General features: G+C 74.8%; 46 protein-coding genes and 1 pseudogene (1 of these 47 cut by a window edge). 35 read left to right on the forward strand and 12 right to left on the reverse strand.

The features are described 5' to 3' along the window. Positions 1–658 precede the first annotated feature (658 nt). Positions 659–1,591 carry a hypothetical protein gene (locus tag ACH4PY_RS27910; RefSeq protein ID WP_398189107.1) on the forward strand — a complete coding sequence of 311 codons (933 nt, stop codon included), beginning with the start codon at positions 659–661 and terminating at the stop codon, positions 1,589–1,591. 70 nt (positions 1,592–1,661) lie between these two features. Here the strand turns inward: ACH4PY_RS27910 and ACH4PY_RS27915 are convergent, their stop codons facing one another. After that, a complete protein-coding gene (locus ACH4PY_RS27915) occupies positions 1,662–2,963 on the reverse strand; it encodes a DUF1015 domain-containing protein (RefSeq protein ID WP_398188646.1) in 1,302 nt (433 codons plus the stop codon). Between the two features lie 110 nt (positions 2,964–3,073). On the opposite strand from ACH4PY_RS27915, the gene ACH4PY_RS27920 reads away from it, so the two are divergent. Then, on the forward strand, positions 3,074–4,078 hold the full coding sequence (locus tag ACH4PY_RS27920) for an HAD-IIA family hydrolase (RefSeq protein WP_398188649.1): 1,005 nt from the start codon (positions 3,074–3,076) through the stop codon (positions 4,076–4,078). A 553-nt stretch (positions 4,079–4,631) separates the two neighbouring features. Here ACH4PY_RS27920 and ACH4PY_RS27925 read toward each other — a convergent pair. Both ACH4PY_RS27925 and ACH4PY_RS27930 read right to left on the reverse strand, forming a co-directional pair. Then, entirely contained in the window at positions 4,632–5,513 is an 882-nt protein-coding gene (locus ACH4PY_RS27925) for a siderophore-interacting protein (RefSeq protein WP_398188652.1), read from the reverse strand. A gap of 4 nt (positions 5,514–5,517) precedes the next feature. Beyond that, a complete protein-coding gene (locus tag ACH4PY_RS27930; protein WP_398188655.1) occupies positions 5,518–6,579 on the reverse strand; it encodes an ABC transporter substrate-binding protein in 1,062 nt (353 codons plus the stop codon). A gap of 83 nt (positions 6,580–6,662) precedes the next feature. On the opposite strand from ACH4PY_RS27930, the gene ACH4PY_RS27935 reads away from it, so the two are divergent. The 3 genes from ACH4PY_RS27935 (at position 6,663) to ACH4PY_RS27945 (ending at position 9,962) form a co-directional block, all read left to right on the forward strand. Further along, positions 6,663–7,718, forward strand: a complete 1,056-nt coding sequence (locus ACH4PY_RS27935; protein ID WP_398188658.1) for a FecCD family ABC transporter permease — start codon at positions 6,663–6,665, stop codon at positions 7,716–7,718. Then, complete coding sequence (locus tag ACH4PY_RS27940) at positions 7,715–8,800, forward strand: FecCD family ABC transporter permease (protein WP_398188661.1); 1,086 nt, start codon at positions 7,715–7,717, stop codon at positions 8,798–8,800. Before ACH4PY_RS27935 ends, ACH4PY_RS27940 begins: the two co-directional genes overlap by 4 nt. A gap of 256 nt (positions 8,801–9,056) precedes the next feature. Continuing rightward, positions 9,057–9,962: an ABC transporter ATP-binding protein gene (locus ACH4PY_RS27945; protein ID WP_398188664.1), complete on the forward strand. Its 906-nt coding sequence runs from the start codon at positions 9,057–9,059 to the stop codon at positions 9,960–9,962. Here the strand turns inward: ACH4PY_RS27945 and ACH4PY_RS27950 are convergent. Then, positions 9,910–10,257, reverse strand: a complete 348-nt coding sequence (locus tag ACH4PY_RS27950) for a sterol-binding protein (protein ID WP_398188666.1) — start codon at positions 10,255–10,257, stop codon at positions 9,910–9,912. The two genes, ACH4PY_RS27945 and ACH4PY_RS27950, sit on opposite strands and share 53 nt — an antisense overlap. 161 nt (positions 10,258–10,418) lie before the next feature. Between ACH4PY_RS27950 and ACH4PY_RS27955 the strand changes: the two genes are divergently transcribed. The 6 genes from ACH4PY_RS27955 to ACH4PY_RS27980 all read left to right on the forward strand — a co-directional run bounded on the left by ACH4PY_RS27955 (position 10,419) and on the right by ACH4PY_RS27980 (position 16,904). Continuing rightward, positions 10,419–11,513, forward strand: a complete 1,095-nt coding sequence (locus tag ACH4PY_RS27955; RefSeq protein ID WP_398188669.1) for a histone — start codon at positions 10,419–10,421, stop codon at positions 11,511–11,513. Continuing rightward, positions 11,506–11,985: a hypothetical protein gene (locus tag ACH4PY_RS27960; RefSeq protein WP_398188671.1), complete on the forward strand. Its 480-nt coding sequence runs from the start codon at positions 11,506–11,508 to the stop codon at positions 11,983–11,985. The genes ACH4PY_RS27955 and ACH4PY_RS27960 overlap by 8 nt, the downstream gene beginning before the upstream one ends. Before the next feature lie 13 nt (positions 11,986–11,998). Further along, positions 11,999–12,808 carry a TlyA family RNA methyltransferase gene (locus tag ACH4PY_RS27965; protein ID WP_398189109.1) on the forward strand — a complete coding sequence of 270 codons (810 nt, stop codon included), beginning with the start codon at positions 11,999–12,001 and terminating at the stop codon, positions 12,806–12,808. 5 nt (positions 12,809–12,813) lie between these two features. Beyond that, positions 12,814–13,719, forward strand: coding sequence for an NAD kinase (locus tag ACH4PY_RS27970; RefSeq protein ID WP_398188674.1), 906 nt, complete (start codon positions 12,814–12,816; stop codon positions 13,717–13,719). Between the two features lie 54 nt (positions 13,720–13,773). Then, positions 13,774–15,531: a DNA repair protein RecN gene (recN, locus tag ACH4PY_RS27975; RefSeq protein WP_398188677.1), complete on the forward strand. Its 1,758-nt coding sequence runs from the start codon at positions 13,774–13,776 to the stop codon at positions 15,529–15,531. A gap of 230 nt (positions 15,532–15,761) precedes the next feature. Continuing rightward, a complete protein-coding gene (locus ACH4PY_RS27980; protein ID WP_398188679.1) occupies positions 15,762–16,904 on the forward strand; it encodes a glycosyltransferase family 4 protein in 1,143 nt (380 codons plus the stop codon). A 76-nt stretch (positions 16,905–16,980) separates the two neighbouring features. Here the strand turns inward: ACH4PY_RS27980 and ACH4PY_RS27985 are convergent, their stop codons facing one another. Next, on the reverse strand, positions 16,981–18,792 hold the full coding sequence (locus ACH4PY_RS27985; protein WP_398188682.1) for a glycoside hydrolase family 15 protein: 1,812 nt from the start codon (positions 18,790–18,792) through the stop codon (positions 16,981–16,983). 602 nt (positions 18,793–19,394) lie between these two features. Here ACH4PY_RS27985 and ACH4PY_RS27990 point away from each other — a divergent pair. The 9 genes and pseudogenes from ACH4PY_RS27990 to ACH4PY_RS28030 all read left to right on the forward strand — a co-directional run bounded on the left by ACH4PY_RS27990 (position 19,395) and on the right by ACH4PY_RS28030 (position 30,750). Continuing rightward, positions 19,395–21,023: a CTP synthase gene (locus ACH4PY_RS27990; protein WP_398188685.1), complete on the forward strand. Its 1,629-nt coding sequence runs from the start codon at positions 19,395–19,397 to the stop codon at positions 21,021–21,023. A gap of 32 nt (positions 21,024–21,055) precedes the next feature. Next, positions 21,056–21,679, forward strand: coding sequence for an NUDIX domain-containing protein (locus tag ACH4PY_RS27995; protein ID WP_398188687.1), 624 nt, complete (start codon positions 21,056–21,058; stop codon positions 21,677–21,679). 295 nt (positions 21,680–21,974) lie between these two features. Continuing rightward, entirely contained in the window at positions 21,975–24,239 is a 2,265-nt protein-coding gene (locus ACH4PY_RS28000) for a tetratricopeptide repeat protein (protein WP_398188690.1), read from the forward strand. Between the two features lie 248 nt (positions 24,240–24,487). Then, positions 24,488–25,612 carry an alanine dehydrogenase gene (gene ald / locus ACH4PY_RS28005; RefSeq protein WP_398188693.1) on the forward strand — a complete coding sequence of 375 codons (1,125 nt, stop codon included), beginning with the start codon at positions 24,488–24,490 and terminating at the stop codon, positions 25,610–25,612. Between the two features lie 412 nt (positions 25,613–26,024). After that, positions 26,025–26,954: pseudogene (locus ACH4PY_RS28010) on the forward strand (ParA family protein); the annotation flags it as partial. Beyond that, entirely contained in the window at positions 26,939–27,658 is a 720-nt protein-coding gene (locus ACH4PY_RS28015; protein WP_398188696.1) for a hypothetical protein, read from the forward strand. The pseudogene ACH4PY_RS28010 and the gene ACH4PY_RS28015, both read left to right, overlap by 16 nt. A gap of 64 nt (positions 27,659–27,722) precedes the next feature. Then, complete coding sequence (locus tag ACH4PY_RS28020; RefSeq protein ID WP_398188699.1) at positions 27,723–28,865, forward strand: segregation and condensation protein A; 1,143 nt, start codon at positions 27,723–27,725, stop codon at positions 28,863–28,865. Beyond that, positions 28,862–29,554 carry an SMC-Scp complex subunit ScpB gene (scpB, locus tag ACH4PY_RS28025; RefSeq protein WP_398188702.1) on the forward strand — a complete coding sequence of 231 codons (693 nt, stop codon included), beginning with the start codon at positions 28,862–28,864 and terminating at the stop codon, positions 29,552–29,554. Before ACH4PY_RS28020 ends, scpB begins: the two co-directional genes overlap by 4 nt. Then, positions 29,554–30,750, forward strand: a complete 1,197-nt coding sequence (locus ACH4PY_RS28030) for a pseudouridine synthase (protein WP_398188705.1) — start codon at positions 29,554–29,556, stop codon at positions 30,748–30,750. Before scpB ends, ACH4PY_RS28030 begins: the two co-directional genes overlap by 1 nt. Here the strand turns inward: ACH4PY_RS28030 and ACH4PY_RS28035 are convergent. Continuing rightward, entirely contained in the window at positions 30,747–31,463 is a 717-nt protein-coding gene (locus ACH4PY_RS28035) for a DNA polymerase beta superfamily protein (RefSeq protein WP_398188708.1), read from the reverse strand. The genes ACH4PY_RS28030 and ACH4PY_RS28035 overlap by 4 nt on opposite strands. A 209-nt stretch (positions 31,464–31,672) precedes the next feature. Between ACH4PY_RS28035 and ACH4PY_RS28040 the strand changes: the two genes are divergently transcribed. The 4 genes from ACH4PY_RS28040 to der all read left to right on the forward strand — a co-directional run bounded on the left by ACH4PY_RS28040 (position 31,673) and on the right by der (position 35,752). Beyond that, the gene (locus ACH4PY_RS28040; protein WP_398188711.1) at positions 31,673–32,770 is read left to right on the forward strand and encodes a prephenate dehydrogenase; all 1,098 of its coding nucleotides are present in this window, start codon (positions 31,673–31,675) and stop codon (positions 32,768–32,770) included. 116 nt (positions 32,771–32,886) lie between these two features. Beyond that, on the forward strand, positions 32,887–33,567 hold the full coding sequence (gene cmk / locus ACH4PY_RS28045) for a (d)CMP kinase (protein WP_398188714.1): 681 nt from the start codon (positions 32,887–32,889) through the stop codon (positions 33,565–33,567). A 59-nt stretch (positions 33,568–33,626) separates the two neighbouring features. Continuing rightward, positions 33,627–34,214 carry a lysophospholipid acyltransferase family protein gene (locus ACH4PY_RS28050; RefSeq protein WP_398189112.1) on the forward strand — a complete coding sequence of 196 codons (588 nt, stop codon included), beginning with the start codon at positions 33,627–33,629 and terminating at the stop codon, positions 34,212–34,214. Positions 34,215–34,294: 80 nt separating this feature from the next. Next, positions 34,295–35,752 (forward strand): ribosome biogenesis GTPase Der, encoded by a 1,458-nt coding sequence (gene der, locus ACH4PY_RS28055; RefSeq protein ID WP_398188717.1) that lies wholly within the window; start codon positions 34,295–34,297, stop codon positions 35,750–35,752. Positions 35,753–35,791: 39 nt separating this feature from the next. Here the strand turns inward: der and ACH4PY_RS28060 are convergent, their stop codons facing one another. Next, positions 35,792–36,040, reverse strand: coding sequence for a hypothetical protein (locus ACH4PY_RS28060; protein ID WP_398188720.1), 249 nt, complete (start codon positions 36,038–36,040; stop codon positions 35,792–35,794). Positions 36,041–36,573: 533 nt separating this feature from the next. Beyond that, positions 36,574–37,416: a hypothetical protein gene (locus tag ACH4PY_RS28065; protein WP_398188723.1), complete on the reverse strand. Its 843-nt coding sequence runs from the start codon at positions 37,414–37,416 to the stop codon at positions 36,574–36,576. A gap of 193 nt (positions 37,417–37,609) precedes the next feature. Between ACH4PY_RS28065 and ACH4PY_RS28070 the strand changes: the two genes are divergently transcribed. Both ACH4PY_RS28070 and ACH4PY_RS28075 read left to right on the forward strand, forming a co-directional pair. Next, complete coding sequence (locus ACH4PY_RS28070; RefSeq protein WP_398188726.1) at positions 37,610–38,308, forward strand: transglycosylase family protein; 699 nt, start codon at positions 37,610–37,612, stop codon at positions 38,306–38,308. A gap of 481 nt (positions 38,309–38,789) precedes the next feature. Next, positions 38,790–39,116: a hypothetical protein gene (locus ACH4PY_RS28075; protein ID WP_398188729.1), complete on the forward strand. Its 327-nt coding sequence runs from the start codon at positions 38,790–38,792 to the stop codon at positions 39,114–39,116. Positions 39,117–39,251: 135 nt separating this feature from the next. Here the strand turns inward: ACH4PY_RS28075 and ACH4PY_RS28080 are convergent, their stop codons facing one another. Further along, on the reverse strand, positions 39,252–40,280 hold the full coding sequence (locus tag ACH4PY_RS28080; RefSeq protein ID WP_398188732.1) for a phosphatase PAP2 family protein: 1,029 nt from the start codon (positions 40,278–40,280) through the stop codon (positions 39,252–39,254). Positions 40,281–40,643: 363 nt separating this feature from the next. Between ACH4PY_RS28080 and ACH4PY_RS28085 the strand changes: the two genes are divergently transcribed. After that, complete coding sequence (locus tag ACH4PY_RS28085) at positions 40,644–41,837, forward strand: acyl-CoA dehydrogenase family protein (protein ID WP_398188735.1); 1,194 nt, start codon at positions 40,644–40,646, stop codon at positions 41,835–41,837. A gap of 39 nt (positions 41,838–41,876) precedes the next feature. On the opposite strand, the gene ACH4PY_RS28090 is transcribed toward ACH4PY_RS28085, so the two are convergent. Further along, a complete protein-coding gene (locus tag ACH4PY_RS28090; protein ID WP_398188738.1) occupies positions 41,877–44,072 on the reverse strand; it encodes an MMPL family transporter in 2,196 nt (731 codons plus the stop codon). A gap of 181 nt (positions 44,073–44,253) precedes the next feature. Further along, positions 44,254–44,703, reverse strand: a complete 450-nt coding sequence (locus tag ACH4PY_RS28095; RefSeq protein ID WP_398188741.1) for a cell division protein SepF — start codon at positions 44,701–44,703, stop codon at positions 44,254–44,256. A gap of 457 nt (positions 44,704–45,160) precedes the next feature. On the opposite strand from ACH4PY_RS28095, the gene ACH4PY_RS28100 reads away from it, so the two are divergent. The 5 genes from ACH4PY_RS28100 to ACH4PY_RS28120 all read left to right on the forward strand — a co-directional run bounded on the left by ACH4PY_RS28100 (position 45,161) and on the right by ACH4PY_RS28120 (position 51,231). Beyond that, positions 45,161–46,495 (forward strand): DUF5685 family protein, encoded by a 1,335-nt coding sequence (locus ACH4PY_RS28100; protein WP_398188744.1) that lies wholly within the window; start codon positions 45,161–45,163, stop codon positions 46,493–46,495. A 412-nt stretch (positions 46,496–46,907) separates the two neighbouring features. Continuing rightward, on the forward strand, positions 46,908–48,026 hold the full coding sequence (locus ACH4PY_RS28105; RefSeq protein ID WP_398188746.1) for an LLM class flavin-dependent oxidoreductase: 1,119 nt from the start codon (positions 46,908–46,910) through the stop codon (positions 48,024–48,026). Beyond that, positions 48,023–48,742, forward strand: a complete 720-nt coding sequence (locus ACH4PY_RS28110) for an LLM class flavin-dependent oxidoreductase (protein WP_398188749.1) — start codon at positions 48,023–48,025, stop codon at positions 48,740–48,742. Before ACH4PY_RS28105 ends, ACH4PY_RS28110 begins: the two co-directional genes overlap by 4 nt. 393 nt (positions 48,743–49,135) lie before the next feature. Continuing rightward, entirely contained in the window at positions 49,136–50,128 is a 993-nt protein-coding gene (locus ACH4PY_RS28115) for a S1 family peptidase (protein ID WP_398189114.1), read from the forward strand. A gap of 128 nt (positions 50,129–50,256) precedes the next feature. Further along, positions 50,257–51,231 carry a helix-turn-helix transcriptional regulator gene (locus ACH4PY_RS28120; protein WP_398188752.1) on the forward strand — a complete coding sequence of 325 codons (975 nt, stop codon included), beginning with the start codon at positions 50,257–50,259 and terminating at the stop codon, positions 51,229–51,231. 2 nt (positions 51,232–51,233) lie between these two features. Here ACH4PY_RS28120 and ACH4PY_RS28125 read toward each other — a convergent pair whose 3' ends face one another. Next, positions 51,234–51,812, reverse strand: a complete 579-nt coding sequence (locus ACH4PY_RS28125) for a helix-turn-helix domain-containing protein (RefSeq protein ID WP_398188755.1) — start codon at positions 51,810–51,812, stop codon at positions 51,234–51,236. 72 nt (positions 51,813–51,884) lie between these two features. On the opposite strand from ACH4PY_RS28125, the gene ACH4PY_RS28130 reads away from it, so the two are divergent. The 3 genes from ACH4PY_RS28130 to ACH4PY_RS28140 form a co-directional block, all read left to right on the forward strand. Then, entirely contained in the window at positions 51,885–53,150 is a 1,266-nt protein-coding gene (locus tag ACH4PY_RS28130) for an MFS transporter (RefSeq protein WP_398188758.1), read from the forward strand. A 162-nt stretch (positions 53,151–53,312) separates the two neighbouring features. Then, positions 53,313–56,810, forward strand: a complete 3,498-nt coding sequence (locus ACH4PY_RS28135) for a DNA polymerase III subunit alpha (RefSeq protein WP_398188760.1) — start codon at positions 53,313–53,315, stop codon at positions 56,808–56,810. Between the two features lie 317 nt (positions 56,811–57,127). Further along, on the forward strand, positions 57,128–57,384 hold the 5' end (the start) of the coding sequence (locus ACH4PY_RS28140; protein ID WP_398189116.1) for a DNA polymerase thumb domain-containing protein. It continues 748 nt past the right edge of the window; only the first 257 of its 1,005 coding nucleotides appear in the window; the start codon lies at positions 57,128–57,130; its stop codon lies beyond the right edge, outside the window.

Genomic DNA, 57,384 nt, shown 5'->3' on the forward strand with positions numbered 1-57,384 from the left:
CAGGGACGACCGTCCCCGTGACGACCGGCCCCGCTACGACCGCCCTCGTGACGACCGTCCCCGTGACGACCGTCCGCGGTTCGACGACCGGCGTGACGACCGCCCCCGCGGTCCCCGCCGTGACGGTGACCGTCCCGGTGGTGGCGGCGGTGGCTTCCGTAGGGACGACCGTCCCCGCGACGACAGGCCTCGCTACGACCGTCCCCGGGACGACCGTCCCCGTGACGACCGTCCGCGCTACGACGACCGGCGTGACGACCGCCCCCGCCACGACGGCCCGCGTGAGGACCGGCCCCGCTACGACCGTCCTCGTGACGACCGTCCCCGTGGCCCGCGCCGTGAGGACGACCGCGGCGGCTTCCGCCGTGACGACCGGCGTGAGGACCGTCCGCGCTTCGACCGTGACCGTGACCGTGACCGCGGCCGGGACGACCGTCCCCGCTTCGACGACCGGCGTGACGACCGCCCGCGCGGCCCGCGCCGTGACGGCGGCAGCGGCGACCGCGACCGGGGCTTCGGCGCCCGGCGGCCGACCGTCGAGCGGCGCGGCCGGTTCGAGAACCGTGGCGGCGGCCGGGACGACCGGCGCGAGGACCGCGAGCCGGTACGCCGGCTGCCGATCCCGGACGAGGTCACCGGCAACGAGATCGACCCGAGCGTGCGTCAGGAGCTGATGAGCCTGCCGAAGACGCTCGCCGACGACGTCGCCCGCAACCTGGTCATGGTGGCCCAGTTGCTGGACGAGGAGCCCGAGCGGGCCTACGCGTACTCGCGGGTCGCGCTGCGCCTGGCGTCGCGCGTCGCGGCCGTACGGGAGGCGGCAGGCTTCGCGTCGTACGCCAGTGAGCGGTACGCCGAGGCACTCGCCGAGTTCCGTGCCACACGGCGGATGACCGGGACGGTCGACCTGTGGCCGGTCATGGCCGACTGCGAGCGCGGGCTCGGGCGTCCGGAGCGGGCACTGGAGATGGCCGGTGCGCCCGAGGTGCAGAAGCTCGACAAGGCCGGGCAGGTCGAGATGCGGCTGGTCGCCGCCGGTGCCCGGCAGGACATGGGGCAGGCGGAGGCGGCGGTCGTCACGCTCCAGAGCTCGGAGCTGGCGTCGCACGCGGTGCACCCGTGGACGGCGCGGCTGCGCTACGCGTACGCGGACGCGCTGCTTGCCGTCGGCCGGGAGAACGAGGCCCGCGACTGGTTCGCGAAGGCGGCGGAGGCCGACCACAACGGCACCACGGACGCCTCCGACCGGCTCGCGCAGCTCGACGGTGTCGAGTTCGTGGACGCCTTCGACGGCGCGGACGCCGACGAATCGGCCGAGTCGTCCGACACGGCGGAGGACGGTTTCGCGGACGCCGACGAGGCCGACGACACCGGCACGGCCGATGACGCGGTCAGCGACGAGGACGACGAGGACGACGAGGACGACGAGGACGAGGAGGACGAGGACGAGGACGACGAGGCGCCCGCCGAGTCCCCCGCCCCCGCACCCGAGCCCGTCACGGACGCCACCGACGCCACCGACGAGGACGAGCCGTCGTCCTTCCTGGACTCGCCCTTCCGCGCCCCGGCGCCGGGCAGCGACCGGGACTGACCGGCAGCGACAGCACCTCCGGAGGGAGGGGCGGCGGGCCACGGCCTGCCGCCCCTCCCTCCTTCGCTGCTCACCCCAGGTCCAGGCTCCGCATGACGAGCCCGCTCGCGGGTTTCGGGCCGAAGGACGTGGACTTGCGCGGCATCATCACGCCCTGCCGGGCCAGGTCCAGGACGACGCTCTCCCGTACCGGGTGCATCAGCACGGCGGTGCCCGCGTGGCGGAGGGCCTGCTGCACGGCGGCCTCCGCGGTGTGGAGGTAGCCGATGCGCTCGGGGGAGTCGGGGATCCGCCAGACGTGGTCGAGCAGCGCGGAGTGCAGCACGGTGGCGTCCAGCCGGCGCCAGGCCTCGGGCCGGTCGGCGGGCACCCAGCGGTCCAGCCGCGCGAGGTCCGGCCGGTCGAGCAGGTGGAAGCCCGCCTCGCCCGCCAGCAGGAAGGCGGTGCCGTCCGCCGCGGCCTGCGCGAGGACGCCGAGCGCCGCGTCCAGGTCGTGCCCCGGCAGCGGGCGTACCCGGAAGTAGGGCCGGGCGGCGTCCAGGGCCTGCGCCAACGGCAGTTGGTGCAGGACGCGGTGGATGGCGCGGACCCGCAGCGGATGGCGGGCGGTGTCGACGAGCAGCACGAGGCCGTAGTCCCACGCGGTGCCCGGCGGGTGGTCCGCCTGGAGCCTGCGGTACGTGGCCCAGCGGTGGTGGCCGTCGGCGATGAGGGCCTGGCGCAGGCCGAGGTCGGCACGGATCACCGCGTGCTCGGCCGGATCGGTGAGCGCCCACAGGCGGTGCCGGACGCCGTCCTCGGTCGTCGTGGCGAGCAGCGGCTCACGCGCGCCCGCGGTCGCGTCGACGACGGAGGCGGTCGCGTCGCCGTCGCGGTAGGCGAGCAGCAGGGGTTCCAGATTGGCGCCGGTGGCCCGCATGAGCGCGGCGCGGTCGGCGACCGGGCCCGGCATCACGTCCTCGTGCGGCAGGACCACGCCCGCCTCCGGCGGGGTCAGCCGCAGCGCGCCGATGACACCGCGTTGCATGTGGTCGCCGTCGTGCTGCTCGTAGACGTACAGCGCGGGCAGCGGGTCCGCGGTGAGCACACCCGCCGCCCGCCAGGCGGCCAGCGTCCGGGCGGCCCGGCGGTGCTGCTCCGCGGGCGTCTCCGCGTCCGGCAGGATGAGGCGGACGACGTTGTACGGGTCGGCCGTCTCCAGATGCCGCTGCCCGTCCGGGCGGACGACCACGTCGTACGGCGGCGAAGTGACCGCGGCGAGGCTGCCGACACGTGCGGCGGCGTACCGCAGACCGCGGAAGGGGGCCAGGTCGAGGCCCCGCGCAGGAGGGGGACCGGGGTGGGGTCCGTCGTCGGGTCCGGGGTGGGTCATCAGCGCATGCTACGTCCGCCGCCGGCATGGGGGATGATCGTCGAGGTACACGACACGACACGACGGACGCGCGGCCGCGCACGGCCGGACGACGAGGAGCGAGCCCAGCCATGACTGACCGGACCAGTCCGAGCGGCAGCACCCAGCCGCTCGACACCGCGTACGACACGGCGCTGCTCGACCTCGACGGGGTCGTCTACAAGGGCGGCGACGCCATCGCGCACGCCGTCGAATCCCTCACCGCCGCCCGCAAGGACGGGATGCGGCTCGCCTACGTCACCAACAACGCCGCCCGTACACCCGCGACCGTCGCCGACCACCTCACGGACCTCGGCGTGCCCGCCGCCGCCGAGGACGTCATCACCTCCGCCCAGGCCGTCGCCCGGCTCATCGCCGACGAGGTGCCCGCCGGCTCCAAGGTCCTCGCCGTCGGCGGCGAAGGGCTCTTCGCCGCCCTGCGCGAACGCGGGCTGGAACCCGTCGAGTCCGCCGCGGACGACCCGGTCGCCGCCGTCCAGGGATACGGGCCCGAGCTGCGCTGGTCGCAGCTCGCGGAGATGGCGTACGCGGTCAACGCCGGAGTGCCGTGGTTCGCCTCCAACACCGACCTCACCATCCCCAGCGCCCGCGGGATCGCCCCCGGCAACGGCGCGGCCGTCGAAGTCGTCCGCATCGCCACCGGCGGCACCCCCCGCGTCGCCGGCAAACCACTGCCGCCCATGCACCGGGAGACGGTGATCAGGACGGGGGCGCGGCGGCCGCTCGTGGTCGGCGACCGGCTCGACACGGACATCGAGGGGGCGTACGCGGGGGGTGTCGACTCCCTGCTCGTCCTCACGGGCGTCACCACGGCTTCCGCTCTGCTCGCCGCGGAGCCGAGGCATCGTCCGACGTATGTCGCCCGTGACCTGCGGGGGCTGCTCGTGCCGCACCCCGAGGTCACGTGGTCCTCGGACCAGGCCCACTGCGGCGGCTGGACCGCCGCGGCCTCCTCGTCCGCCCTCTCCCTCACGGGCGAGGGCGACCCCCTCGACGGCCTCCGCGCGCTGTGCGCCGCCGCCTGGACCCACCCCGACCTCGACGCTTCCGCTGCGCTGGGCACGCTTCCCCTCTGAGAGCCCGCTCGCGCCCTGCGGTGCGCCCTCTTCGCCCCGGGGTGCCTGTTGCGGTAGGCGTCGCGATCTTCCCTACGTGGGGGGCTTGTCGCTCCGTTCTCCCCCGGGGCTTCGCCTGGGGGTACCCCCACGCAGCCCCTAAAAACGGGTGCTCTCCCACGCAGCTGTGCCCCGGGCCCGGGAAAACGGGTGTTTTCCCACCCGCCCCTGCCCCGGGCCCCGGGAAAGCGGGTGCTCTCCCACGCGCCCTTGCCCCGGGCCCCGGAAAAACGGGTGCTGGCGCGCGCAGCCGTGCCCAAAAACGAGAACCCACCACCGGCGGGCAGCCGCCAGACCGGCGTGGAGGGGGACGGTGCGGGGTGCCCCCGCAGGAATGCGCTGTCGGTGGCTTACCGACCAGGTAGGAGGGTGAAGGCGCATTCCGAGGAGGTGCCCCGTGGCGGCCCCCGACCCAGCCACGGCGGCGCCGCGACAGGGGCGCGGGGAACTGCGCGAGCAACCCACCACCGGCAGAAGGTCGCGCGGCGAACCGCAACGACCACTCCCGCCGCGCCTACGCCGACTCCTCCAGCAGCGCGTCCTCCGTCGTGCCCGCACGCCAGTAACCCGTGAACGTCACGTCCGCGCGCGGGAAGGCGCGCGGGCCCACGAGGTGGCGGCGGAGTTCGCGGACGAGGGAGGACTCGCCGGCGAGCCAGGCGTACGGGCGTCCGGCGGGGAGCGCCGAGGCCGCGACGGCCTCGGCCACCGACGCGGGCCGGGTCAGCCAGCTGATCTCGGCCTCACACTTCGTCGGCAGCTCGACACGATCAGCAGGATCGCCCACCGAGATCCACGCCTTGACCGGCGTCCCCGCCGGAAGCCACTCCAGGATCCCGGCGACAGCCGGCACCGCGGTCTCGTCCGCGCACAGCAGGATCCAGTCCGTCCCCTCCGGCGGCCGGAAGTCGACCCCGCCGTTGTCGGTGACGACGGGCGCGAGGAGCGTGAGCCGGTCGCCGGGTGCCGCGGCGGCGGCCCACCGGGAGGCGGGTCCGAGGTCTCCGTGGAGGGCGAAGTCGATGTCCAGCTCGTCGGGTTCGCGCCGCACGTCGCGGACGGTGTACGTGCGCATGATGCCGCGTACGCCGGGGTCGAGGGCGCGCCACCGCGCGTACCAGCCGGTGTCGAGGACGTCGGGGAGGACGGGCGCGTCCTGCCCGGCCTGCGGCAGGAAGAGCTTGAGCCGCTGGTCGCGCCCGCCGCTGACGATGTCGCCGAGCCCGGCGTTCGCACCGAGCCCGGCGTTCGCACCGAGCCCGGCGTTCGCGCCGAGTCGGGCGTCCGGGCCCCGCCCGGTCGTGCCGAGCACGATCCGCCGCAGCGACCGCGAGAGCGGATACGTGCGCAGCACCTGCGTGTCGAAGAAGCGGTACGTGGGCTGGGGTTCGGCCATGGCGTCAGCTCACCTTCTTCGAGCCGGTGACCGCCTTGGTCAGGGCTTCCAGCTGGTCGGCGCATTTCGCGTAGGAGAAGATCGGCTCGCTGGGCCAGGGGAAGATCTGCCCGGCCTTGACGGCGGGCATCTGCTGCCAGGTGGGGCGGCCGGTGAGGTCCTTGGGCTGGAGGGTCGCGGAGCGGCTGTCGAGCATGAGGATGTCGGCCTTGTACTTGTCGGCGTTCTCCCAGCTGAGCGTCTCGAAGAAGCCGCCCTCGACCTTGTTCGGGACGATGAAGTTCACCCCGAGGCTCTTGTAGTACGTCAGGTCGGCCGCCGAGGAGGGCGTGGAGACGTAGAAGGAGTCGGCGCTCGCCGAGCACGCCATGACGGTGATGCCACCGGCGGCCTTCGTGGCGGCGCGCAGGTTCGCCGAGGCGGTCTCGAAGCGGGTCTTGGCGGCGGCGTTGGCGGCGGAGCCGAGGTCCGCGCCGAGGGCGGCGGCGAGTTCGGCGTAGCGCTGGAGCGGGGTGGTGAGGGGGACCCCGGTGACGTTGATCCCGACGCTGGGCGCGAGGGCGAGGATCTTGGCGCTGCTCTGCTCGGGCACGTACCAGAGGGTCTTGCCGTCGTAGGTGTGGCTGACGAGCAGGCCGGGGCTGAGGGCGGCGTACTTCTCGATGTTGAACTCGCCCCAGACGTTGCCGATGACGGTGACCTTCGTGACGTCGAGGTCGCCGGCCTGCGGGTCGGGGGAGCCGTCCTTGAGGGTGGTGGGGCCGAAGACGCCGGTGCACTCGACGCCGTAGTCGTGCAGGGCGGCGGCGGAACCGACGTACGCCACCAGGTTCGCCGGGACCTTGCCGAGGGAGACGGCCTTCTTGCGGTCGTCGGTGAAGCGGAAGGGTCCAGACGCCTTGGCGTCATCGCCCGCGCCCGCCGACGACGTACCGGAACCGGAACCGGAGCCCGAGCCGGAATCGGCGCCGGAGTCGGAGTCGGATCCGCCGCAGGCGGCCAGCAGCGCACCGGCGCCCAGCGCGCCACCGGCGGCGAGCACACCCCGGCGGGACATTCCGGACATGCGGGAGGGAGTACGGGACGAGGTCATGGGAAGGTGCCGCTCTGCTCGGGATACGTTAGCGAGGTTAGGCTAACCTAAGCCGCGTGTTGGTTGACCAGGACTCCCCGCCACGCGCCCCCGCCGCCCCCGGCGCCGGCGCCACCGCCCGATCCGGGGCCGCCCGCGGCGCCGGGCTGCTCGCGGCCCTCGTGCTGCTGCTCGCCGTGACGGCGGCGAGCATCGCGATCGGTGCCAAGGACATCCCGCTCGACCAGGTCTGGCACGGGCTCTTCCACTACGCCGGCACCGACGACGACGTGGTCGTCCGCAAACTCCGGCTGCCGCGTACGGTGCTGGGCCTGATGGTCGGTGCGGCCCTCGGCCTGGCCGGGGCCGCGATGCAGGCCCTCACCCGCAACCCGCTCGCCGACCCCGGTCTGCTCGGCGTCAACGCGGGCGCGGCCGCAGCGGTCGTCACCGGCATCAGCTTCTTCGGCATCACCTCGCCGAGCGCGTACGTGTGGTGCGCGCTCGGCGGCGCCGCCGCCGTGTCCGTGCTGGTCTACGCGATCGGCGGCAGCCGCTCCGCGACCCCGGTACGGCTCGCGCTCGCCGGAACGGCGGTGACCGCGTTGCTCCAGGGCTGGAGCAACGCGGTGCAGCTCACCGACAGTGTCGCCCTGGACCGCATGCGCTTCTGGCAGGTCGGCTCGCTGGCCTCCGCCGACATGGCGACCGTCCGGCGCATCGCGCCCTTCCTCGTCGTCGGCGCGGTGCTGGCCTTCGCCTCCGCCCGCCCGCTCAACGCCATCGCGCTCGGCGACGACACCGCGCGGGCCCTCGGCGCCCGGCTCACCGGCACCCGGATCGCCGTGATGGCGGCGATCACCCTGCTGTGCGGGGCGGCCACCGCGGCCTGCGGGCCCATCGTCTTCATCGGCCTGACGGTCCCGCACATGGTGCGCGGCATCACCGGCCCCGACATGCGCTGGACCCTGCCCTACGCGGCCGTCCTGTCGCCAGTGCTGCTGCTGGGCTCCGACGTGCTGGGACGACTGCTCGTCCGCCCCGCCGAGCTCCAGGTGGGCATCGTCACCGCGGTCGTCGGCGGACCCGTCTTCATCGCCCTGGTCCGGCGCCACCGGACGGCGGAGCTGTGAGCCGCGCGCGGACCGGGGGCCGTACCCCCGGCGACGCCCGCGCCTGGCGCGGCAGCGTGCTGCGCACCCCGCGCGGCGGACTGTCGCTGCGCCTCGACCGGCGTGCCGCCCTGGCCGGTACGGGCCTGCTGGGCGTCGCGCTCGCCGCCGCCGTCGTGCTGGTCGGCACCGGCGACTTCGCCATCGCGCCCGCCGACGTCCTGCGCACCCTGGCCGGACACGGCACCGCGGGACAGGACTTCATCGTCCGTCAGCTGCGGCTGCCACGCGTCCTGGTGGCGCTGCTGGTGGGCGCCGCACTCGGGATGGCGGGCGCCGCCTTCCAGAGCGTGTCGCGCAACCCGCTGGGCAGCCCCGACGTCATCGGCTTCGGCCAGGGCTCGGCGGCCGGTGCGCTGCTGGTCATCGTGGTCGCGCACGGCTCCTCGCTGGAGGTCTCCGCGGGCGCGATCGCCGGCGGCCTGCTCACCGGCCTCGCCGTCTACGCGCTCGCCTGGCAGCGCGGGGTGCACGGCTACCGGCTGGTCCTCGTCGGCATCGGCGGCTCCGCGATCCTCGCCGCCGTCAACAGCTACCTGCTGGTCAAGGCCAACTTCGTGGACGTCGCCCGCGCCGTCATCTGGATCAGCGGCTCGCTGGACGGGCGCGACTGGGAGCAGGTGTGGCCGCTGCTGGGCTGCTGCGCCGTCCTGATGCCGCTGCTGCTCGCGCAAGGACCGGCGCTGCGGATCACCGAGATGGGCGACGACGCGGCCCGCGCGCTGGGCGTGCGGGTCGAGCGGGTGCGGCTGACCGCCGTGCTCAGCGCGGTGCTGCTGACCGCCGCCGCGACCGCCGCCGCCGGACCCATCGCCTTCGTCGCGCTCACCGCGCCCCAGCTCGCCCGGCGGCTCACCCGCACCCCCGGCGTCAGCCTGCTGCCGTCCGCGCTCATGGGCGCCACGCTGCTGGTGCTCGCCGACCTCGCGGCGCAGCGCGCGTTCGGCTCCGGGCAGGTGCCGGTCGGCGTCGCCACCGGGGTGCTCGGCGGCGGGTACCTGCTGTGGCTGCTCGTCGAGGAGCGCCGGGCGGGCCGGATATGACCCGCCCCGACCACCACCGGCCGCATCACGCGGCGCAGGCACGGACCGCCGCCGAACACCGGCCGCATCGCGCGGCGCACGCACGGACCGCCGCCGAACACCGGCCGCATCGCGCGGCGCAGGCACGGACCGCCGCCGAACACCGGCCGCATCGCGCGGCGCACGCACGGACCGCCGACCACCACCGGCCGCATCGCGCGGCGGGCACACCGACCGCCGCCGAACACCGCCGTACCACCGCCACGGGAGCAGCAGTATGACCAGTCGCCATGCCGACACATCGACGGACGGCGGCGTGACGCCGCGGCTGCGGGCCGACGCCGTGACGCTCCGGTACGACCGGCGGGTCATCACCGAGGGGCTCAGTGTCGACATACCCGACCACTCGTTCACCGTGGTGGTCGGTCCCAACGCGTGCGGCAAGTCGACATTGCTGCGCGCGCTGGCCCGGTTGCTCAAGCCCGCCGAGGGCAGGGTGCTGCTGGACGGCCGGGCGATCGGCGGCCTGCCCGCCAAGTCCGTGGCGCGCACCCTCGGGTTGCTGCCGCAGACCTCGGTGGCGCCCGACGGCATCACCGTCGCCTCGCTCGTGGCCCGCGGCCGCTACCCGCACCAGGGCCTGCTGCGGCAGTGGTCGGCCGAGGACGAGCGGATCGTCGTGGAGTCCATGGCCGCCACCGGCGTCGGCGCGCTCGCCGAACGCCGGGTGGACGAGCTGTCCGGCGGCCAGCGGCAGCGGGTGTGGATCGCGATGGCCCTGGCGCAGGAGACACCGCTGCTGCTGCTCGACGAGCCCACCACGTACCTCGACATCCAGCACCAGATCGACGTCCTCGACCTGTGTGCGCGGCTGCACGAGGAGGGCGGGCGCACCCTCGTCGCCGTGCTGCACGACCTCAACCAGGCCGCCCGCTACGCCACCCACCTGATCGCGATGCGCGACGGGCGGATCGAGGCGCAGGGGCCGCCCGCCGAGATCATCACCGCCGAGCTGGTCGAGCGCGTCTTCGGGGTGCCCTGTCGGATCATCGAGGACCCGGAGAGCGGCACCCCGCTGGTGATCCCCGCGGCCCGCCGCCGTACGGGCACGGCCGCGGCCTCCGCCGCCGTCACAGCAGGGAGCGCAGCCGCAGCACGTCCCGCAGCGAAGCCTGCACCCTGATCCGGCCGCTGCCCCACGCCTTGGCGAAGCTCAGCTCGCCGCCGACCATCGCGACCAGGTCGTCCCCGGTCGTCGTCAGCCGGATCTGCGCCTTGTCCGCCGGGACGCCCGGCACGGCGGTCACACCGGTGATCGTGCCGCCCGCGAGCCGTCCGGTGAAGGTCGTGTCCAGGTCGGTGATCCGGCAGCTCAGCGAGCGGTCCAGGGCGGCGGCCGAGCGGACGTCGCCCTCGGCCCGCGCCATGTTCCGCGCCAGCTGGTCGAGTGCGGCCCGGCACTCCTCGAGGGTGGCCATCGGCGCGGTGTCTCCCGGTCGGGGTTACGTCGCCACGACCGTACCGCAGGGCACCGTCGGCGGGCCGACGCGGCCCGAGGCGGTAGCGTCTTGACCACGGGTGCCCGCACGAGGGCCCCGGCCGGACGATGTGTCAACGGGCGAGGCGAGGAGTGAGAGCGATGCGGGACGCGCTGCGTACCTGTCTGCAGATCGCGGGCGGCCTGACCGAGGCCACCCGCCGCCGTGCGGTCGACGCGGCCAGGGACATGCTGGACCAGACCGGCATCGACGTGGACGCCGTGCAGCGGCGGATCAACTCCGCCATCCCGGCGGAGGTACAGACCCTCGCCGACGAGCTGATGGCCGCCGGGCGCGCCAACCGCGACCTGCTGCTCGCCATCGTCCGAGAGGAGGTCGACAAGACGATGAGCCGGGTCGGCCGGCTCGCCGACGAGGTCACGAAGGTCGGCGTCGTGCTGGAGACGCTGGAGCGCCGGATCCGCAACCTGGAGTCGGACACCGCGCAGGAGGAGCCCGGCCGCGCGCCCGCCGCCCGGCCCGAGCCCGCCCCCGCGCCCACGGTGGAGCACGTGCCTGTTGCGACCGAGCCGCCCGCGCCGGGCAGGAAGACGGAACCGGCGGCGAAGAAGGCCGCCGCCCCCGCGAAGAAGGCCGCGCCCGCGGCCCGCAAGACCGCCGCCGCCAAGCGGGCCACCACGGCCAAGTCGGCCGCCGCCCACCAGACGACGGCCGCCACGAAGACCGCGGCGAAGAAGACCGCGGCGCGGGCCTCCGCCGCTGCGGGCCACAAGGTCGCCGCCACCCCGAAGACGACGGCGAACCCGCGCCGTACGACCGCGGCCGGCGCGCAGGAGACCGCCGCCCCGGCCTCCGGTGGCGCCGCGCCCGCGAAGAAGGCCCCGGCGAAGAAGCAGACCGCGAAGAAGTCCGCCGCCCCGGCCTCCGGCGGCCCGGCGCCCGCGAAGAAGGCCGCGGCCAAGAAGACGGCGGCGACCAAGAAGACCGCGGCGAAGAAGGCTCCCCCGGCGAAGAAGACGGCGACCCCGGCCTCCGCGAAGACGCCTCCCGCCGCGGACTTCACCGGCGCCACGCCCGCCAACCAGCCCGCGGCCGACCGGCCCGCGGCCAAGAAGACGGCGGCGAAGAAGACGGCGGCGAAGAAGGCGGCGGCCGGGAAGCCCGCCGCCGACACGCCCGCCCCCGCGGCGAAGAAGACCGCCCCCGCGCCCTCCGCCGGATCCGGTGATGAGTGAGCCCGCCGCCGAGCCGGGCCCGTCCGCGGGGCGGCCCGGTCACGGCGAGCCGGTCGCGGATCTGCCGGTCGGTGTGCCGGGGCAGGGCGTCGAGCCGGGCGCGTACGCCGGGCGCGCCGGTTACGGCGAGCCGGTCGCGGATCTGCCGGTCGGTGTGCCGGGGCAGGGCGTCGAGCCGGGCGCGTACGCCGGGCGGGGCGGTCACGGCGAGCCGCCCGCCGACCTGCCCGGGGCCGTACCCGGGCAGCGGGCCGCCGACGAGGACGGGGCGGCGGCCCACGAGGACGCCCCCGCGCGGCCCGAGCCGCTGGGCGTGGCCGTCCCGCCGACCGGCAACGCCGACGTGGACGCGGCCCTCGCGCGGCTCGCCGACGCCGACGAACTCCCCACGCACTCCCACATCGAGGTGTACGAGGATGTGCACCACGGGCTGCGCGACGCGCTCGCAGCGCTGGACGAGAACAGGAGCTGAACCGTACGTGGCAGTGGCACGACGCCGCCTGGACGCCGAGCTGGTGCGGCGCAAACTCGCGCGCTCGCGTGAGCACGCCAGCCAGCTGATCGCCGCGGGCCGGGTGACGGTGGGCGGCGCCACCGCGACCAAGCCCGCCACGCAGGTGGAGACCTCGGCCGCGCTGGTGGTCGCCGAGAACGCGGACGACCCGGAGTACGTCTCGCGCGGCGGCCACAAGCTGGCCGGGGCGCTCACCGCCTTCCAGCCTCGCGGGCTGGCCGTCACGGGCCGCCGGGCGCTGGACGCGGGCGCGTCCACCGGCGGCTTCACCGACGTCCTGCTGCGGGCCGGTGCCCGGCAGGTCGTCGCCGTCGACGTCGGCTACGGGCAGCTCGCGTGGTCGTTGCAGAGCGATCCGCGGGTGGTTGTGAAGGATCGCACGAACGTGCGGGAGCTGACGCTCGACCACATCGACGGCGAAGGCGTCGACCTGGTCGTCGGCGACCTGTCGTTCATCCCGCTCGGCCTGGTGCTGCCCGCCCTGGTGCGCTGCGCCGCGCCCGGCGCCGACCTGGTGCTGATGGTCAAGCCGCAGTTCGAGGTGGGCCGCGAGCGGCTGGGCAGCGGGGGAGTGGTGCGCAGCCCGCACCTTCGGGCCGAGACGGTGCGTACGGTCGCCGGGCAGGCGGCCGGACTCGGGCTGGGGGTGCTCGGCGTCACAGCAAGTCCTTTGCCAGGGCCCTCGGGCAACGTGGAGTATTTCCTGTGGCTGCGCGCCGGTGCGCCCGCGCTGGACCCGGCCGATGTCGACCGTGCCGTGGCGGAGGGGCCGAACCCGTGACCATCATGAGCGAGACACAGAACCGAACCGTCTTCCTGCTGACCCACACCGGCAGAGCGGCCGCGATCCGCAGCGCCGAACGGGTCGTGCAGGCCCTGCTGCGCTGCGGCATCGGCGTGCGGCTGCTCGCCGACGAGGCCGTGGACCTGCCGCTGCCCGAGGCGGTGGAGCTGGTCGCGGAGGCGGGGCCGGAGGCCGTCGAGGGCTGCGAGCTGATCGTCGTCCTGGGCGGCGACGGGACGCTGCTGCGCGGCGCCGAGTTCTCCCGCGCCTCGGGGGTGCCGCTGCTCGGCGTCAACCTCGGACGGGTGGGCTTCCTCGCCGAGGCCGAGCGGGACGACCTGGACAAGGTCGTGGACCGCGTCGTCACCCGCGACTACGAGGTCGAGGAGCGTATGACCCTCGACGTGCTCGTGCGCAACGACGGATCGGTCGTCCACACCGACTGGGCGCTCAACGAGGCGTCGGTGGAGAAGGCCTCCCGTGAGCGGCTGCTGGAGGTCGTCACCGAGGTCGACGGCCGCCCCGTCTCCCGCTTCGGCGGCGACGGCGTGGTCTGCGCGACCCCGACCGGCTCCACCGCCTACGCCTTCTCTGCCGGCGGCCCCGTGGTGTGGCCCGAGGTCGAGGCGCTGCTCATGGTGCCGATCAGCGCGCACGCGCTCTTCGCCAAGCCGCTCGTCACCTCCCCGCGGTCGGTGCTGGCCGTCGAGGTGCAGCCGGAGACGCCCAACGGCGTGCTGTGGTGCGACGGGCGGCGCACCGTCGAACTGCCCGCCGGGGCCCGCGTCGAGGTCCGCCGCGGCGCCGTGCCGGTGCGGCTCGCGCGGCTGCACCACGCGTCGTTCACCGACCGGCTGGTGGCCAAGTTCGCGCTGCCCGTCGCGGGCTGGCGCGGCGCCCCGTCGTAACCGGCAGGGAGCCCACTGCCCGGCGGGCGTCGCGCCGGGCACGGAAAACCTCGTATGGTCGTATCCGTGTTGGAGGAAATGCGGATCCGGTCGCTGGGTGTCATCGAGGACGCCGTGGTGGAACTCTCACCCGGCTTCACCGCGGTGACCGGCGAGACCGGTGCGGGCAAGACCATGGTCGTCACGAGCCTCGGCCTGCTGCTCGGCGGGCGCGCCGACCCCGCCCTCGTGCGGATCGGCGCGGGCTCGGCGGTCGTCGAGGGCCGTGTGACGATGGCGCCGGGCGACCGCGCCGCCGTACGCGCCGCCGAGGCCGGTGCGGAACTCGACGACGGCGCGCTGCTCATCAGCCGGACGGTGTCCGCGGAAGGGCGCTCGCGCGCCCACCTCGGCGGGCGCAGCGTCCCCGTGGGGCTGCTCGGCGACCTCGCCGACGACCTCGTGGCCGTCCACGGCCAGACCGACCAGCAGGGCCTGCTGCGGCCCGCGCGGCAGCGCGAGGCCCTCGACCGCTACGCCGGGGCCGCGCTCGGCGCGGCCCTGGAGAAGTACGGGGCCGCCTACCGGCGGCTGCGGGAGGTCGCCGCGGAGCTGACCGAACTCACCACCCGGGCCAGGGAACGCGCCCAGGAGGCCGACCTGCTGCGGTTCGGCGTCGAGGAGATCTCCGCCGCCGAACCCCAGCCCGGCGAGGACGCCGAACTCGCCGCCGAGGCCGAGCGGCTCGGGCACGCCGAGGCGCTCGCCTCCGCCGCGACGCTCGCGCACGCCGCGCTCGCCGGCAACCCCGAGGACCCCGAGAGCGTCGAGGCCGGCAGCCTCGTCGCGGGCGCCCAGCGCGCGCTCGACGCCGTCGCCGCGCACGACCCGGCCCTCGCCGGGCTCGCCGGACGGCTCGGCGAACTGGGCATCCTGCTCGCCGACGTCGCCGGTGAACTGGCCGGATACGCCGACAACCTGGACGCCGACCCGCTGCGGCTCGCCGCCGTCGAGGAGCGCCGGGCCGTCCTCGCCCACCTCGTCCGCAAGTACGGCACCGACATCGACGACGTCCTCGCGTGGGCCGGGCAGAGCGCCGCCCGGCTCGCCGAACTCGACGGCGACGACGACCGCATCGCCGAGCTGACCGCCGAGCGCGACGCCCTGCGGGCCGAACTCGGCGGACTCGGCCAGCACCTCACCGACCTGCGCACCGAGGCCGCCGAGCGGTTCGCCACCGACGTCACCGCCGAACTGGCCTCGCTGGCCATGCCGCACGCCCGCGTCAGCTTCGCCATCCGGCAGAACGACATGCCCGCCGGTGAGGAGGAGTCCGGCATCGAGATCGACGGCCGCTCCGTCGGCTACGGGCCCAGCGGCGCGGACGAGGTCGAGCTGCTGCTCGCCCCGCACCCCGGCAGCCCCGCGCGGCCCATCGCCAAGGGCGCGTCCGGCGGTGAGCTGTCCCGCGTCATGCTTGCCGTCGAGGTCGTCTTCGCCGGGTCCGACCCCGTCCCGACGTACCTCTTCGACGAGGTCGACGCGGGGGTCGGCGGGGCCGCCGCGGTCGAGGTCGGCCGCCGCCTCGCGCGCCTCGCGCGGACGGCCCAGGTCGTGGTCGTCACCCACCTTCCGCAGGTGGCCGCGTTCGCCGACCGCCAACTGCTGGTCGAGAAGACGAACGACGGCTCCGTCACACGGTCGGGCGTCACCGCGCTCGACGGCGAGGCCCGCGTCCGTGAGCTGTCCCGCATGCTCGCGGGCCAGTCCGATTCCGAACTGGCCCGAGCCCACGCCGAAGAACTCCTGGCCGCCGCCCGCGCCTCCCTCTGACCTTCCCCGGCGGGGGCTGTTGCCCTGCCGGGCGGGCGCTTGCCGCTGCCTCGCGGGGCAACCCCAGGGGCGCGTGCCAGGCGCAGCCCCCGCGGGGGCAACCGGCGTCACCCGTACGGGTGGTTCGGGGGGTGGGGGTCCGTGGGGAAAGGGCCCCGCGCAAGGGCCCGCTCTTGCGGGGGCTGGCATGCTGGAGGGCGTCGTCCTCATCTCAAGGAGCGGTAGGCCGCGTGACTCGCACCTCGGAGCCCTTCGCCGGGCAGCTGCACGCCGTGCACGTGCTGGGCACGGCGGCGGGGGCAGGCGCCGGCGCGCATGTCAGCTCGCTCGTGGGCGGGCTGGTCGCGCGCGGGGTGGAGGTCACGGTGTGCGGGCCGGCGGGCGCGGAGGCGGACTACGGGTTCGGCGCGACCGGCGCCCGTTTTGTGCCCGTCGACATGGGCGTGCGCCGGGCGCGCGCCGACGCGCCCGTGGTCGGGGCACTGCGCGCCGCCTTCCACGGCGCGGGCGTGGTGCACGCGCACGGCCTGTGGGCGGGCTTCCTCGCCGCGCTCGCGCTCGGCGGGCGGCGCGTCCCGCTGGTGGTGACGTGGCACGGCGGCGCCCCCGCGAAGGGCGGTCGCGGGGTGGTGCTGCGCTGGCTGGAGCGCCGGGCGCTGCGGACGGCGACAGTCGTGCTCGGCGTGTCCTCGGAGCTGGTGGACCGCGCCCGCGCGCTCGGCGCGAAGGACGCGCGCTTCGCGCCCGCCGCGGTGCCGCGTCCGCCGGGCAGGCCGCCGCGGCCCCCGGAGGAGGGGGAGCGGCTGCGGCAGAAGACCCGCGCCGACCACGGCGCCGTGGACCGCCCGCTGCTGCTCTCCGTCGGCATGCTGGAGCCGCAGCAGGGTCACGACCTGCTGCTGGACGCGGCCGGGCTGTGGGCGGGGCAGGATCCGGCGCCGCTCGTGGCGATCGCCGGTGAGGGTGGCCGGCGCACGGAGCTGGAGCGGCGGATCGAGGCCGAGCGGCTGCCGGTCGTGCTGCTCGGTGCCCGCGACGACGTCCCCGACCTGCTGGCCGCCGCCGATCTCGTGGTGCTGCCCAGCCGCTGGGAGGCCCGCCCGCTGATGGCGCAGGAGGCGCTGCACGCCGGGGTGCCGCTGGTGGCCACGGACGTCGGCGGGGTGCGCGAGCTGGTCGGCGACGCGGCCGTCCTGGTGCCGTACGGGGATCCGCTGGGCCTGGCCCGCGCGGTCGCCGACCTGATGGCGGACCCGGCGCGCCGTACCGCCCTGTCGGTGGCGGGCCGCGCCCAGGCGGCGACCTGGCCCTCCGAGGACGACACGGTGGCCCAGGTGCTCAGCGTCTACGACGAGCTGACCCAGCGGGTGTGAACCCGCCGGGCCCTCCGACGGTGCCCGGCCCCTCCCGTAACCGGTTCCGCACCGCGCGTAGAGGCGGTGCGGGCGTTCAGGCGCGGAAGGCGCCGACCGCGGTGAGCCGCAGCGCGGTGTCGATGAGCGGCACGTGGCTGAAGGCCTGCGGGAAGTTGCCGACCTGGCGCTGGCGGCGCGGGTCCCACTCCTCGGCGAGCAGCCCGAGGTCGTTGCGCAGCGAGAGCAGCTTCTCGAACAGCCGCCGCGCCTCCTCGACCCGGCCGATCATCGCGAGGTCGTCCGCGAGCCAGAAGGAGCACGCGAGGAAGGCGCCCTCGTCGCCGGGCAGGCCGTCGAGGTTGTCGTCGCCGCTGGTGTCGGTGCTGGAGGTGGGGTAGCGCAGCACGAAGCCGTCCTCGGTGGACAGCTCGCGCTGGATCGCCTCGATCGTGCCGATGACCCGCTTGTCGTCCGGCGGCAGGAAGCCCATCTGCGGGATGAGCAGCAGCGACGCGTCCAGCTCCTTGGAGCCGTAGGACTGCGTGAAGGTGTTGCGCTCCTTGTCGTACCCCTTCTCGCACACGTCGTAGTGGATCTCGTCGCGCAGGTCCTTGAGCCGCTCCAGCGGCCCGTCGACCTCGCCGGACTCGATGAGCTTGACCGTGCGGTCGACGGCGACCCACGCCATGACCTTGGAGTGCACGAAGTGCCGGCGCGGGCCGCGCACCTCCCAGATGCCCTCGTCGGGCTCGTTCCAGTGCTTCTCCAGGTAGCGGATGAGCTTGAGCTGGAGCACGCTGGCGTAGTCGTTGCGGGCCAGGCCCGTCATGTGGCCCAGGTGCAGCGCCTCGGTGACCTCGCCGTAGACGTCCAGCTGGAGCTGGTGGGCGGCGCCGTTGCCGATCCGGACGGGGGTGGAGCCCTCGTAGCCGGGCAGCCAGTGCAGCTCGTTCTCGCCCAGCTCGCGCTCGCCCGCGATGCCGTACATGATCTGCAGGTTCTCCGGGTCGCCGGCGACCGCCCGCAGCAGCCACTCGCGCCAGGCCTGCGCCTCCTCGCGGTAGCCGGTGCGCAGCAGCGAGGACAGGGTGATCGCGGCGTCCCGCAGCCAGGTGAAGCGGTAGTCCCAGTTGCGGACCCCGCCGATGTCCTCCGGCAACGATGTCGTCGGGGCGGCCACGATCCCGCCGGTGGGGCCGTAGGTGAGCGCCTTGAGCGTGATGAGCGACCGGACCACCGCCTCGCGGTAGGGCCCGGTGTACGTACACTGCGCGACCCACTCGCGCCAGAAGTCCTCGGTCGCGGTGAGCGAGCCCTCCGGGTCCGGCAGCGCCGGCTGCGGCTTGTGGGAGGGCTCCCAGCTCACGGCGAAGGCGATGCGGTCGCCGGGCCCGACGGAGAACTCCGAGTACGTCGTCAGGTCCTTGCCGTACGTGTCGACCTCGGCGTCGTACCAGACGGAGTCGGGCCCGGCCACCGCCACCGTGCGGTCGCCGACCTTGTGCACCCACGGCACCACCTGGCCGTAGGCGAAGCGCATGCGCAGCGCCGAGGACATCGGGACGCGGCCGCTGACGCCCTCCACGATCCGGATCACCTGCGGCGCGCCGTCCCGCGGCGGCATGAAGTCGATCACCCGGACCGTGCCGCGCGGGGTGTCCCACTCGGACTCCAGTACGAGCGAGTCGCCGCGGTAGCGGCGGCGTGTCGCGGCCGGTGGCGGGCCGCCGTGGTGGGCGGGGCCGAGCCGCCAGAAGCCGTGCTCGTCGGTGCCCAGCAACCCGGCGAAGACGGCCGGTGAGTCGAAGCGCGGCAGGCACAGCCAGTCGACCGTGCCGTCATGGCAGACCAGTGCGGCGGTCTGCATGTCTCCGATGAGTGCGTAATCCTCGATACGCCCGGCCACGTGCTTCTCCAGTCGAAACGACACCGCCGCCCCACGGACTGGGGGCGGTCTTGCGGTCTGGGGATATTCGACGAGCTCGTGATCCGGGAGCGGGCGGGGATGATGCCGTGTGCCGGCCGGCTCGCACAGGTGCGTCCGTGCAGAATACGTCGTCGCGGGGTGCCGGTGTGCGTCTCCTGCGATCTTCGCTGGGCCGCACGGGTGCACTGCGGGGCGCACTCCGGCATATGCGCAGGCGAACGGCCACATGGCCGGGGTGTGGCGGTTGTGTGGCCGAGGTGTGCCGGTGGTCCGGCCGGACCCCGGTGGTGGTCTGGCCGGGGGGCAACGGTGGTCCGGTGCCGTCGTATACGGTTCGGGCGCCCTTCCGGCGGGGCAAGGGTGGCCCGTACGGGGGCCGGGGCGATGCCGTGTTCGAGGGGCAACGGTGACCCGACGGGGTGCCGCGCACCGTCGCTGCCCTGCACCGCTGATACCCTGGTAGCCCGTGGGCCGGTGGGCTGAACCACTGAACCGCCCGACGGCGCTCCGCGAGCGAGCACCGTCCCGACCTCACCTCGCGACCACGGGAGCCCCCTTTGGCTATTGCGCCGAAATCCACGATGACCAAGCACATCTTCGTCACCGGCGGTGTGGCCTCCTCGCTCGGCAAGGGGCTCACGGCGTCGAGTCTCGGCGCACTGCTGAAGGCGCGGGGCCTGCGGGTCACGATGCAGAAGCTCGACCCTTACCTGAACGTCGACCCCGGCACCATGAACCCGTTCCAGCACGGTGAGGTCTTCGTCACCGACGACGGCGCCGAGACCGACCTCGACATCGGCCACTACGAGCGCTTCCTCGACGTCAACCTCGCCGGCTCGGCCAACGTCACGACCGGCCAGGTCTACTCCACGGTGATCGCCAAGGAGCGGCGCGGCGAGTACCTCGGCGACACCGTCCAGGTCATCCCGCACATCACCAACGAGATCAAGTCCCGCATCCGGCGGATGGCCACCGACGACGTCGACGTGGTCATCACCGAGGTCGGCGGCACCGTCGGCGACATCGAGTCGCTGCCCTTCCTGGAGTCCGTGCGCCAGGTCCGGCACGAGGTCGGCCGCGACAACGTCTTCGTCGTGCACATCTCGCTGCTGCCCTACATCGGCCCGTCCGGCGAGCTGAAGACCAAGCCCACCCAGCACTCGGTGGCCGCGCTGCGCAACATCGGCATCCAGCCCGACGCGATCGTGCTGCGCGCCGACCGCGAGGTGCCGACCGCGATCAAGCGCAAGGTCTCGCTGATGTGCGACGTCGACGAGGACGCGGTGGTGGCCGCGATCGACGCGCCCTCCATCTACGACATCCCCAAGGTCCTGCACACCGAGGGCCTGGACGCGTACGTCGTGCGCCGCCTCGACCTGCCCTTCCGCGACGTCGACTGGACGCAGTGGGACGACCTGCTGCGCCGCGTCCACGAGCCCGCGCACGAGGTCACCGTCGCGCTCGTCGGCAAGTACATCGACCTGCCCGACGCCTACCTGTCGGTGACCGAGGCGCTGCGGGCCGGCGGCTTCGCCAACAACGCCAAGGTCCACATCAAGTGGGTGCTGTCCGACACCTGCAAGAGCCCGGCGGGCGCCGCCGAGCAGCTCCGCGACGTCGACGCCATCTGCGTACCCGGCGGCTTCGGCGAGCGCGGCATCGAGGGCAAGGTCGCCGCGATCACCTACGCCCGGGAGAACCGCATCCCGCTGCTCGGCCTGTGCCTGGGCCTGCAGTGCGTCGTCATCGAGGCGGCCCGCAACCTCGTCGGCATCGCCGAGGCCAACTCCACCGAGTTCGACCCCGCCACCGCCCACCCGGTGATCTCCACCATGGCCGAGCAGCTCGACATCGTCGGCGGCAAGGGCGACCTCGGCGGCACCATGCGCCTGGGCACCTACCCCGCCAAGCTCGCCGAGGGCTCCATCGTCCGCGAGGTCTACGGCGACCAGCCGTACGTCGAGGAACGCCACCGGCACCGCTACGAGGTCAACAACGCCTACCGCGCCGACCTGGAGAAGACCGCCGGTATCGTCTTCTCCGGCACCTCCCCGGACAACAAGCTCGTCGAGTACGTCGAGTACCCGCGCGACGTCCACCCCTACCTCGTGGCGACGCAGGCGCACCCCGAGCTGAAGTCCCGTCCGACCCGGCCGCACCCGCTCTTCGCGGGCCTGGTCAAGGCGGCCGTCGCCCGCAAGTCCGGCTGACCGAGCACATTTCCCTTCCCGGAAGGCGCAGCATGCTCAAGGACACCCCGGAGGAATGGCGGGTCACGGCCACCGCCACGCCCTTCACCGGCAAGAAGACCAGCGTCCGCAGCGACCAGGTCGTCATGCCGGACGGCAGCACGGCGACCCGCGACTACCAGGTCCACCCCGGCTCGGTGGCCGTCCTCGCCCTCGACGACGACGACCGGGTGCTGGTGCTGCGCCAGTACCGGCACCCGGTGCGCCACCGCCTCTGGGAGATCCCGGCCGGCCTGCTCGACGTCCCCGGCGAGAACCCGCTCCACGCGGCGCAGCGCGAGCTGTACGAGGAGGCGCACGTCAAGGCGGAGGAGTGGCACGTGCTCGCCGACGTCTACACGACGCCGGGCGGCTGCGACGAGGCCGTGCGCATCTTCCTCGCGCGAGGCGTCTCCGAGGCGGAGGGGGAGCGCTTCGCGGTCTCGGAGGAGGAGGCCGACATGGAGCTCGCCCGCGTCCCGCTGGCGGAACTCCTCACCGGCGTGCTCGCGGGGGACCTCCACAACAACTGCCTCGTGGTGGGTGTCCTCGCCGCGCAGGCCGCGCTCGCCTCCGGCGGTTCCGCCGCACTCCGCCCCGCCGACTCCCCCTGGCCGGCCCGCCCCTTCGATTCCTGAGCCCCCGCCTGCACCGCCGGGCACCCGTTTTTGGGACGCGGCTGCGCCGCCGGGCAACCATCAGGGGCGCGGGGAACTGCGCGAGCAACCACCCACCGGCCGGTGGTCCGGATCGGACCGAAGAGACCCTCCGGGTCGGTGTCCGACCCGCGCCCCGGTGGGGGCGGGCGGCGCAGTTCCGCGCGCCCCCAAAACGGGGTGCCCCGCGCAGCGGTAAGGCGCTCGCCCTGCGCGGCAGGGAAGACGTCAACTACGCTCACGCCAAAGCTCACCCGCAGGGTAAGGAGTGGCCAGCGTGGACGACGGCACCCTCCCGCAGGGGCGCGGGGACGCGCAGGTCACCCCCCTCCCACCGCCTCCGGCGGGGTTCTGCGGGCGCACCCGCGAACTCGCCGAACTCGCGGGGGAGATCGACCGCCCCGGCCTGGGCGGCGGGCGCCCGGACACCGCCCGCGTCCTGCTCGTCGCGGGCCGCCCCGGCACGGGCCGTACCGCGCTCGCGCTGTCCCTCGCCGCACGGGTCGCCGACCGCTACCCCGACGGGCAGTGGCACGTACGGCTCACGGGCCCCGCGGGCGTCCCCGTGCCCGCCGGGCAGGCGGTCCGCGGGCTGCTGCGGGCGCTGGACGCGGGCGAGGACGCGGATCTGCGGGAGGTCACCGCGGGGCGGCGGCTGCTGCTCGTGCTGGACGACGTCGCGTCCCCCGACCAGCTCGCCGCGCTGCTGCCGGCGAGCGCGGGGAGCCTGGTCGTGGCCACGTCGGGCGGCCCGCTGCCCGGAGTGCGCGACGTGCGCCCGTGCACGCTGGGCGGGCTGGACACGCCCGCCGCGGTCGAGCTGCTGGCGCGGGCGGTCGGCGAGACCCGGGTGACGTGCGACCCGCGTGGCGCCGAGTCGCTCGTGCACGTGCTCGCCGGGCATCCCACCGCGCTGCGGCTGACGGCGGCGTGGCTGGCCGCCCGCCCCGGTGTGTCGGTCGCCGACGCGGCCCTGAGGCTGCGCGACATCCCGCCGACCCCGCCGTCCCCGCCGTCCGCGCCGTCCCCTCCCGCCGACCCGGCGGCCCGGAAGGACGCCCCCGCCCCGCCCCGTCCGTCCGCGCCTCCGGCGGTCCCGGCGGGGAGCGGGCCCGTGCCCGTGCCCGGGGAGCTCGTGCGGGCCTTCCGGATGGTGTACGAGGGGCTGCCGGCCGTCGCGGCGCGGATGCTGCGGCTGCTGGTGCTGGCACCGGCGGGGGTGGTGGACGCGCAGGGGGCGTCCGCGCTCGCCGGGTGCCCGGTGGAGGTCGCGGAAGGGACGCTGGAGGACTTCGTGCGCGGCGGTCTGCTCGCGGGCGGGCCGCAGCGGTACGTGGTGCCGGGGTGTCTGGAGGCGCTGCTCGGCGCGCTGCTGGCGGCGCGCGAGACGCCCGCCGACGTGACCCTGGCGCGGGCGCGGATGCTGGAGCGGACCGTGCGGCTGCTGCTGTCGTGCCGGGCGGCGCTGGCGGGGGAGCCGCTGGACGAGGCGGTGCCCCGCGCGCAGCGCTTCGACTCGGCCCGTACGGCCGCCGGGTGGCTGGACTCGCGGCTGCCGGCGCTGCTCGCGGCGGCGCGCTCGGCGGTGGCGGACGGCGAGCTGGACACGCTGGCGCGCCGCCTGGTCGCCGCGCTGGTGCGGGCGCTCGCCGCCTTCCCCGGCGGTGACGCGATGGCCGCCGAGCGCTACGAACTGCACTTCCTGGTGCTGGGGGTGGCCGAGCGGCGCGGGCTGCGCCGGGAGCAGGCGGCCGCGCTCATCAACCTCGGCGACCTGGACGCTCGCGCGGGCCGTACCGACCGTGCGCTGGACCGCTACCGGATCGCCCTGGACGCCGCCCGCGGCGCCGACGACCGGCAGGCCGAGGGCCGGGCCCTGGAGGCGCTGGGCGGCACGTACCTGGAGCGGCGCGACCCGGGCCGGGCCCTGGACTGGTACGGCCGCGCCCTCTCGCTGCGCCAGGGCACCGGCGAGCAGGCCGACCAGGCGCGGCTGCGCGGCCGGATCGCCGCCCTGCTGGCGCACGGCGGGCGTTTCGGGCCCGCGCTGCGCGAGTGGCGCAAGGTGGCGGGGCTGTACAAGCGGCTCGGCGATCTGAGCGGCCAGGCCCGCGCGCTCGCGGAGGCCGCGCGGGTGCAGGAGACGGCGGGCCGCCCGGAGGACGCGATGCGCAGCTGCCGGGACGCCCTGTACTGGGCCCGGCAGGCGGGCGACCGGCGGCTGGAGGCCGCGCTGCTGCTGCGGCTGGCGGACCTGCTGGACCGGCTGGGCGACCCGGAGGGCGCCCGGTTGCAGCGGGAGAGCGTGCAGCGGATGTCCGAGCGGGCCGCGGCCGCCCGGCCCGGCTCCGCCGCCGGACCCGCACCCGAACCGGGACCCGCCCCCGTACCCGGCCCGCAGGCCGCACCCGCTGTGGGCAGCGCACCTGCTCCCGACAGCGCACCGGCTCCGGACAGCCCACCGGCTCCGCGCACCGCGCCCGACCCGGAGGCCGCGCCCGCCCCGGACGCCTCCGGCGCCCCGGATGTCGCGCGGCCGTGATCGGGGAGCAACGCCTCGGTGACGGGGTCATGATGCGATTCCGATCAGGCGTGTCCCGTCGTCGGCCTACGAAAATGCCAATACTGCTCAGAAAATCAACCACTTTGTAAGGCTGGACAGCAGCTCCTCCTTCACTAGACTGGGCCATGCCGCGCACAACGCGGTCAGGTCCGACGTGTCGTGCCAACCTGCACCATGTCAGGACAATCTCACCCAACCACCCCTGGGCAACCCTGAGCGCAAGGACCGTGATCGACGTGAAGGTGGGCATCCCCCGCGAGGTCAAGAACAACGAGTTCCGCGTGGCCATCACCCCGGCCGGCGTGCACGAGCTGGTGCGAGGCGGGCACCGGGTCGTCGTCGAGGAGGGTGCGGGCGCGGGCTCGTCCATCCCGGACGAGGAGTTCACGGCGGCCGGTGCCGCCGTCCTCGGCACCGCCGACGAGGTGTGGGCCGAGGCCGATCTGCTGCTCAAGGTCAAGGAGCCGGTCGCCGAGGAGTACCACCGGCTGCGCAAGGACCAGACGCTCTTCACCTACCTGCACCTCGCGGCCTCCCGGGCGTGCACGGACGCGCTGCTGGAGTCCGGCACCACCGCCATCGCCTACGAGACGGTCGAGACGCCCGACCGCCGGCTGCCGCTGCTCGCCCCCATGTCCGAGGTGGCGGGCCGGCTCGCCCCGCAGGTCGGCGCCTACCACCTGATGCGCTCGGCGGGCGGCCGCGGGGTGCTGCCCGGCGGGGTGCCCGGTGTGCAGTCCGGCCGCGCGGTCGTCATCGGCGCGGGCGTGTCCGGCTGGCACGCCACCACGATCGCGCTGGGCCTCGGCTTCCACGTCACGCTGCTGGACAAGGACGTGAACAAGCTGCGGGAGGCCGACAAGGTGTTCGGCAACCGCGTGCAGACCGTCGCGTCCAACGCGCTCGCGCTCGAACAGGCCGTACTGGAGGCCGACCTGGTGGTCGGCGCGGTCCTGATCCCGGGCGCCAAGGCGCCCAAGCTCGTCACCAACGAGCTGGTCTCGCGCATGAAGCAGGGATCCGTCCTTGTCGACATCGCGATCGACCAGGGCGGCTGTTTCGAGGACTCGCGCCCCACCACGCACGCCGAGCCGACCTTCACCGTCCACGACTCGGTCTTCTACTGCGTCGCCAACATGCCCGGCGCGGTGCCGAACACCTCGACGTACGCGCTGACCAACGCCACGCTGCCGTACGTCCTGGAGATCGCCGGCCGCGGCTGGCAGGAGGCGCTGCGCCGCGACCCGGCGCTGGCGCTGGGGCTCAACACCCATGAGGGGCAGGTCGTTTACGGTCCGGTGGCCGAAGCACACGGACTCGATTCGGTCGAACTGCGCACCCTGCTGGGCTGACCGGGACATCCGCCGGGGCGGTGGACGCCCCGAAGTGCCAACTGTGCACCTACGGCCGGGTCTTGCGCACGCAGGACCCGGCCGTTCATGTCGTTACGCCCTTGACAGAGGGGTGTTCGGTTGCCGACACATCGTGCCGTGTCCGGCGGATTGTGTTGCTGTGAACCACCGACACGCCATAGAGTCGCGAAACGTCGGCTGTAGTCACGCTGACCTGTTGAGAAGTTTCCTGGTCCCCAAGGAGGTAAGACGACTTGTGAATGAGTCGACATTTGCTCCCGGGAGTGGCCAACCAGCAATGACCGTCGGCTCCGTCGCGGTGCACACCTTCGAGTCACGCAGAGCCGAACCCGCCGACCCACAAAGCGCATACGCCATGGGCCCTTACGACGACAACGACGACCTGCAAGACGGTCAGTTCTACGACCCCGACGCCGAATACGAGCCCGACCCCGAGTACGCGGCGACGCTCGCGCCGGACGCCGCCCGCCAGCGCCGTGAGCGCGTCGGGCCGACCGGCCGTCCGCTGCCGTACTTCCCGATCCCCAACCCGCTCACCGACCACGGTCCGGCGAAGATCGTCGCGATGTGCAACCAGAAGGGCGGGGTCGGCAAGACCACCTCGACCATCAACCTGGGTGCCGCGCTCGCCGAGTACGGCCGCCGGGTGCTGCTGGTCGACTTCGACCCGCAGGGCGCGCTGTCCGTCGGGCTCGGGGTCAACCCGATGGAACTTGACATCACGGTCTACAACCTGCTGATGGAACGCGGGCTCGCGGCCGACGAGGTGCTGCTGAAGACCGCCGTGCCCGGCATGGACCTGCTGCCGAGCAACATCGACCTGTCCGCCGCCGAGGTGCAGCTCGTCAGCGAGGTCGCCCGCGAGTCGGCGCTGGCGCGCGCCCTCAAGCCGCTGCTGCCCGACTACGACTACATCGTGATCGACTGCCAGCCCTCACTCGGCCTGCTCACGGTCAACGCGCTCACCGCCGCGCACTCCGTGATCGTGCCGCTGGAGTGCGAGTTCTTCGCGCTGCGCGGTGTCGCGCTGCTCACCGAGACGATCGAGAAGGTCCGCGAGCGGCTCAACCCCGAGCTGGAGCTCGACGGCATCCTCGCCACCATGTACGACTCGCGGACCGTGCACAGCCGGGAGGTGCTGGCGCGGGTCGTCGAGGCCTTCGACGACCACGTCTTCCACACCGTCATCGGCCGCACCGTGCGTTTCCCCGAGACCACCGTCGCGGGCGAGCCCATCACCACCTACGCCTCCAACTCCGTCGGCGCCGCCGCCTATCGCCAACTCGCCAGGGAGGTGCTCGCCCGGTGCCACGCCGAGTGACCCTGCCGGGCGCCGACGAGCTGTTCCGGACCACCGGGGGTGCGGCGCTCCAGGCCCCGCAGCCCCGGCAGCAGCCGCAGCAGCAGCACTCCGGGGGCGATTCGCAGGGCGACACCCGGCCGCGTCCGGCCCAGGAACAGACGGGCGGGACGGCCGGCGGCGAGCAGGACGGCGAGAGCCGGGGCGGCACCGAGACCCGCGACCCCGGCCACGGGCAGGGCCGCGACCGCGGCGAGCGCGACCGGCAGGACCGCAACGGCTCCGGCGGCACCGAGCACGGCGGCCGGGACGTCCCGGCGGGCCGCCGCACGCAGGGCACCCCGATCGGGCCCGTCAACGGCACCGCGCCCGCGGCCCCGCCGCAGCCGCAGGTGCCCGTCCAGCAGCCCGGCGGCCCCGCGGCGGCCCAGCACCCGGCGCCGCCCGCCGCGCCGCAGGGGCCCGCGGCACCCGCCGCCCGCCGCAAGGCACCGCGGCAGAACCGCCGCCCCAGTGGGCGCGAGCGGCACGACGAGAAGATCACCGTCTACGTTTCCGCCGAGGAACTGATGGACCTGGAGCACGCCCGGCTGGTGCTCCGCGGCGAGCACGGCCTGGCCATCGACCGCGGCCGGATCGTCCGCGAGGCCGTCGCCGTGGTGCTCGCGGACCTGGAGTCGCGCGGCGACGCCAGCATCCTCGTACGGCGGCTGCGCGGGCGCTGAGCCGCGCCGCGGCCGCTCCGGGGGAGGTAACCTGCCGATTCCCGCCCCCGCACACTGGACCTCGATGCCGACCACCACGACCGACCCCGCCGACCGCCCTCGCCGCCGCCTCGGCCGCGGCGTCCCGACGCACGCGGAGGAGCCGGTCCCGGCGGAGCTGTCAGCCGGGGAAGCGGTCCCGGAAGCGGTGGTACCGGAGGCGGTGGTCCTGGAGGCGGCCGAGGACGTACCCGGACCCGGTGGCGTACCGCGGGACGAACCGGAGCCCGTGACCGCAGAAGAGGCCGCAGAAGAGGCCGGAGAAGAGCCCGGGGACGAGGCCGACGACGGGCGCTTCACCGTACGGCTGCACAATTTCGAGGGACCCTTCGACCTGCTGCTCCAGCTGATCGCCAAGCACAAGCTGGACGTCACCGAGGTCGCGCTGTCGAAGGTCACCAACGAGTTCATGGCGCATCTGCACGCCATGGGCCCGGACTGGGACCTCGACCAGACCACCGAGTTCCTGGTCGTCGCCGCCACCCTGCTGGACCTCAAGGCCGCGCGGCTGCTGCCCGCCGCGGAGGTCGAGGACGAGGCCGACCTCGCGCTGCTGGAGGCCCGCGACCTGCTCTTCGCCCGGCTGCTGCAGTACCGGGCCTACAAGCAGATCGCCGCGATCTTCGCCGAGCGGCTGGAGCACGAGGCGCTGCGCCGCCCGCGCACGGTCGGCCTGGAGCCGCAGCACGCCGAGCTGCTGCCCGAGGTCGTGCTGAGCATCGGCCCCGAGCGCTTCGCGCAGCTCGCCGTCAAGGCCATGCAGCCCAAACCGCGGCCGCAGGTCTACGTCGACCACATCCACGCCCCGCTGGTCAGCGTGCGCGAGCAGGCCGAGCACGTGATCGCGCTGCTGCGCGAGCGCGGCAGCGCCAGCTTCGGCGAGCTGACCGCGGACGCGCCCGACACGCTCACGGTCGTGGCCCGCTTCCTCGCGCTGCTGGAGCTCTACCGGGAGAAGGCGGTCGGGCTCGACCAGGAGGAGGCGCTGGGCGCCCTCCAGGTCCGCTGGACGGGCGGCGAGCAGGCACCGGACGCCCCGCTGGTGACCGACGAGTTCGACCAGGAGGCGGCGCCGCGCAGGCCGGGGAAGCAGAGCAGGCAGGGCAGGGAGCAGGCCGAGGGGGCCGCCGCCGCACCGGCGGCGGCCGGGAACGGAGCACAGGGATGACCGAGGTGACGGATCTCACCGCGGGGCTGGAGGTGCCCGAGGAGCAGCCCGCACCCGCCGGGCTGCTCTCCGCGGCCACCGCCGGGCTGGAGCTGAAGCCCGCGCTGGAAGCCGTCCTCATGGTCGTGGACGAGCCCGCGACCGAGGAGCAGCTCGCGAAGGTCCTGGAGCGGCCGCGGCGCGCGATCGGCGCGGCGCTGCGCGAGCTGTCCGACGACTACACGCGCGAGGGCAGGGGCTTCGACCTGCGGCTGGTCGCCGGCGGCTGGCGTTTCTACACCCGGCCGGACTTCGCGCCCGCGGTGGAGAAGTTCGTCCTGGACGGCCAGCACGCCCGGCTCACGCAGGCCGCGCTGGAGACGCTCGCGGTCGTCGCCTACCGCCAGCCGGTCAGCCGCTCACGGGTCTCGGCGGTGCGCGGGGTCAACTGCGACGGGGTCATGCGCACCCTGCTCCAGCGCGGGCTGATCGTCGAAGGTGGGACGGAACCCGAGACAGGTGCGATCCTGTACAGGACGACGAACTACTTCCTGGAACGCATGGGCCTGCGCAGCCTCGACGAGCTGCCCGAGCTCGCCCCGTTCCTGCCGGAGGCGGACGCGGTCGAGGCGGAGTCCCAGGAGGGGCTGCCGTCGTTCGATCCGGATGCGCCGGACGAACCCCCGACACTTGCGAAGACGGACGACTGATGCGAAGCAGCGACAGGAACAGCGGCTCCGACCGGACCCCCCGAAGCGGCGGGGGCGCCCCCCGGCGGGGCACCGGCACGGGCGGCCGGGGCGGCAGCGGAGGCTCCGACCGCCGCGGTGACGCCCCGCGCCGCGGCGACGCGCCCCGCCGTGGTGACGCCCCGCGCCGTGGTGAGGGCGGTGGCCGTGCCGACGCCCCGCGTCGCAACGACGGCGCCCCGCAGCGCCCCCGCAAGCCGCGTCCCGAGGAGCGCCGCTACGACGTCGGCGACACCGGCCAGTCCGGCGCGAACAAGCCCGGCGGCATGCCCCGCACCAAGCCCGGCGGCCCCGGCCCGGCCGGCAACCGCGGCCGGGCGCGCGGCAGCGTCCCGGCCCGCCCCCGCGAGCTGGACGCCCAGATCGAGGAGCGCAACCGGGAGCGGCACAGCAAGCCCAAGCTCAACCTGCCCAAGACCTTCCCCGGCGCCGAGCAGGAGGGCGAGCGGTTGCAGAAGGTGCTGGCCAGGGCGGGCATGGGCTCGCGGCGGGCGTGCGAGGAGCTGATCGAGCAGCACCGGGTCGAGGTCAACGGCCGGATCGTCACCGAGCAGGGCCTGCGCGTCGACCCCGAGCACGACGAGGTCAAGGTGGACGGCCTGACCGTCGCGACCCAGTCGTACCTGTTCTTCGCGCTGAACAAGCCCGCGGGCGTCGTCTCCACCATGGAGGACCCGGACGGACGGCAGTGCCTCGGCGACTACGTCACCAACCGGGAGACCCGGCTCTTCCACGTCGGCCGGCTCGACACCGACACCGAGGGCCTGATCCTGCTCACCAACCACGGCGAGCTGGCCCACCGGCTGACCCACCCCCGGTACGGCGTGCAGAAGACCTACCTCGCCGCGATCCAGGGCCCGCTGCCGCGCGACCTGGGCAAGCAGCTCAAGAGCGGTATCGAGCTGGAGGACGGCTGGGCGCGCGCCGACCACTTCCGCATCGTGCAGAACACCGGCAAGAACTACCTGGTCGAGGTCACGCTGCACGAGGGCCGCAAGCACATCGTGCGGCGCATGCTCGCCGAGGCCGGCTTCCCCGTCGACAAGCTCGTGCGCACCAGCTTCGGCCCGATCCCGCTGGGCGACCAGAAGTCCGGCTGGCTGCGCCGGCTGACCAACACCGAGGTCGGCATGCTCATGCGCGAGGTGGACCTCTAGAGCACGGGTGCCGGGTCCGGCGCGCTCTCCGCGGAGGCGCGCCGGACCCGTACCAGGAAGTCCTCCACCCGCGCCCGGTCCGGTTCGGCGGGCAGCGGGGTACGAGCCGCGGCGGCGTCCACCTCCTCGTGCAGCGTCCGCATCCGGCCGCGCACCTCCTCCCAGCCGACCTCGCCGCGGCGCACCGCCAGCAGGTCCTCCCGGCGGTCGCCGACATCGACGGTGAGCGTGCCCGTACGCAGCAGGTCGCGGCAGCTGGTCAGCAGCCGCAGCAGGTGCATCGCGTGCTTCCAGCGCGGAGTGCCGTCCCGCCGGATGTCCGCCTCCAGCTTGCCGAGCTGCTGCTCGGCGTAGCCGCGGAAGGACGCCTCGACCCGGCGGGACAAGAACGCGTCGCGCAGCTCCCGCAGCTCCCGGCCGGTCGCGTCGGCGTGCTCCACGAGCGGCGAGTGCAGGCACTCCAGCAGATTGGGGTTGGCGCGCAGGGCGAGCGAGCAGAAGCGCTCGATCTCCCAGGAGAACTCCTCCTCGCGCGGCCCGGTGACATGCGTCGGCGGCTTGTCCAGCCGCCAGAAGAGTGGGGTGGGCGCCACGAACACCCCGCGCCGGTCGGTGTCGCTGCCGTCCGTCGCCAGGCCGAACGCCCGCGAGCCCATGACACACGCGTAGACCGTGTGCTCCCGGACCAGATCGTGCCCCAGCGATTCGCGCATGACGGCGATTATCGCCACCGCTTCCCCGATCCGCCGGGGAATTCCTGCTTCGGACGGTGAGCGGGTGGTCGACGGGGAGTACGGGACCGCTGGGGCCGACGCCCGCGGGCGGCACGTCTCGCAGTACGGTCCCCGGTCTCGCGAGGGGCCGCCGCTGGCTACGCTGGACGCCCAGGCACCCCCGCTCCCGTACCCCAGGACACCCCCACGTGAGAACCGCACTGGTCATCGGCGCAGGCCTCATCGGCACGTCCGCCGCGCTCGCCCTCAGCGCGCGCGATGTCGACGTCCGGCTCAGCGACCACGACGAATCCAGCGCCCGCACCGCGGCGGCCCTCGGCGCGGGAAGCCTGTACGACCCGGCGGCCACGGCCTCCGGGCCCGTCGACCTGGTGATCGTCGCCGTGCCGCCCGCGCACGTACCGGCCGCCCTCGCCGACGCCATGGCCCGCGGTCTCGGCCGCGGCTACCTCGACGTCGCCAGCGTCAAGGGCGGCCCGCGCCGCGACCTGGAATCCCTCGGCGGCGACCTCACCCGCTACATCGGCACCCACCCGATGGCCGGCCGGGAACGCTCCGGCCCCCTCGCCGCCAGCGCCGACCTCTTCGACGGCCGCCCCTGGATCCTCACCCCGACCCCCGGCACCGACACCGAGGTGCTCAACCTCGCGCTGGAGCTGGTCGCGCTGTGCGGGGCCGTCCCCGTCGTGATGGACGCCGACGCGCACGACCGGGCCGTCGCGCTCGTCTCGCACACCCCGCAGCTCGTCTCCAGCATGGTCGCCGCCCGGCTCCAGCACGCCGAGGACAGCACGGTGCGGCTGTGCGGGCAGGGCATCCTCGACGTCACCCGCATCGCCGGTTCCGAACCCGCGATGTGGATGGACATCCTCGCCGCCAACCCCGGCCCCGTTGCCGACGTCCTCGCCGGCATCTCCGCGGACCTCGACGCGACCGTCGAGTCGCTGCGGGCGCTGCAGAGCGCGGACGAGGAGAAGCGGCGCGGGGGCGCCGACGGCATCGCGGACATACTGCGGCGCGGCAACGCGGGCCGCGCCCGGGTCCCCGGCAAGCACGGGACGGCGCCCAAGGCGTACGAGGTCGTGGCCGTCCTCATCGGGGACCAGCCCGGCGAGCTGGCCCGCCTGTTCGCCGACGCGGGCGCGGCCGGGGTCAACATCGAGGACGTGCGCATCGAGCACAGCGCCGGCCAGCAGGCGGGCCTCGCCCAGCTCTTCGTCGAGCCCCGCTCGGCCCCGGTCCTCTCCGCGGCCCTCCGCGACCGCGCGTGGTCCCTGCGGCCCTGAACCCGGGGGGCGCGGGGAACAGCCCGGGGCGGCGGAGGGGGCGCCGGGAGGCCGGTAACCTTGGGGGAACGGCCCGGCGGCGAGCCGGTTGGCACGACAAAGGAAAGGCCCCCACCGTGGAGAACCCGGTGATCGTCGCGATCGACGGCCCCTCCGGCACAGGCAAGTCCAGCACGTCCAAGGCGGTCGCCGTCAAGCTGGGGCTCAGCTACCTCGACACCGGCGCGCAGTACCGGGCCATCACCTGGTGGATGCTGACGAACGGGGTGGACGTCGCCGACCCCGCCGCCATCGCGGACGCGAGCGGCAAGCCCGTCATCGTGTCCGGCACGGACCCGCTCGACCCGCGGATCACCGTGGACGGTGTGGACGCCTCCGGCCCGATCCGTTCGCAGGAGGTCACCGCCGCGGTGAGCGCGGTCAGCGCGGTGCCCGAGGTGCGCGCCCGGATGGTCGACTACCAGCGGGCCGCCGCCACGGCTGCCCCGGCCGGCATCGTGGTGGAGGGCCGGGACATCGGCACCACCGTGCTGCCCGACGCGACGGCGAAGATCTACCTGACCGCTTCCGCGGAGGTCCGCGCCGCCCGCCGCAGCGGTGAGCTGAGGGGCGCGGTGAGCGTCGCCGCGACGCAGGAGGCCCTGGTCAAGCGGGACGCCGCCGACTCCGGCCGGAAGACCTCGCCGCTGGCGAAGGCCGCGGACGCGATAGAGGTCGACACCTCGGACCTGACCCTGGACGAGGTCGTCGACCGCGTCGTCGCCCTGGTCGGGGAGAAGAAGGCGACCGCGAGGTGACCACCGCCCTGCCCAGCCCGCGCGGCGCCGCCGTCGCCCGCGGCATCGGCATCGGCCTGATGAACGGCCTGTGGCGCCCCCGGGTGCTCGGCACCTGGCGCGTCCCCGCGCAGGGCCCGCTGATCCTCGCCGGGAACCACGCGCACAACGTCGACGGCCCCATGCTGATCGGCACGAGCCCGCGCCCGCTGCACTTCCTGGTCAAGAAAGAGGCCTTCATCGGGCCGCTGGACCCGTTCCTGCGGGCCATCGGCCAGATCGAGGTCGACCGTACGAGTGCCGACCGCACCGCGATCACCACCGCCCTGAAGGTGCTGGAGAACGGCGGTGTGCTGGGCATCTTCCCCGAGGGCACGCGCGGCGCGGGCGGCGACTTCGCCCAGCTGCGCGCCGGGCTGGCGTATTTCGCCGTACGCTCGGGTGCGCCGGTCGTCCCGGTCGCGGTGCTCGGCAGCGCCCGCAAGGGCCGGCTGGTGCCGCAGCTCCCGCCGCTGCGCAGCCGTATCGACGTCGTGTACGGGGAGCCGTTCACGGCCGTCACGGAGGGCGGGCGGCGCACGCGGGCCGCGATGGACGCCGCGACCTCGTACATCCAGGAGCGGCTGACCGCGCACATGACCGAGGCCCGGCGGGCCACCGGCCGCTGAACCACCGCCGCGCACCGCGGCCGGCCCCCCCGGGGCCGGACGGTGCCGCGCGCACCACTTGTTGACCGACGGAGAGACCGATGGACCAGCACGACCAGCACGGCGACACCGGCGCGCTCGGCGACGCCGAGTACGCCGAGTTCATGGAACTCGCCGCCGAGGAGGGCTTCGACCTGGAGGACGTCGCCGACGACGTCGCCGCGGCGGGTCACGGCCCGCTGCCGGTGCTCGCCGTCGTCGGCCGGCCGAACGTCGGCAAGTCGACCCTGGTCAACCGGATCATCGGCCGCCGCGAAGCGGTCGTCGAGGACCGGCCGGGTGTCACCCGCGACCGCGTGACGTACGAGGCGAACTGGAACGGCCGCCGCTTCAAGATCGTCGACACCGGCGGCTGGGAGCAGGACGTACTCGGCATCGACGCCTCGGTGGCCGCGCAGGCCGAGTTCGCGATCGAGGCGTCCGACGCGGTCGTCTTCGTCGTGGACGCCACGGTCGGCGCCACCGACACCGACGAGGCCGTCGTCAAGCTGCTGCGCCGCGCGGGCAAGCCCGTCGTGCTCGCCGCCAACAAGGTCGACGGCCCCTCCGGCGAGGCCGACGCGGCCGCGCTGTGGAACCTCGGCCTCGGCGAGCCCTTCCCGGTCTCCTCGCTGCACGGCCGCGGCACCGGCGACCTGCTGGACGCCATCCTGGAGGCGCTCCCCGAGGCGCCCGAGATGACCTTCGGCGACACGGTCGGCGGCCCGCGGCGCATCGCGCTCATCGGCCGCCCGAATGTCGGCAAGTCGTCGATGCTCAACAAGATCGCCGGGGAGGAGCGGGTCGTCGTCAACGAGCTGGCCGGCACCACCCGCGACCCGGTCGACGAGCTGATCGAGCTCGGCGGCAAGACATGGAAATTCATCGACACGGCCGGCATCCGGCGCCGCGTCCACCTCACCGAGGGCGCCGACTACTACGCGAGCCTGCGCACCGCGGCCGCGCTGGAGAAGGCCGAGGTGGCCGTCATCCTCGTCGACGTCGCCGAGACGCTCGCCGAGCAGGACATGCGCATCATCTCGATGGCCGTCGAGGCGGGCCGCGCGGTCGTCATCGCCTACAACAAGTGGGACCTGCTGGACGAGGAACGCCGCTTCTACCTGGAGCGGGAGATCGAGCGCGACCTCGTGCAGGTGCAGTGGGCGCCGCGCGTCAACGTCTCCGCCCGCACCGGGCGGCACGTCGAGAAGCTCGTCCCGGCGATCGAGACCGCGCTCGCCGGCTGGGAGACCCGGGTGCCCACCGGCAGGCTCAACGCCTTCCTCGGCGAGCTGGTCGCCGCCCACCCGCACCCGATCCGCGGCGGCAAGCAGCCCCGTATCCTCTTCGGCACCCAGGCCGGCACCAGGCCGCCGCGCTTCGTGCTCTTCGCCTCCGGCTTCCTGGAGGCCGGCTACCGGCGCTTCATCGAACGCCGGCTGCGCGAGGAGTTCGGCTTCGAGGGCACGCCCATCCAGGTCTCCGTGCGGGTCCGCGAGAAGCGCGGCCGCAAGAAGTGAGCCGGCCGCCCGGGGGTTCCGCCCCCGGGCGCTCCGCTCTCACAGGTCGTGCAGCCGGTTGTCGCCCTGCCCCGGCGGCAGCGCGGCCGGCCCGTTCCCCCGATGCCGCCCCGGCGCGGCTGGCGGCACCTCCGGGTGCCACATCCCGAAGCCGTTGAACTGCAACGACTCCTCACCCGTCCGGTCCCCGGGCAGCGTACGGAAGAGCCGCCGGTACTCGCGGTAGAGCGCGTCGTAGATGGGCGTGGCAGAGCCACCGCTTCCGTCGGTGTCCTGCGCGCTGCGCATGGGCGGGATGTAGCGCTGGAACGGGGACCGGGAGGAAGCGTCAAAGATCTGCACGTACCGCCCAACGACCCGCATTCCCCGCGGGATGCGGTCCGCCCGGCTGAACTTTCCGCCGGGCGGTGAGCCTCTCCGCCGCGTCCGGCGGGCTGACCTGCCCCTTACGCCGGGGGCGCGCGCCTTGCGCTGCCGCGCCGTGAGCTCGCACTTGCCCTGCGGGGCACCCGTTCTGAGGCTGCGGCTGCCCTGCGGGGCGCCCGTTTTCGGGGCTGCGGCTGCGCTGCGGGGCACTCGTTTTTAGGGGCGCGGGGAACTGCGCGGGCAACCCACCACCGGCCGGTGGTCCGGAGCGGACCGAAGTGACCCTTTGGGTCGGTGACGACCCGCACCCCGGTGGGGGCTGGGGGCACCTCCCAGGCGAAGCTCTGGGGGAGCGCAGTTCCCCGCGCCCCTGAAAAACGGGCGCCCGGCGCGGTCTGGAAAACGAGGGCCCGGCGCGGCCGGAAAAGCGGGTGCCCCGCGGGGCATGCGCGGGGTCAGGTTCCGGACAAGGGCATGGTCGCAGCGACGAGCTGCCCCCTCGCGCAGGCGCGCTCGAGCGCTTCGCGCAGGAGGTCCTCCCGGGGCTGCCGCCCGATCGCCCCGGCGGGCCCCGCGTAGACGTACACCGCGTTCGTGCGCTGCACGGCGGCCCGCCAGCCGTCGCTCACCTGGAGCGGCTGGTGCGCCTGCCACCACGCGGCGGCGGGCGCGCCGCCCACCGGGGGCTGGAGCACCGCGTGCAGCTTGCCCATGGCCAGCAGCACCGACCAGCCCGTGAGCGGCGACGGCGGCGCCGAGAGGTCGAGCTGCGGCATGAAGCCCTGCTCGATGAGCAGCGGCAGGAAGTCGTCGCCGCCGCCGGTCGCGCCGGCCCGGGCGACGGGTCCGGTCGGTTCGATCACCAGCGCGGGGTGCAGCGCGTCCTCGACGATGATCAGCCCGCAGGTGATGCCGAGCACGGCCTGCCGCGGCGCGGCATCGGGAGCGGGCGCCGGGGCGGGTACGGGGGCGGGCCGTAGCGGCGAGCGAAACGGTACGGCAGGTGCGGGCGGCGCGGCGTCGTCGCCGGCGATGCTGCGTACCGCACCCTGGAGCTGCTCCTCCGCGACGGGCACGACCTGCGACGGGATGCAGGCGGCGTGCGCGAAGGCGAGCACCGCGGTCTCGTCGCCGACGAAGAGCACCGTGCTGGTCCGCTCCTGCGTGCTGTCCCCGGGGGTGCGGCAGGACGTGCAGTCGTACGTGCCCGGGGCGTTCTCGCCGGCGAGGAGACGCCTGGTCTCCTCCTCGCCGATCTCGGCTCGTACCTCGTCGCTCACGTCGAGCAGGGGCGCCACGGGAGTCTCCTTGGTCCGTTTGGCCGGGCCTGCCCCGGCGCACTGTGACAACGGACGGTCTGTGCCGGGAGTCACGGTTTGCGCTCCCGTCGCTTGCGACGCGCACGCCGGGCTGGGCCGAACGGGTGCGCCGGGGTGCGGGCCGGGGCGCGGCTCCCGCGGAGGCGGGGGAACGCGTGCTTAGCGTGGGGCGATGAGCGAGAAATCGTCTTATCGTCATGTGTCGAGGTGTCAACGCGCCGCCGCCGTCGCCGGGTTCGGCGCGGTGGCCGTCCTGCCGCTGGCCGCGCAGCCCGCGGCGGCCGCGCAGGTGCCCGCCCCCGCGCGCCCGCCGGCCGCGCTCGGCGGTGTCCCGGCCACCGGACTTACGGCGATCGGCCTTCCGGCCGTTGCCCCGCTGGCGGCCGCGACCGCGGGCGTCACCTCCGTCGCGGCGGCCGTCGGGGGCGTGCCCGGCACCCCCGGAGCGGTGCCGCGCGCCCGCTCCGTCTGGGACGACCTGGCCCTGTGCGAGAGCAGCGGCGACTGGCACATCAACAGCGGCAACGGCTTCTACGGCGGTCTCCAGTTCTGGCAGCCCACCTGGGAGGCGTTCGGCGGCCTGGCGTACGCCCGGCGGGCCGACCTCGCCACCCCCGCGCAGCAGATCGCGATCGCCGAGGCCGTGCTGCGGGTCCAGGGTTGGGGCGCCTGGCCGGTGTGCTCCAAGCGGCTCGGGCTCAGCGGCGGGGCGACCTCGGTGCACACCGTCGAGGCCGGGGAGACGCTCGCGGGTATCGCGAGCGCCGAGGGTGTCACGGGCGGCTGGCAGAAGCTCTGGACGCTGAACAAGAAGGCGATCGGCGCCGACCCCGACAAGCTGATGCCCGGGACTCTTCTCAGCCTGCGCTGAATTCCGCGGCGCGTCTCCGGACGGGCGCGGAATGCCGGGCGCTCCGCCCGCTCCGCGCCCGCCTCCGGTCCGCGCCCTGAACCCCGGCTGAACGCCCGGTGCGGCCGGGTTCCGGGGCCCGGCCGCCCGCCCGGACGGGCCCCGGCGGCCCCGGCGCAGCGCGGAATTCGCCCCCTCCGATACCCCGCGCGGGACCCCGTCCGGCCGGGCTGAACGGCCCGGAAGCCTCCGGCCGCGGGGGAGCGGGCGGGGTGCCGGAATGGTAATCCGTCCCCTATAGCTGCCGTCCGCGGACGGCGGGCAATGCCGCGAGTTGTGTGTAAATCGTGTGCACCGGAATTTCCGGCCCATCGTTATTCACCCTGGCGCAATGTCCCCGATGCACTATCCGTGACGCGGACACGGCGGAATCCCGTGGGCCGGACGGGCGCCGCGCGGCACGGGTCGGCATATGGCCCGGTGACGGCCTACGGTGGCAGGCATGGCCCCCGCATCGCACCCCGAAGACCCCCGCCCCGAAGACCCCCGTTCAGAAGACCCCCGCCCCGAGGACGGCCGTCCGGGTGAGTCCTCCGGGCCGTCCCGGCCGGGCACCCCCGCGCAGCCCTTCCCGGGCGGCATCCCTGACGACGACCTGGACGCCTACGTCGGCCTGCCGCAGCAGGAGGCCGAGCAGCGGGCGTACGCGCGCGGCTGGCGGCCGGTCCGCAGCCTGCCGCGGGACGCGGTCGTGACGATGGAGTACGTCGCCGGGCGGCTCAACTTCACGCTCGACGGCGGCCGCGTCCTGCGCTGCTGGACCGGCTGACCCGGCTGACCCGGCTGCGTCCGGGAGAGGACCCCGTACACGGCTCCGGGCCGGGTGCCGCGCCGCACGGTGGCGGGGCACCCGGCCCGGAGTCGGTGGAAGCGGGCGGAAACAGCGGGAAGCGGGCGGAAGCGGTCAGCCGGCGACGCCGCGGCCGCGGGCCTGCTGGTGGACCAGCGGGCTCGCCGGGCGCGGGTGCTCGCTCTGCGGGCGGCGGCTGCCCGCGGGTGTCGTCGTGGTGCGCTCGTGCCGTCCGGCGGTCTGCCGGCCCGCGGCGGGACGGGTCGCGGTGTGCGGTCCGCCGCCCGCCTGGCTCTTGGCCGCGGTGACCGGCAGGCGGCTCGCCGAGGTGCCGTCCGGGGCGGCGTCGTTGCCGTCCGCGCGGGCGAGGGCGCCCGCCGGGATCGCGGTGAGCGACCGGGCCGTACGGCCGCCGCGGCGGTGGAACAGTCGGGCCCAGCCGGCGGTCAGGTAGACCTCGGCCGAGGCCATCGCCGGTTCGAACCAGGGCAGTGCCAGCAGGATGAGGAGGCCGGCCGCCCAGCCGAGCAGGACGTCGCTCACCCAGTGCGTGCCGAGGTAGACCGTCGTCGCGCCCACGCCGAGCGCCAGCAGGGCGCTTCCGATCGAGCCCCAGCGCCGCGCGCGCGGCGTGGTGCCCAGATAGGCCAGGACGCCCCAGGTCACCACCGCGTTGGCGGTGTGACCCGAGGGGAATATGTCGCCGCCGGCGAACATCTCGGCCGATCCGACGGTCGTCGCGTAATGCGGGCCGAGCCGTCCGAGGCCGTACTTCACGGCCCCCACGGTGATGTTCAGCAGCAGCAGGGAGGTGCCCAGCACCAGCAGCGGGTACAGCGTCCGGCGGCGCCAGGCCCGCCAGCTCAGCCACGCGAGCACCATCACGGCCGTCGGTCCGCGCTGGCCGAGGACCACGAAGTAGTCCAGGAAGGCGTGGATCTGCGGCCACTGCTTGTACGGACGCCAGAGCATGACCTGCCAGTCGAGCGTCACCAGCTTGGAGGTGGTGAGGACGCCCACGACGATGGCCACGTACACAGCCAGCGTCGCACCGAACAGCCATACGCGTGTTCGACTCATCCGGCCCAGGACGCGGCGGGTCGGGCGCTCCGCGGCGCGGTGGAGCCTGTCATCGGTACGCACCCAATTGACGTTACAGCGTGTGATGGCACAGGTCGGCCGATGGGGCTGCTTTGTAATGCCGATGTGATGTGGACTGCGTCTCACCACCCCTTTGGCGCACCGGGTTTCGGGGGAATGCGGTCCGCGGCGGTGAGTTAACCCATGGGTGGCGATACTCACATGAGCGTCTTCTTATTTATTGCTTATTTCCCTCACCTTTCTCCCGGGTTTCCCGTCCGCTGAGCGGACACCGGTGACCGGGAGTGCCCGCGGCCAGGCCCGCCGCGCCGCCGTGCCGGGGGCTCTGGACGCGCGCGGTACCGGTCCGTAACGTCGGCCCCGCCCTCATTACCGCTGCTAGTTTTCCGGCCGGAGGTCCCTGCCATGCCGCCCGCTCCCGCCCTGCCGCCCTTCGACCCGTACGACCCGCTGGGTCTGGACGACCTGCTGAGCGACGAGGACCGCGCGATCCGCGACACCGTACGGGCCTGGGCCGCCGACCGCGTGCTGCCGCACGTCGCCGACTGGTACGAGCGCGGCGAGCTGCCGGGCGTCCGCGACCTCGCGCGCGAGCTGGGCGCGCTCGGGGCGCTCGGTATGCAGCTCACCGGATACGGCTGCGCGGGCGCCGGCGCCGTGCAGTACGGGCTGACGTGCCTGGAACTGGAGGCGGCCGACTCCGGCATCCGCTCGCTGGTCTCGGTGCAGGGCTCGCTCGCCATGTACGCGATCCACCGCTTCGGCTCCGAGGAGCACAAGCAGGAGTGGCTGCCGCGGATGGCCGCGGGCGAGGTCATCGGCTGCTTCGGCCTCACCGAGCCCGACCACGGCTCGGACCCCGCCGGGATGCGCACCCGGGCCCGCCGGGACGGCACCGACTGGGTGCTCGACGGCCGCAAGATGTGGATCACCAACGGGTCGGTCGCCGGTGTCGCCGTGGTGTGGGCGCAGACCGAGGACGGCGTCCGCGGCTTCCTCGTCCCGGCCGGCACCCCCGGCTTCAGCGCCCCGGAGATCCACCACAAGTGGAGCCTGCGCGCGTCCGTCACCAGCGAGCTGGTCCTGGACGGCGTCCGGCTGCCCGGCTCCGCGGTGCTCCCGGAGGTCACCGGGCTGCGCGGCCCGCTCAGCTGCCTCAGCCACGCCCGCTACGGCATCGTCTGGGGAGCGATGGGCGCCGCCCGCGCGAGCTTCGAGGCGGCGCTGGCCTACGCCCGCGAGCGCGAGCAGTTCGGCCGCCCGATCGCCGGCTTCCAGCTCACCCAGGCCAAGCTCGCCGACATGGCCGTCGAACTCCACAAGGGCATCCTGCTGGCCCACCACCTGGGCCGCCGGATGGACGCGGGGCGGCTGCGACCCGAGCAGATCAGCTTCGGCAAGCTGACCAACGTCCGCGAGGCGATCGAGATCTGCCGCACGGCCCGCACGGTTCTCGGAGCCAACGGCATCTCGCTGGAGTACCCGGTCATGCGGCACGCCACCAACCTGGAGTCGGTGCTCACCTACGAGGGCACCGTCGAGATGCACCAGCTCGTGCTGGGCAAGGCCCTCACCGGACTCGACGCCTTCCGCGGCTGACGCCCGCCCGCACCGCCGTACCGCCCTACCGCCTTAGGTCTACATGTGGACATGCGGCAGTACGCGGTCCAGCCGCCGCGGGAACCACCAGTTGGCCCGGCCCATGAGGAACATCGTGGACGGCACCAGCAGCAGCCGGACCACGGTGGCGTCCAGCACCACGCTCACCGCGAGGCCCAGCGCGAGCATCTTGACCACGACGGTCGGCGAGACGGTGAAGGACAGGAAGACCGCGGTCATGATGAAGGCGGCGCTGGAGATCACCCGGCCGGTCGCGGACAGCCCCGCGCCGACCGACCGGGTGTTGTCCGCCGTGCGGTGCCAGGCGCCGGAGATCCGCGACAGCAGGAAGATCTCGTAGTCCATCGACAGCCCGAAGACGATCGCGAACATCATCATCGGCACGTACGACTCGATCGGCACGGCCTCCGGCAGCCCCAGCGCCCCCGTCGCCCAGCCCCACTGGAAGGCGGCGGTCAGCACGCCGTACGAGGCGCCGGTCGTCAGCAGATTGAGGACCACCGCCTTGACCGGGACGACCAGGCTGCGGAAAACGGTCATGAGCAGTACGAAGGCGGCGATCAGCACGATGCCGATGATGACGGGCAGCCGGTCCCTGACCGTGTCGCGGAAGTCGAACTGGCTGGGCGCGGTGCCGGTCAGACAGCCCCGGGCGCCCGTGCCGTGCAGCGCGTCGGGCAGGACGTGCCCGGTCAGCGCGTTGAACAGGCCGCCGGTCGCGGCCGACTGCGGGTCGCCGTCCGGGGTGAGCGAGCCGACCAGCAGCCTGCCGTCCGAGGTCTGCCGGAGCGGTGTCGTGGCGGCCACGTCCGGGGTGCCGGAGAGCGCCTTGTCCACGTCGTCGGCCACCTGGCTCGCCGGTACCGTGGCGTGGCTGACGTCCACCACGACGGTGAAGGGCGCGTTGGCACCGGGGCCGAAGCCGGGGCCCCGCGCGTCGGAGATCCAGTCGAAGGCCGTCCTGCTGGTCGTGCCGGACTTCGCGGCGCCGTCGTCGACATGCCCCAGCCGCATCGAGAACAGCGGCACCGCCAGCACCGCGAGCAGCGCCACCCCGCAGCACAGGAAGACCGCGGCGTGCCGGGAGATCAGCGCCGCCCAGCGGTGCCAGGCGTCGCTGTCGCCCGCAGTCTCGGCCACCGGGCGGCGGCGCAGCGTCCAGCGGTCGATGTGCCGCCCGGCGAGCGCGAGCGCCGCGGGCACCAGCGTCAGCGACGCGCTCGCCGTCACCACCACGGCGATCGTCGCCGCCAGGCCCAGCTTGCCGATGAAGGTCAGCCCGCACGCGTACAGGCTCAGCAACGCCACCGCCACCGTCGTCGCGGCCACCAGGACGGCGTGGCCGCTGGTCGCGCAGGTGCGGATGACACCGTCGGCGGGGGAGCGGCCGTCGATGAGGTCCTGCCGGAAGCGGGTGGTCAGGAAGAGCGCGTAGTCGATGCCGACACCGAGGCCGATCATCGTGGCGAGCGTCGGGGCGGCGGTGGCGAAGGTGACCGCACCCGCCACGATGCCGACCACGCCGATGCCCGCGAGCACGCTCACCAGCGCGCACGCCAGCGGCAGCACGGCGGCCAGCACGCTGCCGAAGACCAGCAGCAGGATGACCAGGGCCACGGCGATGCCGACGACCTCGCTCCCCAGGTCGTTCGCGGGCGCGGTGGTCACCTGGTCCAGACCGCCGCCGTACGCCACCTGGACACCGTCGGAACGCGCGGGCGCGGTCGCCGTGTCGAGCCGGTCGACGTAGCCGTGGCCCAGTTCCTTGAGCGGCTCGTCGAAGGAGACCGTGCTGTACGCGGTCGCGCCGTCGGAGCTGGTGACCAGTGCGGAGGCGGCGGTCGCGTGCGGCATCGCCGCGAGGTTGCCGACGGCCTGCTGCACGGCCTGCTGGTGGCCGGAGACGGTCCCGGACGGGGTGTGGAAGACGACCAGGCCGTTCGGGGCGGCGGCCGCCGGGTCGGAGGCCGTGAGCAGATCGGCGCCGGTGTCGGACTGTGTGCCCGGCAGGGTGATCTGGTCGCTGAACGTCGGGGCCACCACGTGCCGTCCGGCGAGCGCGGCGGCCATGACCGCCAGCCACACCAGGACGACCCAGCCGGCGTGCCGGGCGCAGAAGCCGCCCAGCCGGGCCAGTCGGCCGGCGGGCGGGTGCGGGCCGGGGACGGGGGCGGGAGAGGCACCGGCCGGGGCCGGGGGAGGAGCGGTCGGCACGACGCCTCCGTCACGAGGGCGGGAATTGTGCCGATTCTCACCGAGGCGGCCGCGGTCTCCCGGGCGACAGGCCGCAGCACCGGGGAGCGGGCGCACCCGGTCGGGCGCACGGGCCCGGGCGCGCGGGCGCACGGCAGGACTCCCACCGGACGCGCGCCGCGCGGTCCGGTGAGAGCCCTGCTCAGCTCTGGTTGAAGAAGCCGTCGCCGCCGCGGCGGTCGTCGGCGTCGAGCACCGAGTAGTCGGCGGGGGTCAGCAGGAAGACCCGGTTGGCGACGCGCTCGATGGAGCCGCGCAGACCGAAGGTGAGGCCCGCGGCGAAGTCGACGACGCGCTTGGCGTCGGCGGACTCCATGGCGGTGAGGTTGACGATCACCGGGACGCCCTCCCGGAACAGCTCGCCGATGCCGCGAGCGTCCCGGAAGCCGTCGGGGGTGACGGTGGCGATCCGCCGGCCCTGCTCCTGCGCGGCCTCACCGGCGATCCGCACCCGCGGATCGGTCACCCAGGTGTCGACACGCTGGGACTGGGAGCCCTCGCCGTAGTCGGCGTACTCCTCGTCGTAGTAACCCTCGCCGCCGTTGTCGTCGACGAGGCCCAGCCAGGCACTCGCCCGTCGAACCGATCCCATGGACGCCTCCTCTCTCGCACGCGGTCAGTACCGTCCGTCCGCAGGTCCTATCGTCGTCCATGATGTGGATAGTCCGCCAAGCGGATAGCCGCCACTCGGGCGAGTTGTGACGGTACTGGCACACACGATAGTGGCGTACCGTCAGGCTGCCGAAGGTGTAGGGAAGGTGACGATCCGATGGGAACGCATTTCACGTCCGGGTGACGCGTGCGGCCGTACGGCCCCGCGCGGCGCTGACCGGCCGGGATGCCGATGTCCCTGCTGACGGGACGTCGGCGACGGCGCGGCCCGCGTTCCGGGCGGACCACCATGATGCATTCCCGGCCGATGATCCGACAGGCGTTAACATGACCAGCGCTCACTTCGGTTGCCCCTGAACGGGCGTCAACGAGCATGAACCGAGTTTCGATGTGTCACGCGGGAAATGCGGGGCACACGGGGTCAGCGGGGGGAATGCATGTTCGGCATCATCAGGCCGTGCCGCCACCGAATGTCCGAGGGAATGGCCGCCTCGTGGGTCGCCCACCTGTGCGGGCTGTGCCTGGCGCTGCGGGACGGCCACGGCCAGGTGGCGCGAATAGCCACCAACTACGACGGTCTGATCGTCTCCGTCCTCGTCGAGGCGCAGACGGCCGCGGACGCCGGGCAGCAGCGCCGCACCGCCGGACCGTGCCCGCTGCGCGGCATGCGCACCGCCCCGGTCGCCACCGGCGAGGGCGCCCGGCTCGCCGCCGCCGTCTCGCTGGTGCTGGCGTCGGCCAAGATGCGCGACCACGTCGAGGACCGGGACGGCGCCTACGCCCGGCGCCCGGTCGCCGCCGCGGCCCGCGGGGTCGCCCGCCGCTGGGACAAGGCCGGCGCCCGTACCGGCGAGGACCTGGGCTTCGACACGGCCGTGCTGGTCGACGCGATCGGCCGGCAGGGCGCGATCGAGGCCGCCGTCGGCCCCGGCACCCCGCTGCTCGCCGTCACCGAGCCCACCGAGACGGCGACGGCCGCGGCCTTCGCGCACACCGCCGTCCTGGCCGGGCGCCCCGGCAACAAGGCGCCGCTGGAGGAGGCGGGACGGCTCTTCGGGCGGCTCGCCCACCTGCTGGACGCCGTCGAGGACCTCGCCGAGGACACCCGCACCGGTGCCTGGAACCCGCTCACCGCGACCGGCACCGACCTCGCCGAGGCCCGCCGGCTGTGCGACGACGCGCTGCACGGCATCCGGCTCGCGCTGCGCGACACCGACTTCGCGGGCTCCGCCTCCGGGCGGCTCACCCATGTGCTGCTCGTCCACGAGCTGGGACGCTCGGTGGACCGGGTCTTCGGCGGCGGCAGCTGCGGCCACTCCTCGCACCGCGCGGAGCAGGCCGCGGGCGGCCCCGCGGCCGGGATCGCCGTGCACGACGGCGGCATCCGGCCCGGCGGTGCCCAGCCGGGCGGCGCCGAGGCCAGTGGCAATCCCTTCGGGCCGAACCCGTACGCGCCGAACCCGCCGGGCAGCCCGGCCGATCCGGGCCAGAGCCCGTACGCCCCGGGCGGTCCCGGGATCCCCGGCGGCTTCCCGCCGCCGCCCGGCCCGCCGCGGCGCCGCGGGCTGCTGGCGGGGTGCCTGGTCTTCACCGGGCTCTTCTGCACCTGCCAGATGTGCTGCGCCACGCACGAGAACCCGTGGAGCCGGGAGCGCAAGGAGCCGTGGTGCGACGACTGCGACTGCGACGGCTGCGACGGGTGCTGCGATTGCTGCAACTGTTGTAACTGCTGCGATGGTTGTGACGGTTGCGACTGCGGGTGCGACTGCTGACACCGGCCGCCCACGGGTTCACGGGCGGGGCGGGCGGTGTCCGCGGTGGCGTCGCGTCCCGCGGGATCGCCCGAGGGAGGGGCGGGAGTGGAGCGAGACCGGCTGTGTGAAGGCGGGTGATCCGTCGAGGCGGGTCAGCGACCGCAACACGAGGCCGACCACACTCGACACAGGTCGATGTGGCCGCGGGTGACGAGCCGGCAGCTGCGCATGGCCACAGTGCAGCAGCCGCCGGCACGATCCGTCAACGTGCCGAGACGCCGTGTCCACAAGCTGGACATGCTTGACAGCGGGTCACTTCGGCGGCATAGCCTTTCGGGAAGCCCTGGTGGCCCAGTCGCGTTGAGGGACGCGACGGCTCTGTGTGAAGGCACCCGCCCGTGCCTCTTCCGCGTGTCGACGGAGCCTTCGCATGCCTGCCCACACCCCGCTTCCCTCCTTCCGCTCCTTTCCGCCCGGCAACTCCCGCGGCCCCGGGACCTCCGCGCCCCCGGCCCCGCGCCCGGTGTTCCCCGCGCCGCCGCCCGCCGCCCCCTTCGTCCGCGGCCGCACCCTGCACCTGGCCGCCGCGATAGGCGGCGGCCCCCCGCGGGAGGCCGCCCACTACCGGGAGCTGGCCCGGCTCGCCGAGGCCGGCGGGCTGGACTTCGTGACGCTCGGCCCCGCGGCGGCGGGCGGCGGCGGGCTGCTGGACGCCGTCGCGCTGCTCGCCGGGGTCGCGCCCGTCACCGACCGGATCGGCGTGGTGCCCGCCGTCCTCGCCTCCGGCGCCGAACCCGCCGACCCGCGGGCCATCGCCCCCGCGCTGGCCGCCCTGGACTGGGTCAGCCGCGGCCGGGCGGGCTGGACGGTGGAGGTCCCGGCCGCGCCCGGCCCGCGGACCAGGGGGCGGGTCCGGCCGCAGCGGCCCGAGGCGCTCTGGCGGGCGGCGGGCGACACCGCCGAGGCCGTCCGGCGGATGTGCGGCGACCCCGGCGGGCCGCTGCCACCGCGGGCCGCGCCCGTGACCGTGCTGGACGCCACCGAGCCCGCTGCCCGCCGGATCGCCGCGCGGCACGCCGACCTGGCCTTCGTCCGCGCCGCCGGACCCGAGGACGCCGGGCGGGCCAGGGCCGAGGTGCAGGCGCTCGCCGCCGAGGCCGGGCGCGGCCCGGAACCGCTGCCGGTGCTCGCCGACCTCACGGTGGACCTCTGCGGCGGCGAGCGCGGCCCGGAGCCGGGCGCCGAGATCGCCCTCGCGCAGGACACGTCGGGCGGTGTGCTCTTCCGCGGCGGCCCGGTCGACCTCGCCGACCTCATCGCCGACTGGCAGCGGCAGGGCGCGGTCGACGGCTTCCACGTCCGCCCGGTGGAACCCCGCCGCGACCTGGAGCGCTTCGTCAACGGCACCGCCGCGCTGCTCCAGCACCGCGGGCTCTTCCGCTCCTTCCACCCCGGTTCGACGCTGCGCGAGCACCTGGGCCTGTCCCGGACCGGGAGAGCGCCGTCACCCGGGGGCCGCGCGGGCGCCCGTACCGGGGCGGGGTCGTGACCGGGCGGCACGGCGGGGTGCGGCCCGTGCACCTGGGCGTGCTGCTGCCCGCCGGGTGCGGCGGCGGGGCAGGGGCGCCGCCGGACTTCGCCGTGTGCGCGGCGCTCGCCGGGGCCGCCGAGCGCGCCCGGTTCGACTTCGTGCTGCTCGACGGCGGCGGTGGCGGGCCCGAGCCGGTCACGGTGCTGCACGCGCTGGCCGCGCTGACCGAGCGGATCGGGCTGGCCGTCGCCTTCCCGGCGGGGACGGGGGCCCGGGCGCCGTACGACCTGGCGCGCCGGATCGCCGTGCTCGACCGGCTCAGCGGCGGGCGCGCGGGCGGCCCGCCCGCCTCCTCCGGCGAGCCCGCCGGGCCCCAGGGGCGGCCGGTGGCGGTGGACTTCGGCGGCTCCCCCGAGGTGCTGCTCACCGCCCGGGTGCCCGGTGTGCGGCGCCGCGGTCGGCGGGTGCGGGTGCTCTCCCGGCTGGACCTCGCGGCGCTGGACCTGGCGGACGCGTCCGGCGCGCGTGAACTCGCGGAGCGGCTGCACACGCAGGTGCAGAGCGCCGCGACCGACGGCTTCGTGCTGACCCCGGACCCGGCGGCGGGCGGCGCGGGCCTGGACGCGTTCGCGGCACGGGTGGCGCCACTGCTGCGCGAGCGCGGGTCGCTGCGCGCCGCGTACACCGGGACGACGCTGCGCGAACACCTGGGGCTGCCGCGGCCGGTGGGGTGAGGGGCGGGGGCGGCGCGGGTCCGGTCACGGCGTGGGGCCGGGGCCGAGGTGCGAAGGCGGGGGAGTGCGCCGGGGGTACGGGAGGAGTGCGGGGGCGCGCGCCTGGGGGACGTGTCAACTCCTGGTGCGCTGGGCGCTTCTGGGGCCGCCGGTGTGCATGCGTTACATCGGGGTTTCCGGGGTCGAGGCCCTCTTGTGTGTTCCCTGTGAGCCCTGAATACTCCCATGAGTGCCCGTCAGGCTGAGAGCGCGCCCGCTCATCCGTGCGCTCTTGACGGTACACCGACAACAATGACGGGCGCTGACCAGCACCGACCGGAGCCACCTCCATCCCCACAGGAGGATCGAGTGAAGTCCACCCGACGCATACAACTCCTCGCCGTCACAAGCGGCATGCTCGCCGCGACCGCCTTCGCCGTCCCGTCCGCCGGCGCCCTCACCCCCGCTGCCGGCGCCGCGAAGGCCTCCCCCGGAGCGGCCGCCTCGCTGGCCGCCACCCTCGGTGCCGACCGCACCGCCGGGTCGTACTACGACACCGCGACCGGCGCCTCGGTCGTCAACGTGACCAGCAAGGCCGCGGCCGACGCCGTGCGCTCCGCGGGCGCCACACCGCGGCTGGTCGCCCACAGCTCCGCCCAGCTCGCGAAGGCCGCGAACGCCGCGCAGACCGCCGACGTCGCGGGCACCTCCTGGGCGGTCGACCCGCGTACCGACACCCTCCAGGTCAACGCCGACAGCCGGGTGACCGACGCCCAGTTGTCCGCGCTGGTCAAGGCCACCGCGGGCTACGGCGACGCCGTCCGCGTCAACCGCGTGGCGGGCAGCTTCAGCAAGCTGCTCTCCGGCGGCGACCCGATCCTCACCACGCAGTGGCGCTGCTCGGTCGGCTTCAACGTGCGCAGCGGCAGCACCTACTACTTCCTGACCGCGGGCCACTGCACCGAGGGCTACCCCGACTACTACACCAGCTCCAGCTCGTACATCGGCCCGACCGTCGGGACGAGCTTCCCCGGCAACGACTACGGCATCGTCCGCTACGACACCTCCGTCGCGCACGACGGCACCGTCGGCAGCCAGGACATCACCAGCGCCGCCAACGCCTACGTCGGCGAGCACGTCACGCGCCGCGGCTCCACCACCGGCATCCACAGCGGCACCGTCCAGGCGCTGAACGCCACCGTCAACTACGGCAACGGCGAGATCGTCTCCGGCCTGATCCAGACCAACGTCTGCGCCGAGCCGGGCGACAGCGGCGGCTCCCTCTACGACGGCACCAAGGCCATCGGCCTGACGTCGGGCGGCAGCGGCAACTGCACCTCGGGCGGTACGACCTTCTTCCAGCCGGTCACCGAGGCGCTCAGCGCGTACGGCGTGAGCGTCTACTGACGCCCCGCCGGTAGCGCCCCGCGCGCCACCAGTCGCGCCCCCGCTGTTTCCCTGGGCAGCGGGGGCGTACGGCTGCCCGGGGACCGTACCGCCCCGGGCCTGTCGGCGGGCGCTGGCAGACTGGCGGCATGCTGGAAACCTCCGCGCGGCTGCTGCGCCTGCTGTCGCTGCTCCAGTCCCGCCGCGAGTGGAGCGGCCCCGAACTGGCGCAGCGGCTCGACGTGACCGCGCGGACCGTCCGGCGCGACGTCGAGCGGCTGCGGGCGCTCGGCTACCCCGTGCACGCCGCCCCCGGCACGGCCGGCGGCTACCGGCTGGGCGCCGGGGCCGCGCTGCCGCCGCTGCTGCTGGACGACGAGGAGGCCGTCGTCGTCGCGCTGAGCCTGCGCACCGCCGCGGGCGGCAGCGTCGAGGGCATCGAGGAGACCTCGCAGCGCGCGCTGGCCAAGCTCGAACAGGTGCTGCCGTCCCGGCTGCGGCACCGCGTCCAGGCGATGCAGGCCGTCACCGTCCAGCCCCCCGGCCCCGGCCCGACCGTCGGCCAGGACGTGCTGACCGCGCTCGGCGCCGCCTGCCGCGACCACGAGCGACTGCGCTTCGACTACCGCGACCACGGCGGCTCCGCCACCCGCCGGACCGTCGAGCCCTACCGCCTGGTGCACCACTGGCGGCGCTGGTACCTGCTCGCCTACGACGTGGAGCGGGGCGACTGGCGCACCTTCCGCGCCGACCGGATCGAGCCCAAGACACCCACCGGCCCCCGCTTCACCCCGCGCGAGCTGCCCGAGGACGCCGCGTCGTACGTCGCCAAGGGCGTCACCCGGCGCGCCTACCGCTACCAGGCACGCGTCGTGCTGCACGCCACCGCGGAGTTCGTCCGGACCCGCGGCTGGGGCGGCTTCGGCACGGTCACCGTGCTGGACGACCGGACGTGCGAGCTGAGCACCGGCGCCGAGACGCTGGAGGCGATCGCGATGTACGTCGGCATGCTGGGGGTCGACTTCGAGGTGGTCGAGCCGCCGGAACTGACCGTGCGGCTGCGGGAGGTGGCCGACCGGCTGGCCCGCGCCGCGCGGGCGTCGGAGCGGGCGGACGGGGGCTAGCGCTAGGGCGTGGACTCGGTCCCGGTCCCGGTCCCGGTACCCGTCCCCGGCTCCGGCTCCGGTTCCGGTTCCGGCTCCGGTTCTGCCAGGGGGAGGACCATCGCCGTCACGCCGATGCCGACCGTGCCCGGCGCGTGCGGGGCCCGCGCCGCGTCGTGCAGCTCCGCGAACAGCGCGGCGAGCCGGTGCCGGAAGCCCGTCCAGACCTCGGGGGCGACCCACAGCTCCGCGTCCGTGGTCACGCCCTCGGCGCCCGGCGCGCGCCGGCCCGCGCGCTCGCGCAGGTTGTGCGCCATGGCCTCGGCGATCAGCCGGGTGCCCTCGTGGCGCTGGTCGGACAGCGGGGAGCCGTGCACCGCGCGGTAGCGGCGCTCGCGCCCGCCGCGCTTCTCCCGCACCTCGGCCAGCTCGACCAGCCCGACCGCGTCCAGCCGGCGCAGGTGCTGGCTGGCGAGCGCGTGCGAGATGCCCAGCTCGCGGGACAGCTCGGCGGCGGACAGCGGGACGTTCCAGACCAGCGACACGATGCGCAGCCGTACGGGGTGGGCGAGGGCGCGGAGCAGGGGGTCCGTGGTGCTCATACACCCATTACACCGCTTCCGCTTGCGGGGGCGGGGTGTTCCCGGCGACTCCCAAGCAATAGGTTGGGGGTCATGTCCGTAAGGAAGGTGCTGCGCGACCGCAGCGCGACGACGTATCTGGGCGGGGTCCTGGTCTCCGGATTCGGCGACTCCGCGATGATGCTGGTCGCCGGGGTGTGGGTGAAGACGCTCACCGGCTCCAGCAGCCTGGCCGCCGCGGTGAACGCGTGCGTGTGGGCGCCGACCCTGGTCGGACCGCTGCTCGGCACCGCCGCCGACCGCGTCCGCAGACGCCCGCTGCTGGTCGCGGTGAACGCGGCGCTGGCCGTGCTGCTGCCCGCGCTGCTCGCCGTCCGCGCGGGCGGGGACGTGTGGCTGCTGCTCGCGGTGCTCACCGCGGTCGGCGTCGGGTCGGTGCTGTGCGACGCCGCCCAGGCGGGCCTGGTGGTCAGCGCGATCCCGGCCGAGCTGCGCGGCGACTTCAACGGGCTGCGGATGACCGTCAACGAGAGCATGAAGCTGCTCGCCCCGCTGGCCGGGGCGGGCCTGTTCGTCCGCTGGGGCGGCGGCGCGGTCGCCGTGCTGGACGCCGTCACGTTCGCGCTGGCCGCGCTCGCCTTCGCGGCCCTGCGGGTGCGGGAGCAGCCGCCCGTCCCGCCCGCCGAGTCCTGGTACGAGCAGACCGCGGCGGGCGTACGGGCGCTGCGCGGCAACCCGCTGCTGGTGCGGCTGGTGGGCGCGGGCGGGGTGGCGCTGCTGCTGTCCGGGGTCAGCAGCGCCGCGACCTACGCCCTGGTGGACGCCGGACTGCACCGCCCGCCCGCGTTCGTCGGCGTGATCTACGCGGTGCAGGGCGCGGGCTCGGTGGCCGCCGGGATCGCCGCGGGCGCCGTCATGCGCCGGCTGCCGGAGCGGGTCTTCGCCGCCGCCGGGCTGCTGCTGTTCAGCGCGGGTGTCGGGATGCGGGTGGTGCCGTCGGTGCCGACCGTGTGCTGCGGGGCGGTGGCGATCGGGATCGGGCTGCCGTGGGTGATCGTCGCGGCCTTCACCGCCGTCCAGCAGCACACCGAGCCCGCGCTCGTCGGCCGGGTGGCCGCCGCCGCGGGCACGGTGGTCTTCGGGCCCACCGCGCTGGCCACCGGGCTGGGTGCGGGGCTCGTCGCGCTGGCCGACTACCGGATCCAGCTCGCCGGGACCGCGGCGGCCGGCGTGCTCACGGCGTGGCTCGTGCTGCTGCGCCGGCCGGCGGCGGACCGGCCGGGCGGCCGTGACGGAAATCTCCCGGCGCCCCGCGGCCGGTACGACGGCGCCAAGTCGCCCGCCCCGCCCGGGAGATGACGTAAGAGGTCCGGATCCGGCCGCCGCTCCCGGTGGCCGGATCCGCTGCCGTGCCCTGCTCCGGCTCGCTGACCTGGGGCAACCGCGATACGCTAATCGAACGAACGTACGAGAGACGATCGGACGACTGGCCGAAAAGGGGTGGGGCAGTGGAGGTGCGACATGGCGGGCTTCGCGCATCTGCATGTCGCATCCGGTTACTCCGCGCGGTACGGCGCCGCGCACCCCGAGCAGCTCGCCGCACGAGCGGCCGAGCGCGGCATGGGCACCCTCGCGCTGACCGACCGGGACACCGTGACCGGCGCGGTCCGCTTCGCGCGGGCGTGCGCCGAACACGGCGTCCGGCCGGTCTTCGGCATCGACCTCGCCGTCCGCCCGCTTGCCCCGCCCCCGCCCGGCACGCGCCCCGGAACACCGTCCGGCCCCGGTACGGCACCGGCCGGGCCCCGGCGCACCCCCGTACGCGGCGGGGCGCACGTCCTCGAACCGCCGCTGCGCTTCACCCTGCTCGCCCGCGACCGCGAGGGCTGGGCCCGGCTGTGCCGGATCACCTCGGCGGCGCACGCGGGCACCGCCTCCGGCGCGGCGCCCGTGGAGGTCCCGTGGGAGGCGCTGCGCGAGCACGGCGGCGCCGGGCTGACCGCGCTGCTCGGGCCGGTGTCCGAGCCGGTGCGCGCGCTGGCCGCGGGCCGGGAGGACGTCGCGGTGGCGCTGCTGCGGCCCTGGTGGGAGATCTTCGGCACGGAGGGCCTGCGTCTTGAGGCGGTCGTGCACGGCAGGCCCGGCACCGGACCCGGCTCGCTGCGGCTGGCCGCCCGTACCCTCGCGCTGGCCGACCGCACCCGTACGCCCGTGGTGCTCACCAACGCCGTCCGCTACGCCGACCCCGCGCAGCACCGGCTCGCCGACGTCCTGGACGCCGCCCGGCTGCTGCGGCCCGTCGACCGGCGGCGCCTGGACGGCGGGGAGCGCTGGCTCAAGGACGAGCCGGAGATGACCCGGATCGCGCAGCGGATCGCCGAATGCGCCGGCGCGGGCCCCCGCAGGGCCGGGCGGCTGCTCGCCGACACCGCCGCGACCGCCGCCGCCTGCCGCCTCGACCCGCAGGCGGACCTCGGACTCGGCGCCCGGCACTTCCCCGAGGCCGAGGTCGTCGGCGCCCCGCCCGGCGGGGCGCGCGACGAGCTGCGGCGGCGCTGCGCCGCGGGCCTGGAACGGCGCGGCCTGGACCGCGAACCGGCGGCGCGGGAGCGGCTGGAGAGCGAGCTGGGCATCATCGGCGACCTGGGCTACGACTCGTACTTCCTGGCCGTCGGGCAGGTCGTCACCGACATCCGCGAGCTGGGCATCCGGGTCGCCGCCCGCGGCTCGGGCGCCGGGTCGATGGTCTGCCACGCCCTCGGCATCGCCACCGCCAACCCGCTCGACCACCACCTGCTGTTCGAACGCTTCCTCAGCGAGCGCCGCCGGAACCTGCCCGACATCGACATCGACGTGGAGTCGGCGCGGCGGCTGGAGGCGTACGACGCGGTCTTCCGCCGCTTCGGGCACGAGCGCGTCGCCGTCACCGCGATGCCCGAGACCTACCGGGCCCGCCGGGCGCTGCGCGACACCGGGCTCGCGCTCGGCATCCCGCCGCACGAGGTGGACCGCATCGCCAAGAGCTTCCCGCACCTGCGCGCGTCCGACATCACCGGCGCCCTCGCCGAACTCCCCGAGCTGCGCGCCCTCGCCGCCGAGGCACCGCGCTACGGCCCGCTGTGGGAGCTGGCCGAGGGCCTGGACTCGCTCGTCCACGGCATGGCCATGCACCCGTGCGGGGTGATCATCAGCGACGCGACGCTGCTGGACCGGCTGCCGGTGCAGCCCACCCCGCAGGGCGACTACCCGATGGCGATGGCGGCGAAGGAGGAGGTCGAGGCGCTGGGCAACATCAAGCTCGACGTGCTGGCGGTGCGGATGCAGTCCGCGATGGCGCACGCCGTCGCCGAGATCGAGCGCGCCACCGGCGACCGGATCGACCTGGACGACCCGCGGCAGGTCCCGCTGGACGACGTCTTCGCCTTCAAGCTCATCCAGGCCAGCAACACCATCGGGATGTTCCAGCTGGAGTCGCCCGGCCAGCAGGACCTCCTCTCCCGGCTCCAGCCCCGGGACGTCCAGGACGTCATCGCCGACATCAGCCTCTTCCGGCCCGGCCCCGTCCAGGGCGGCATGCCCGAGCGCTACATCGCCGCCCGGCACGGCGGCGACCCGCACTACGCCCACAAGGCCCTGGAGCCCGTCCTCGCCGACACCTACGGCGTGACGATCTGGCACGAGCAGGTCATCGAGACGCTGGACGTCATGACCGGCTGCGGCCGGGACCGCGCCGAGGTGGGCCGCCGGCTGCTCGGCGACAAGGAGCACCTGCCGATGATCAGGGAGTGGTTCCACCGCGCCGCCGCCGCCCGCGGCTTCTCCGCCGGGGTCCGCGACGAGGTGTGGGCCACCGTCGAGTCCTTCGGCGCGTACGGCTTCTGCCGCGCGCACGCCGTGGCCTTCGCCGTCCCCGCCCTCCAGTCCGCCTGGCTCAAGGCGCACCACCCGGCCTTCCTGCTCGCGGGCCTGCTGGAGCACGACCCCGGCATGTGGCCCAAGCGCGTCATCGTCGCCGACGCCCGCCGGGGCGGCGTGCCCGTGCTGCCCGTCGACGTCAACCGCTCCCGGCCCGGACACGTCGTGGAACGCGCCGAGGGGGAGCGCTGGGGGGTGCGGCTCGCCCTGTCCGGGGTCCGCGGGATCACCGCGGAGGAGTGCGAACGGATCGCCGCGGGCAGCCCGTACGCCTCGCTGTCCGACTTCTGGCAGCGCGGCCGCCCCAGCCGCCCGGTCGCCGAGCGGCTCGCCGAGATCGGCGCGCTCGACGCGCTGCACGACGGCCGGCTCACCCGGCGCGACCTGCTGCTGCAGATCGCCGAGCTGCACCGGCAGTCCCGCGTCCGCACCGCGGGCGAGGGCCAGCTGCCGCTGGACGCGGGCGCGATCGGCGGCTCCGACCCCAGCGGGGTGCCCGAGCTGACCGGCCGGGAGGCCCTCGGCGCGGAGCTGGACGCCCTCGGCATCGACGTCTCCCGGCACCTGATGGAGCACCACCACCGGCTGCTGCGGGAGATCGGCGCGACCGACGCCGCCCACCTCGCCGCCCTCCCGGCCGGCCGCCAGGTCCTGGTCGCCGGGGTGCGGGCCGCGACCCAGACCCCGCCGATCGCCAGCGGCAAGCGCATCATCTTCGTCACCCTGGAGGACGGTTCCGGACTGGTGGACCTGGCCTTCTTCGAGGACTCCCACGAGGCCTGCGCGCACACCGTCTTCCACTCCGGGCTGCTGCTGGTGCGCGGTACGGTCCAGGTCCGCGGCACCCGCCGCACCGTCGTCGGCACCATGGCCTGGGACCTGGAGAAGGTCGCCGCCACCCGGCGCGACGACGGGCCCGAGGCCGCGCTCGCGCTGCTCGGCGCGGACGGCCCGCAGCCCACCCCGGCGCAGCCCCCCGGCCGCACCCTGGAACACGGCACGGCCGGTGCCCGACTCCACCCCTACGCCGACCTCCAGCCCGCCGGCACCCGCACCGCCGACCTGCGCCGCCTCGGCCACCGCAGCCCGGGGAGCGCGGGATGACGCGTACGCCCCGCCGCCCGGGACTCCGCGCGGAGCCGGTCGCGGAGCCGGTCGCGGACACGGATCCGGAGCCGCGTCCCGGGCTTCGCCGGGAGTCCGGTCCGGACGCGGAGGCCGCGGTGTCCGGTCCGGACGCGCAGCCTGCCCCTGCCCCTGCCCCTGCTCCTGCCGCGCCGCTGTCGCCGCGGCCCACGGGCCGGCCGGATCCCGGCCCTCGGCTCGTTGCGCCGTCCGCCGCCGGGGAGGCCCCCGCCGGCCCGCAGGCCGCCCCCGGCCGTACGGTCCCGGCCGCCCCGGCCGGTCCGCGCCCGCGGCACATCGCCCACCTGCGGCTGCACGGCACGCTCGACGACGGGCGCTACGCCGCCGCGCTCGCGCTGCTCGGCGACATCACCCCGCACGTCCAGGCCTTCCCGCCCGACGCCGTCCAGCTCGACCTGACCTCGGCACTGCGCTACTTCGGCCAGGACCCCTACGAACTGCTCCAGATGGCCCGGATGCGGCTCATGGCGCTCTACGGCATCGCGAGCAGCGCCGGTCTCGCGGGCAACCGGATGCTCGCCGCGATGGCGGC

Source organism: Streptomyces sp. NPDC021224 (assembly GCF_044332905.1).
Lineage (GTDB): Bacteria > Actinomycetota > Actinomycetes > Streptomycetales > Streptomycetaceae > Actinacidiphila.

Bases quoted from the DNA above. Each gene is read 5' to 3' on its own strand.
- ACH4PY_RS28130 (WP_398188758.1), top strand. From the start codon at position 51,885: ATGTCCGTAAGGAAGGTGCTGCGCGACCGCAGCGCGACGACGTATCTG.
- ACH4PY_RS28020 (WP_398188699.1), top strand. From the start codon at position 27,723: ATGCCGACCACCACGACCGACCCCGCCGACCGCCCTCGCCGCCGCCTC.
- ACH4PY_RS27955 (WP_398188669.1), top strand. From the start codon at position 10,419: ATGCGGGACGCGCTGCGTACCTGTCTGCAGATCGCGGGCGGCCTGACC.
- ACH4PY_RS27925 (WP_398188652.1), bottom strand. From the start codon at position 5,513: ATGGCCGAACCCCAGCCCACGTACCGCTTCTTCGACACGCAGGTGCTG.
- ACH4PY_RS28060 (WP_398188720.1), bottom strand. From the start codon at position 36,040: ATGCGCAGCGCGCAGGACACCGACGGAAGCGGTGGCTCTGCCACGCCC.
- ACH4PY_RS27920 (WP_398188649.1), top strand. From the start codon at position 3,074: ATGACTGACCGGACCAGTCCGAGCGGCAGCACCCAGCCGCTCGACACC.
- der (WP_398188717.1), top strand. From the start codon at position 34,295: ATGGACCAGCACGACCAGCACGGCGACACCGGCGCGCTCGGCGACGCC.
- ACH4PY_RS28070 (WP_398188726.1), top strand. From the start codon at position 37,610: ATGAGCGAGAAATCGTCTTATCGTCATGTGTCGAGGTGTCAACGCGCC.
- ACH4PY_RS28105 (WP_398188746.1), top strand. From the start codon at position 46,908: ATGCCTGCCCACACCCCGCTTCCCTCCTTCCGCTCCTTTCCGCCCGGC.
- ACH4PY_RS28100 (WP_398188744.1), top strand. From the start codon at position 45,161: ATGTTCGGCATCATCAGGCCGTGCCGCCACCGAATGTCCGAGGGAATG.
- ACH4PY_RS28050 (WP_398189112.1), top strand. From the start codon at position 33,627: ATGAACGGCCTGTGGCGCCCCCGGGTGCTCGGCACCTGGCGCGTCCCC.
- scpB (WP_398188702.1), top strand. From the start codon at position 28,862: ATGACCGAGGTGACGGATCTCACCGCGGGGCTGGAGGTGCCCGAGGAG.
- ACH4PY_RS27990 (WP_398188685.1), top strand. From the start codon at position 19,395: ATGACCAAGCACATCTTCGTCACCGGCGGTGTGGCCTCCTCGCTCGGC.
- ACH4PY_RS28125 (WP_398188755.1), bottom strand. From the start codon at position 51,812: ATGAGCACCACGGACCCCCTGCTCCGCGCCCTCGCCCACCCCGTACGG.
- ACH4PY_RS28115 (WP_398189114.1), top strand. From the start codon at position 49,136: ATGCTCGCCGCGACCGCCTTCGCCGTCCCGTCCGCCGGCGCCCTCACC.
- ACH4PY_RS27995 (WP_398188687.1), top strand. From the start codon at position 21,056: ATGCTCAAGGACACCCCGGAGGAATGGCGGGTCACGGCCACCGCCACG.
- recN (WP_398188677.1), top strand. From the start codon at position 13,774: ATGGTCGTATCCGTGTTGGAGGAAATGCGGATCCGGTCGCTGGGTGTC.
- ACH4PY_RS27930 (WP_398188655.1), bottom strand. From the start codon at position 6,579: ATGTCCGGAATGTCCCGCCGGGGTGTGCTCGCCGCCGGTGGCGCGCTG.
- ACH4PY_RS28035 (WP_398188708.1), bottom strand. From the start codon at position 31,463: ATGCGCGAATCGCTGGGGCACGATCTGGTCCGGGAGCACACGGTCTAC.
- ACH4PY_RS27945 (WP_398188664.1), top strand. From the start codon at position 9,057: ATGACCAGTCGCCATGCCGACACATCGACGGACGGCGGCGTGACGCCG.
- ACH4PY_RS28075 (WP_398188729.1), top strand. From the start codon at position 38,790: ATGGCCCCCGCATCGCACCCCGAAGACCCCCGCCCCGAAGACCCCCGT.
- ACH4PY_RS28120 (WP_398188752.1), top strand. From the start codon at position 50,257: ATGCTGGAAACCTCCGCGCGGCTGCTGCGCCTGCTGTCGCTGCTCCAG.
- ACH4PY_RS27960 (WP_398188671.1), top strand. From the start codon at position 11,506: ATGAGTGAGCCCGCCGCCGAGCCGGGCCCGTCCGCGGGGCGGCCCGGT.
- ACH4PY_RS28095 (WP_398188741.1), bottom strand. From the start codon at position 44,703: ATGGGATCGGTTCGACGGGCGAGTGCCTGGCTGGGCCTCGTCGACGAC.
- ACH4PY_RS28135 (WP_398188760.1), top strand. From the start codon at position 53,313: ATGGCGGGCTTCGCGCATCTGCATGTCGCATCCGGTTACTCCGCGCGG.
- ACH4PY_RS28085 (WP_398188735.1), top strand. From the start codon at position 40,644: ATGCCGCCCGCTCCCGCCCTGCCGCCCTTCGACCCGTACGACCCGCTG.
- ACH4PY_RS27950 (WP_398188666.1), bottom strand. From the start codon at position 10,257: ATGGCCACCCTCGAGGAGTGCCGGGCCGCACTCGACCAGCTGGCGCGG.
- ACH4PY_RS28030 (WP_398188705.1), top strand. From the start codon at position 29,554: ATGCGAAGCAGCGACAGGAACAGCGGCTCCGACCGGACCCCCCGAAGC.
- ACH4PY_RS27915 (WP_398188646.1), bottom strand. From the start codon at position 2,963: ATGACCCACCCCGGACCCGACGACGGACCCCACCCCGGTCCCCCTCCT.
- ACH4PY_RS27970 (WP_398188674.1), top strand. From the start codon at position 12,814: ATGAGCGAGACACAGAACCGAACCGTCTTCCTGCTGACCCACACCGGC.